51 protein-coding genes and 1 pseudogene are annotated in these 56,191 nt (G+C 32.3%); 11 read left to right on the forward strand and 41 right to left on the reverse strand.

What is annotated here, in order from left to right; translation table 11 throughout:
* A partial coding sequence (locus tag CD147_RS02845) for a GTP-binding protein (RefSeq protein WP_142382040.1) occupies positions 1-99 on the reverse strand: 99 nt, incomplete at its 3' end.
* Between the two features lie 223 nt (positions 100-322).
* Between CD147_RS02845 and mgrA the strand changes: the two genes are divergently transcribed.
* The gene (mgrA, locus tag CD147_RS02850) at positions 323-760 is read left to right on the forward strand and encodes a global transcriptional regulator MgrA (protein ID WP_103165938.1); all 438 of its coding nucleotides are present in this window, start codon (positions 323-325) and stop codon (positions 758-760) included.
* Positions 761-882: 122 nt separating this feature from the next.
* Here mgrA and CD147_RS02855 read toward each other — a convergent pair whose 3' ends face one another.
* Together CD147_RS02855 and CD147_RS02860 are read right to left on the reverse strand one after the other, a co-directional pair.
* Entirely contained in the window at positions 883-2,568 is a 1,686-nt protein-coding gene (locus CD147_RS02855; protein WP_103165939.1) for an amino acid ABC transporter ATP-binding/permease protein, read from the reverse strand.
* Positions 2,565-4,196, reverse strand: coding sequence for an ABC transporter ATP-binding protein/permease (locus tag CD147_RS02860; protein WP_103165940.1), 1,632 nt, complete (start codon positions 4,194-4,196; stop codon positions 2,565-2,567). The genes CD147_RS02855 and CD147_RS02860 overlap by 4 nt, the downstream gene beginning before the upstream one ends.
* A gap of 272 nt (positions 4,197-4,468) precedes the next feature.
* On the opposite strand from CD147_RS02860, the gene CD147_RS02865 reads away from it, so the two are divergent.
* The 4 genes from CD147_RS02865 to CD147_RS02880 all read left to right on the forward strand — a co-directional run bounded on the left by CD147_RS02865 (position 4,469) and on the right by CD147_RS02880 (position 7,291).
* Positions 4,469-5,338, forward strand: a complete 870-nt coding sequence (locus tag CD147_RS02865) for an undecaprenyl-diphosphate phosphatase (RefSeq protein ID WP_103165941.1) — start codon at positions 4,469-4,471, stop codon at positions 5,336-5,338.
* Positions 5,339-5,582: 244 nt separating this feature from the next.
* Positions 5,583-6,257, forward strand: coding sequence for a hypothetical protein (locus CD147_RS02870; RefSeq protein ID WP_103165942.1), 675 nt, complete (start codon positions 5,583-5,585; stop codon positions 6,255-6,257).
* 6 nt (positions 6,258-6,263) lie between these two features.
* A complete protein-coding gene (locus CD147_RS02875) occupies positions 6,264-6,725 on the forward strand; it encodes a YaiI/YqxD family protein (protein WP_103165943.1) in 462 nt (153 codons plus the stop codon).
* Positions 6,725-7,291 carry an LOG family protein gene (locus tag CD147_RS02880; protein ID WP_103165944.1) on the forward strand — a complete coding sequence of 189 codons (567 nt, stop codon included), beginning with the start codon at positions 6,725-6,727 and terminating at the stop codon, positions 7,289-7,291. Before CD147_RS02875 ends, CD147_RS02880 begins: the two co-directional genes overlap by 1 nt.
* A gap of 117 nt (positions 7,292-7,408) precedes the next feature.
* On the opposite strand, the gene CD147_RS02885 is transcribed toward CD147_RS02880, so the two are convergent.
* The 3 genes from CD147_RS02885 to CD147_RS12295 form a co-directional block, all read right to left on the reverse strand.
* Positions 7,409-7,954 (reverse strand): GNAT family N-acetyltransferase, encoded by a 546-nt coding sequence (locus CD147_RS02885; RefSeq protein WP_103165945.1) that lies wholly within the window; start codon positions 7,952-7,954, stop codon positions 7,409-7,411.
* 105 nt (positions 7,955-8,059) lie between these two features.
* On the reverse strand, positions 8,060-8,356 hold the full coding sequence (locus CD147_RS02890) for a hypothetical protein (RefSeq protein WP_103165946.1): 297 nt from the start codon (positions 8,354-8,356) through the stop codon (positions 8,060-8,062).
* Between the two features lie 224 nt (positions 8,357-8,580).
* Entirely contained in the window at positions 8,581-9,108 is a 528-nt protein-coding gene (locus tag CD147_RS12295) for an SA0632 family lipoprotein (protein WP_233649200.1), read from the reverse strand.
* A 334-nt stretch (positions 9,109-9,442) separates the two neighbouring features.
* On the opposite strand from CD147_RS12295, the gene CD147_RS02900 reads away from it, so the two are divergent.
* Positions 9,443-10,132 (forward strand): DUF1129 family protein, encoded by a 690-nt coding sequence (locus tag CD147_RS02900; RefSeq protein ID WP_103165947.1) that lies wholly within the window; start codon positions 9,443-9,445, stop codon positions 10,130-10,132.
* 74 nt (positions 10,133-10,206) lie between these two features.
* Here CD147_RS02900 and CD147_RS02905 read toward each other — a convergent pair.
* From CD147_RS02905 to CD147_RS02945, 9 genes and pseudogenes are all read right to left on the reverse strand, one after another.
* Positions 10,207-10,694 (reverse strand): annotated as a pseudogene (locus CD147_RS02905) (DUF456 domain-containing protein).
* The gene (locus CD147_RS02910; RefSeq protein ID WP_103165948.1) at positions 10,694-11,914 is read right to left on the reverse strand and encodes a sugar efflux transporter; all 1,221 of its coding nucleotides are present in this window, start codon (positions 11,912-11,914) and stop codon (positions 10,694-10,696) included. Before CD147_RS02910 ends, CD147_RS02905 begins: the two are co-directional and overlap by 1 nt.
* Positions 11,915-12,121: 207 nt before the next feature.
* On the reverse strand, positions 12,122-12,976 hold the full coding sequence (locus CD147_RS02915; RefSeq protein WP_103165949.1) for a LysR family transcriptional regulator: 855 nt from the start codon (positions 12,974-12,976) through the stop codon (positions 12,122-12,124).
* 153 nt (positions 12,977-13,129) lie between these two features.
* Positions 13,130-13,732, reverse strand: a complete 603-nt coding sequence (locus CD147_RS02920) for a ribonuclease FAU-1 family protein (RefSeq protein ID WP_103165950.1) — start codon at positions 13,730-13,732, stop codon at positions 13,130-13,132.
* A 307-nt stretch (positions 13,733-14,039) separates the two neighbouring features.
* Complete coding sequence (locus CD147_RS02925) at positions 14,040-14,525, reverse strand: cupin domain-containing protein (RefSeq protein ID WP_103165951.1); 486 nt, start codon at positions 14,523-14,525, stop codon at positions 14,040-14,042.
* Positions 14,525-15,241, reverse strand: a complete 717-nt coding sequence (locus CD147_RS02930) for a YebC/PmpR family DNA-binding transcriptional regulator (RefSeq protein ID WP_103165952.1) — start codon at positions 15,239-15,241, stop codon at positions 14,525-14,527. Before CD147_RS02930 ends, CD147_RS02925 begins: the two co-directional genes overlap by 1 nt.
* A 153-nt stretch (positions 15,242-15,394) precedes the next feature.
* Positions 15,395-15,739 carry a transcriptional regulator, SarA/Rot family gene (locus tag CD147_RS02935; RefSeq protein WP_411841050.1) on the reverse strand — a complete coding sequence of 115 codons (345 nt, stop codon included), beginning with the start codon at positions 15,737-15,739 and terminating at the stop codon, positions 15,395-15,397.
* Between the two features lie 165 nt (positions 15,740-15,904).
* On the reverse strand, positions 15,905-18,004 hold the full coding sequence (locus tag CD147_RS02940) for a helix-turn-helix transcriptional regulator (protein ID WP_240621103.1): 2,100 nt from the start codon (positions 18,002-18,004) through the stop codon (positions 15,905-15,907).
* A gap of 493 nt (positions 18,005-18,497) precedes the next feature.
* Positions 18,498-19,175 carry a Bax inhibitor-1/YccA family protein gene (locus CD147_RS02945; RefSeq protein WP_167409760.1) on the reverse strand — a complete coding sequence of 226 codons (678 nt, stop codon included), beginning with the start codon at positions 19,173-19,175 and terminating at the stop codon, positions 18,498-18,500.
* A gap of 506 nt (positions 19,176-19,681) precedes the next feature.
* On the opposite strand from CD147_RS02945, the gene CD147_RS02950 reads away from it, so the two are divergent.
* Positions 19,682-20,509 carry a LysM peptidoglycan-binding domain-containing protein gene (locus CD147_RS02950; RefSeq protein WP_103165955.1) on the forward strand — a complete coding sequence of 276 codons (828 nt, stop codon included), beginning with the start codon at positions 19,682-19,684 and terminating at the stop codon, positions 20,507-20,509.
* Between the two features lie 245 nt (positions 20,510-20,754).
* Here CD147_RS02950 and CD147_RS02955 read toward each other — a convergent pair whose 3' ends face one another.
* The 7 genes from CD147_RS02955 to CD147_RS02985 all read right to left on the reverse strand — a co-directional run bounded on the left by CD147_RS02955 (position 20,755) and on the right by CD147_RS02985 (position 28,076).
* A complete protein-coding gene (locus CD147_RS02955; RefSeq protein WP_103165956.1) occupies positions 20,755-21,759 on the reverse strand; it encodes an inorganic phosphate transporter in 1,005 nt (334 codons plus the stop codon).
* Between the two features lie 14 nt (positions 21,760-21,773).
* The gene (locus CD147_RS02960) at positions 21,774-22,391 is read right to left on the reverse strand and encodes a DUF47 domain-containing protein (protein ID WP_011276491.1); all 618 of its coding nucleotides are present in this window, start codon (positions 22,389-22,391) and stop codon (positions 21,774-21,776) included.
* Between the two features lie 274 nt (positions 22,392-22,665).
* Positions 22,666-24,555, reverse strand: a complete 1,890-nt coding sequence (locus CD147_RS02965) for an FtsX-like permease family protein (RefSeq protein WP_103165957.1) — start codon at positions 24,553-24,555, stop codon at positions 22,666-22,668.
* Complete coding sequence (locus CD147_RS02970) at positions 24,545-25,306, reverse strand: ABC transporter ATP-binding protein (RefSeq protein WP_103165958.1); 762 nt, start codon at positions 25,304-25,306, stop codon at positions 24,545-24,547. The genes CD147_RS02965 and CD147_RS02970 overlap by 11 nt, the downstream gene beginning before the upstream one ends.
* A gap of 124 nt (positions 25,307-25,430) precedes the next feature.
* Positions 25,431-26,471 (reverse strand): sensor histidine kinase, encoded by a 1,041-nt coding sequence (locus CD147_RS02975; RefSeq protein ID WP_103165959.1) that lies wholly within the window; start codon positions 26,469-26,471, stop codon positions 25,431-25,433.
* Positions 26,464-27,138 carry a response regulator transcription factor GraR/ApsR gene (graR, locus tag CD147_RS02980; RefSeq protein WP_103165960.1) on the reverse strand — a complete coding sequence of 225 codons (675 nt, stop codon included), beginning with the start codon at positions 27,136-27,138 and terminating at the stop codon, positions 26,464-26,466. Before graR ends, CD147_RS02975 begins: the two co-directional genes overlap by 8 nt.
* A gap of 14 nt (positions 27,139-27,152) precedes the next feature.
* The gene (locus tag CD147_RS02985; RefSeq protein ID WP_103165984.1) at positions 27,153-28,076 is read right to left on the reverse strand and encodes an NAD(P)H-binding protein; all 924 of its coding nucleotides are present in this window, start codon (positions 28,074-28,076) and stop codon (positions 27,153-27,155) included.
* Between the two features lie 112 nt (positions 28,077-28,188).
* On the opposite strand from CD147_RS02985, the gene CD147_RS02990 reads away from it, so the two are divergent.
* Positions 28,189-28,695, forward strand: coding sequence for a GNAT family N-acetyltransferase (locus tag CD147_RS02990; RefSeq protein ID WP_103165961.1), 507 nt, complete (start codon positions 28,189-28,191; stop codon positions 28,693-28,695).
* 256 nt (positions 28,696-28,951) lie between these two features.
* Here CD147_RS02990 and CD147_RS02995 read toward each other — a convergent pair whose 3' ends face one another.
* From CD147_RS02995 to CD147_RS03055, 12 genes are all read right to left on the reverse strand, one after another.
* Positions 28,952-29,998 carry an alpha/beta hydrolase gene (locus CD147_RS02995; protein ID WP_103165962.1) on the reverse strand — a complete coding sequence of 349 codons (1,047 nt, stop codon included), beginning with the start codon at positions 29,996-29,998 and terminating at the stop codon, positions 28,952-28,954.
* Between the two features lie 137 nt (positions 29,999-30,135).
* The gene (locus CD147_RS03000) at positions 30,136-31,203 is read right to left on the reverse strand and encodes a YkvI family membrane protein (protein ID WP_103165963.1); all 1,068 of its coding nucleotides are present in this window, start codon (positions 31,201-31,203) and stop codon (positions 30,136-30,138) included.
* Positions 31,204-31,552: 349 nt separating this feature from the next.
* Positions 31,553-32,050 carry a hypothetical protein gene (locus CD147_RS03005; protein ID WP_103165964.1) on the reverse strand — a complete coding sequence of 166 codons (498 nt, stop codon included), beginning with the start codon at positions 32,048-32,050 and terminating at the stop codon, positions 31,553-31,555.
* A gap of 99 nt (positions 32,051-32,149) precedes the next feature.
* Entirely contained in the window at positions 32,150-32,530 is a 381-nt protein-coding gene (gene dhaM, locus CD147_RS03010) for a dihydroxyacetone kinase phosphoryl donor subunit DhaM (RefSeq protein ID WP_103165965.1), read from the reverse strand.
* A gap of 287 nt (positions 32,531-32,817) precedes the next feature.
* Complete coding sequence (locus tag CD147_RS03015; protein ID WP_103165966.1) at positions 32,818-33,834, reverse strand: FecCD family ABC transporter permease; 1,017 nt, start codon at positions 33,832-33,834, stop codon at positions 32,818-32,820.
* Complete coding sequence (locus CD147_RS03020) at positions 33,831-34,835, reverse strand: FecCD family ABC transporter permease (RefSeq protein ID WP_103165967.1); 1,005 nt, start codon at positions 34,833-34,835, stop codon at positions 33,831-33,833. The genes CD147_RS03015 and CD147_RS03020 overlap by 4 nt, the downstream gene beginning before the upstream one ends.
* 32 nt (positions 34,836-34,867) lie before the next feature.
* Positions 34,868-35,665, reverse strand: a complete 798-nt coding sequence (locus CD147_RS03025; protein ID WP_103165968.1) for an ABC transporter ATP-binding protein — start codon at positions 35,663-35,665, stop codon at positions 34,868-34,870.
* Between the two features lie 213 nt (positions 35,666-35,878).
* Positions 35,879-36,712 (reverse strand): YitT family protein, encoded by an 834-nt coding sequence (locus CD147_RS03030; RefSeq protein WP_103165969.1) that lies wholly within the window; start codon positions 36,710-36,712, stop codon positions 35,879-35,881.
* A 567-nt stretch (positions 36,713-37,279) separates the two neighbouring features.
* A complete protein-coding gene (locus CD147_RS03040) occupies positions 37,280-38,512 on the reverse strand; it encodes a NupC/NupG family nucleoside CNT transporter (protein WP_103165970.1) in 1,233 nt (410 codons plus the stop codon).
* A 352-nt stretch (positions 38,513-38,864) separates the two neighbouring features.
* Positions 38,865-41,033, reverse strand: a complete 2,169-nt coding sequence (locus CD147_RS03045; protein ID WP_103165985.1) for a bifunctional glycosyltransferase/CDP-glycerol:glycerophosphate glycerophosphotransferase — start codon at positions 41,031-41,033, stop codon at positions 38,865-38,867.
* 27 nt (positions 41,034-41,060) lie between these two features.
* Positions 41,061-42,551: a glycosyltransferase gene (locus tag CD147_RS03050; protein WP_103165971.1), complete on the reverse strand. Its 1,491-nt coding sequence runs from the start codon at positions 42,549-42,551 to the stop codon at positions 41,061-41,063.
* Between the two features lie 273 nt (positions 42,552-42,824).
* The gene (locus tag CD147_RS03055; RefSeq protein ID WP_103165972.1) at positions 42,825-44,552 is read right to left on the reverse strand and encodes an ABC transporter ATP-binding protein; all 1,728 of its coding nucleotides are present in this window, start codon (positions 44,550-44,552) and stop codon (positions 42,825-42,827) included.
* Between the two features lie 187 nt (positions 44,553-44,739).
* Here CD147_RS03055 and pbp4 point away from each other — a divergent pair, with 187 nt between their 5' ends.
* Complete coding sequence (gene pbp4, locus CD147_RS03060; protein WP_103165973.1) at positions 44,740-46,032, forward strand: penicillin-binding protein PBP4; 1,293 nt, start codon at positions 44,740-44,742, stop codon at positions 46,030-46,032.
* Between the two features lie 92 nt (positions 46,033-46,124).
* On the opposite strand, the gene tagD is transcribed toward pbp4, so the two are convergent.
* The 4 genes from tagD to CD147_RS03080 form a co-directional block, all read right to left on the reverse strand.
* Positions 46,125-46,523, reverse strand: coding sequence for a glycerol-3-phosphate cytidylyltransferase (gene tagD, locus CD147_RS03065; RefSeq protein WP_103165974.1), 399 nt, complete (start codon positions 46,521-46,523; stop codon positions 46,125-46,127).
* A 110-nt stretch (positions 46,524-46,633) separates the two neighbouring features.
* Positions 46,634-47,698 carry a glycosyltransferase family 2 protein gene (locus tag CD147_RS03070; protein WP_103165975.1) on the reverse strand — a complete coding sequence of 355 codons (1,065 nt, stop codon included), beginning with the start codon at positions 47,696-47,698 and terminating at the stop codon, positions 46,634-46,636.
* Positions 47,695-48,780, reverse strand: coding sequence for a teichoic acid glycerol-phosphate primase TarB (tarB, locus tag CD147_RS03075; RefSeq protein ID WP_103165976.1), 1,086 nt, complete (start codon positions 48,778-48,780; stop codon positions 47,695-47,697). The genes CD147_RS03070 and tarB overlap by 4 nt, the downstream gene beginning before the upstream one ends.
* Before the next feature lie 263 nt (positions 48,781-49,043).
* Positions 49,044-49,856: an ABC transporter permease gene (locus CD147_RS03080; protein WP_103165977.1), complete on the reverse strand. Its 813-nt coding sequence runs from the start codon at positions 49,854-49,856 to the stop codon at positions 49,044-49,046.
* A 318-nt stretch (positions 49,857-50,174) separates the two neighbouring features.
* Here CD147_RS03080 and tagH point away from each other — a divergent pair, with 318 nt between their 5' ends.
* The gene (tagH, locus tag CD147_RS03085) at positions 50,175-50,969 is read left to right on the forward strand and encodes a teichoic acids export ABC transporter ATP-binding subunit TagH (protein WP_103165978.1); all 795 of its coding nucleotides are present in this window, start codon (positions 50,175-50,177) and stop codon (positions 50,967-50,969) included.
* 278 nt (positions 50,970-51,247) lie between these two features.
* Here the strand turns inward: tagH and tarA are convergent, their stop codons facing one another.
* Positions 51,248-52,021, reverse strand: coding sequence for an N-acetylglucosaminyldiphosphoundecaprenol N-acetyl-beta-D-mannosaminyltransferase TarA (gene tarA, locus CD147_RS03090; protein ID WP_103165979.1), 774 nt, complete (start codon positions 52,019-52,021; stop codon positions 51,248-51,250).
* A gap of 213 nt (positions 52,022-52,234) precedes the next feature.
* Here tarA and CD147_RS03095 point away from each other — a divergent pair, with 213 nt between their 5' ends.
* The gene (locus CD147_RS03095; RefSeq protein WP_103165980.1) at positions 52,235-52,978 is read left to right on the forward strand and encodes a M50 family metallopeptidase; all 744 of its coding nucleotides are present in this window, start codon (positions 52,235-52,237) and stop codon (positions 52,976-52,978) included.
* A gap of 97 nt (positions 52,979-53,075) precedes the next feature.
* Here CD147_RS03095 and CD147_RS03100 read toward each other — a convergent pair whose 3' ends face one another.
* On the reverse strand, positions 53,076-53,723 hold the full coding sequence (locus CD147_RS03100; protein ID WP_103165981.1) for a metal-dependent transcriptional regulator: 648 nt from the start codon (positions 53,721-53,723) through the stop codon (positions 53,076-53,078).
* 235 nt (positions 53,724-53,958) lie between these two features.
* Positions 53,959-56,001, reverse strand: coding sequence for a cation:proton antiporter (locus CD147_RS03105; protein ID WP_103165982.1), 2,043 nt, complete (start codon positions 55,999-56,001; stop codon positions 53,959-53,961).
* Positions 56,002-56,191: the final 190 nt, after the last annotated feature.

Raw genomic sequence — 56,191 nt, forward strand, 5'->3', positions numbered from 1 at the left:
TAATTGGTCTATATAATGTTTGAGAAATGTAGTCTTACCACTTCCTAGAAAACCAGTTATAATTGTAATAGATATTTTTTCATTTTTATTATTAATCATATTAAATTCTCTTTTCTTTTAAATTTTTATATAAATTCGATAATATATCTATATATTTTAGATTATACTTGATTAAAATTGAATTTTCTTCTAGAATTTAAGCATACTTTAATTTTAGTATGGCATTAAAACGAAGTGTGTTGCAATGTATATTTTATACAACATAGACGAAATTTAATCCGATATATAGAGAGACGGATAGAATGTCTGGAGGAGAACTTTAATGTCTGAACAACATAATTTGAAAGAGCAACTATGCTTTAGTTTGTACAATGCTCAAAGACAGGTTAATCGCTACTATTCAAACAAAGTCTTTAAAAAGTATAACCTTACTTATCCACAATTTTTAGTGTTAAGTATCTTATGGGATGAATCTCCTGTAAATGTCAAAAAGGTTGTAACAGAATTAGCATTAGATACTGGAACAGTATCACCTTTATTAAAAAGAATGGAACAAGTTGATTTAATCAAACGTGAACGTTCTGAAGTAGATCAACGTGAAGTATTTATTCACCTCACTGAAAAAAGTGAAAAAATCAAACCTGAATTAAGCACAGCATCACAAAAGGTTGCTACCGCTTCTTCGTTAAGTAATGACGAAGTGCATGAGCTCAATCGTCTATTAGGTAAAGTCATCAACGCTTTTACGCAATCTAAGTAGAATGACATGCTAATACTAAGCCAATTAAAGTTATTTACTTCAAATCAATTGTTATACATTTACCAGTAACGAAAAGCCTGAGTTATCTTTCCAACGAAGATATCTCAGGCTTTTTGTTAGAATTATGATTTAACTGGTTGAGCGTTACTATTATTTCTCAAAATATGACTTAAATAGCTGTCACGCTTACATAATACGTCATAGCTACCTTGCTCAACGATTTCACCATCGATAATCACGACGATAGTATCAAATTGTGGTAATAATTGTAAATCATGTGTTGCTACAATAAGTGTTTCAGCGTGTGCTTGAATTAACTTCATAGCAATTCGTGTATTCTCTTCGTCTAAAGCAGTCGTTGGTTCATCTAATAGCCAAACATTCGCTTCTTTAAGAAATAGACGCGCTAGCGCAAGACGTTGTACCTCTCCGCCAGACAATCCACTACCATCGATTTCGATGTGTTGGTCAATATCTAAATGACCAAGGTTTAAGCTGTCTAACACGTTAATGAGTGTTTCATCTTTTTGATCTGAAAATAAATTAAACCGAATGGCACCATCAAACAACTGTTGTGTTTGTAATAACGCATTAATTGCGCTATAACGTTCATCTTCGATAATATGACTGACTTGTTGTTGATTAAATAACACTTCTCCCTGTTCAATATCATACAAACCACTCATTATTTGTAAAAGTGAACTTTTACCAGAACCAGAAGGCCCAATAATAGCTACTTTTTCTCCTTTATGAATAGTAAGATTAATATTTTTTAAAACCGGAATTTCTTGATTTAAATAACTGAAATTCATATTTTTAATTTCAAAGACGTTTTTTTGAGGAGGCATAAGATGTTTATTATCTTCTACAACCGGATAATCGAGAAGTTCATTTAAATCTGATAATGCTTCATCGGTGTCCGCCTTATAATACGCGACGTTACTCATTGGCACTGCCTGTTCGAATAACGTTAGCATCATTAGTACTATACTTGTTAAATAGATCACATTTAGTTGGCCATTTTCAACTTGCATAAAACCAAGTGTCAAACTTGCAAATAGTGCAATCATAGCAATTACATTAAGTATATAATCGTACATTGTTAAAAAACGTGTTTCCTTCGCTTGCGATTCATCATATTGGCGCAATGATGCTAAAACACCTTGATAATAGTCTTCATTTTGATTAAAACGTTTTAACTCTTCATAACCTTCTTTGTAATCATAAAACCGTGTTAACATTTGACGTTGTTGAAAAGCTACTTGACGTTTAAGTGTATACGCGCGTCGCGCACTAATCCAAGGTACAAGCCATAAAGAACCAAGCATACTTATGACGATAATTAGCGCATGTGCAACGCTAAAATAAATCAACGTTACTGTAGCTATAAGCGCAGTAAATCCTATAACAATAGGAGGATAGTAGACACGTAAATAAATATTCTGTAGCGCTTCAACCTTATTAATCATTTTTGACAGTAAGTCACTAGATGAATATTTACGATAAACATGTGGAACACGTGGAATAAATCGTTTTAAAAATTGAACTCTCACATCGCGTAACATTGTAAAAGTCGTTCTATGAGATAATAAACGTTCCCCGTACCGCGCGATTGCACGTAAGAAACCGAAAAGTTTTACTGACACCACTAATACCATCAAGGCATATAACGGCGCCCCTAACGCACTTTGAGTTACCATATAGCCACTTAAGAAAAACATAGCTAAAGCTACGAGGCTTCCCCCTATACCCGTTAAGATGGCTAATATCAAGTCTCTATCTGGTCGAAATTTGATATGTGATTTCATGATTCTTCACCACCTTTTGTTAAACTTACTGAAATAGTTGAATCGTCCTGTACTAACTGTCCCTCATTAATATATAGTCGTCTTGTCGCTTGACGAATAGTTGAATCACGATGGGCAATAATAATCATGGTCGTATGTTGAAAGTGTTGGTCGATAGCTTTTTGTATCACTCGTTCTGTTTCAATATCAAGGCCAGTCGTTGGCTCATCAAAGACAACAATATCGGGATTCATTAATAATATACGAGATAACTCTAGGCGTCGCATTTGGCCTCCAGACATTGTTTCTCCACCTTCACCGATACGTGTATAAACGCCATCCTTTAATGACATGACTTTTTCTTTCAGCCCCACCCAGTCGAGAACTTGAAGTACCTTGTCATCAGAAATAGTTTTAAACATGGCAATATTATCTTTAATTGTTGCTGCAAAAATATAAGGCTGTTGACTTAACATTCCGATTTGTTTTACTTTTGCGTTGAATGTTACCTGACCATTTGTTGATTTCAGTGTTTGAGTTAGTAGCTTCGCTAATGTTGTTTTACCGGCACCACTTGGCCCTACAATGGCAATTTTTTCACCTTGTTTTATGCTTAATGATAGGTTCTGAATTGCAAATGAAGATTTCTCATCATATTGAAATGCGACGTCTGTCATTTCAATTTGGTTGTCTTGGGTAGTTACAATTTCTGGTGTACGATTGCGCACTGCATTTTCAGTATTTAAAAATCCAAAAACGATATCACTAGACCCTTCACTTTGCTTACCAGTATGAAAAGCTTGTCCTAAATCTTTGATAGCATTATAAAACTCCGGTGCTAGGATGACCGCAATAGCTGCTGTTTTAAAATCAATATGATGAAAAACAACAAGACTAAGTGCTGCTTCTAAAGCGACTAAGCCTATTCCGAGCATACTAATAAATTCGAGCATGAGCCCTGAAAGAAATGCGCTTTTTAAGATACGCATCGTTAAATCTCTAAAACGCGTACTATCTTCGTAGATAAGGGTTTCTGCTTGATTGGTACGTCTAAATAATTTCAAAGTAATTAATCCTTTGGCTACGTTTAAAAATCGTTGACTGAATTGATTTAGATAGTTCATTTGCTCTTTAGATTCGTCACGTGTTTTTAAGCCAAAGATAATATAGAAGAGAGGTATAAATGGTGCTGTTACCATCATAATAAGTGCTGTATTTAAGTGGATAAAGCACATGGCGATGATAATCATCAAAGGTATCATCATAGATTTGAAAACTTGTGGCAAATAACTTTTGAAAAATGGTGCCAACCCATCAATGACCTCAGTTAGAATATTAATTTGAGTCCCGATTGGAGTGGATGAGTGTTTAAGCAAGACTTGTTTACGTAACTGATGTTTCACTTTCATAGCTAATCGATCTCCAAGTCGTAAATTAAACATGTTAAATGTTACTCGTGCTATTAGTACGATGAAAATGATGAGTAATAAAGAAAAGATATTTTTAGTGTTATGATAGAGTACACGATTTAAAAATTCTGCGATACTCACATTTTGAATGACTACGCTTACTGCTAAAAGAAAACTAGTTATTCCCATTAATACTGGGAAAAATTTATAATTAAAGACTAAATTCATTAGTTTTTTCACTTTAACTTCACCTAATTTTCTATTATAAGAGCTTATTGTTATTTTGGCATTTAATACCTTTTGAAAATTAGTGACAATATAATGGCAATAAATTTTTAAATATAGATTTTTGAATTACTAGTCTTTTTTAATCGTACATGATTTTGTCATTCTTCTTTATAATCATTAGCAAAGTCGTAATTTAATGTGATATTATAGTAAAGTGAATTTTGACAACAATCTATTTTTTAAAACTATAAAATTAATTTTTAAATAAAAGAAAGAGGTTTCTTATGATTATTATTGAGTTTATCAAGGGGCTTATTCTAGGAATCGTTGAAGGTTTAACTGAGTTTGCTCCGGTATCTTCTACTGGCCATATGATTCTAGTTGATAACATGTGGTTGAAATCAACGGAATTTTTAGGCCCCCATTCCGCTTTTACTTTTAAAGTCGTTATCCAATTAGGTTCAGTCTTTGCAGCCGCATGGGTCTTCCGTGAACGTTATTTCGAAATGTTACACATTGGAAAATATAGACATGTTTCGGTTAATGAAGAGTTTCGCTCTAAACCACGTCGTTTAAATTTATTACACGTGTTAGTAGGGATGATTCCAGCAGGTATCTTAGGTGTCTTATTTGACGATTTTATCGAGGACCATTTATTCAGTGTACCTACTGTTATGATTGGTTTATTCCTTGGTGCGATTTATATGATTATTGCTGATAAATATAATGAAAAGGTTCGTAATCCTCAAACTGTAGACCAACTTAGTTATGTTCAAGCCTTTGTAATTGGGATTTCTCAAGCCATAGCAATGTGGCCTGGATTCAGTAGATCTGGTTCAACTATTTCAACAGGTGTCTTGATGAAGTTAGATCACAAATCAGCTTCAGACTTCACTTTCATTATGGCTGTTCCAATTATGTTAGCAGCAAGTGCATTATCATTAGTTAAAAATTATCAATATATTGAACTTGCACATCTTCCGTTCTATCTAATCGGATTTTTAGCAGCTTTTATTGTTGGTTTAATTGCAATTAAGACATTCTTACATTTAATTAATAGAGTTAAATTAGTTCCGTTTGCGATTTATCGTATTGTATTAGTAGTTATTATTGCTATTCTTTACTTTGGTTTCGGTATCGGTAAAGGAATTTAATTTCTAAGTATGTATGACTTCTATATTTAATAATGATAAGCTTAGAGATGAATTTCAGTTTAGAAATGATCTTTAAGCTTATTTTTGTATTGTGAATGTATATTCAGTAATTTTAACATTAAAATACAGGAGACACTCGTCTTATTAAGGCTCATTGCTATGAGTATTATAGCTAGTGAAACCGTTTAGTTTCATGTATCATAGGGTATTGAAGAGAATAATAAATCTAATGGAGGCAACGCGTATGGACAAAAAGAAGATAATTAAAACAGCGATTAATGTATTACCAATTTTTATTGTGCCACTAGTAGTGGAACGTAAACGTATTAAATCTCATCCTGAGGTTCAAAAAGCGACAAACGCTACTACAAACGCTGGTCATACAATTGCTAATAAAGCTTCAGATGTAAAAGAGTATGTTGGCGATAAAAAACAAGAGTTCGATAATAAACGTGAATTGAAAAAAATCGCTAAAGAAAATGATCCTGAATATATTGAAAAAAAAGGTGAAAAATTAGCGAAGAAAAATCGCAAAGAAGCTGACAAAATGAATAAAAAGCTTCAAAAAAATATTGAACAACGTCATAAAGAAGAAGAAAAAGCACGTGAAAAGAATGAAAAAGAACGTATTAAAGATATGAAAAAAACTCAAAAATATCAAGAACAAGTAGGTTTAACACCTGGTAAACTTGATGAAGATACTGAGAAAAAGGGCGAAAAGCTAGAAAAAGAAAATAAAAAAGGAGTTAAAAAATTAGATAAAAAACTTCAAAAAAATATCGAACAACGTCATAAAGACGAAGAAAAAATTCAAAAGCAAAATGAAAAAGCACGTATTAAAGAAATGAAAAAGTACGAAGATTATGATGCAGATAGTGTGGTTATCCAAAATAAATTAGACGATAATAATAAGGCGTAATTTATTATGACAACAGTACTTATCGATGGAGATGCTTGTCCAGTAGTTGATTCAGTAATTGAGTTAACTACTGGGACAGGCATTTTTGTTACGATTTTACGCAGTTTTAGTCACTATTCAAATAAAATATACCCTGAACATGTTAACACGTTGTATATTGATGGCGGGCCTGATGCCGTCGATTATAAAATCGTTCAGCTAGTTACTAAAGACGATATTGTTATTACGCAAGATTATGGTTTAGCTAGTTTATTATTATCTAAAGCTAAGATAGTAATGCATCATAAAGGACATATATACAACGATAGTAATATAGATATGTTACTTCAACAGCGTTATAATAATGCTCAGATTAGGAAACAAGGCGGTCGACACAAAGGGCCTCCCCCTTTTTCAAAGGAAGATAGACATCAATTTAGAATGACATTTAATAAAGTAGTGAATCAACTTAAGGAGGATGATGCGTAATGAAGCGTATTGCAGTATATTGTGGTGCTAGTAAAGGTAAAGATGAGACTTACGTTAAAGAAGCGTATGAATTAGGTAAATATATGGCAGAGCAAGGTTATGAACTTATCTTTGGTGCTGGGTCTGTAGGGATAATGGGCGCCATTCAAGATGGCGTATTAGATTATGGTGGTCATGCGATTGGTGTCATGCCTAAAATGCTAGATGAGAAAGAAATTACAAGTCAAAATGTAAGTGAACTCATCTTAGTCGATTCCATGCATCAACGTAAAGAAAAAATGGCAGACCTTGCTGATGCGTTTGTAATCGCCCCAGGTGGTGCCGGTTCCCTTGAAGAATTCTTTGAAATGTATAGTTGGGCACAAATTGGTCTTCACCAAAAACCGATTGGTGTCTTTAATTTAAATGGTTTCTTTGAACCGCTTCAAAGTTTAATCGAGCATATGATTAAAGAAGGTTTTATTGATGAGAAATATCGCGCACTTGCCCCTCTTTATGATACTAAAGAAGAATTAATTAAAGGATTGCTTAATTATAAACCACTGGGCGTGCGTACATACGATTAATCACTTATGAATTTTAATATTTGTAATAAAAAAGCCGTGGCATAATAATAAATCTGAAAAGCAAAAGAAGTTCATCTTTTTCTTCCATTCAGATCTATTTATGACACGGTTATTATCTTATAATGATAAATCTTTATAGTAACGGACTTGTCTTTTTAACATATGATATTTGCTAAGCTCTGGCATTTCAAAGTTATCATAAAAGGTCATCCCAATTTTTTCCATTACTTTTCTAGAAGGTAAATTATTCTCAGCAGTAAAACTATAAACCTCGGTGATGCCCTTCTCTTTGGCATATTTTAACACCGCCGTTGCACCTTCTGTAGCAAGGCCATTCCCCCATACTTCGGGAATAAGTCGCCATCCAATTTCATAAATAGGTAATTCATCAAAGGGATATTTGCTGTCTTCCGGCAAATAATTGATGCCTATATAACCAAGCCATTCTCCAGTTTCTTTTAATTCCACGGCAAATAACCCTATTTTCTCTTTTCTAAGAATATCGTCCATCTTATGCATATCTAATTCAGAACGACGATAGCTTAACAAACTTGGAAAATAGCGTCTTACTTGCGGGTTGGCGTTCATTTTCTGAAATGGCAATAAGTCAGTTGCTTCCCAATCTCGTAACTTTAATCTTTCAGTTTCAATGTAAACTACCATAATCAACACTCCATTGCAGAGAAAATACGATTAATAAAAAAGTGCGATATGGGTCCTGTTCCATAACACACTTAATTTATAATTAATTTTAATTAATATGTTTTATTAAGCTTTAGAAATATAACTTACAAGTTTAATATGGACAGGTATTTCTTTCAAACGATTACGTTCCTCTTTTGGTGCAATGACAGTGGCATCCACAAAATCATTGCGGTGATTCAGTTTGAATGTTGCGACAAACGTATCTGTATCTGATTCGAAATTTGGTAAATGCGCTACCACACGTTTAATTTCTCCCGTTGAATCTACAATTGTACGTCCAGTGATATTCTCAATTTCGCGACCTAATTCTGGTAAAGTCATTTCACGACCTTCTAAAATATGAAAATCTTGTTCATGCATATCTCATCTCTCCAATACATTATTTATGTTTTTTCTAAATTATTAAATATTAAAACTTTTCTAGCTTATATTTTATTAAAATATGTAACCTTATCACTCAAATTGTATTTGAATAAGTTTTACCCTTCGCACCCTCTAGTCAAACTTACTTGCCTATTACTATTAGAGGTCAAACACTATTTATCGTTTCCCTAGCACATAAAACATTAAAGCCTTAGCCTAATTTATTCATTAGTACTTTGCATTCCTTCATCAGAGCTTCCTTGTTCGCTAGAAGTATTAGCCTCTTTATTTTCAATTGAGCTGTCCTCGGTAGAGTTAGTCTTAGTAGAATTTTCAGATTGGGTAGTAGACTTATTTGAGTTAGAATGGTTAGCGTTACCACTAGCATTCATGCTTTTCGAATCACTATTTGACTGGGCATCAGACGATGTATTACTTTCAGAGGAACTAGTGTTACTTGTATCATCCGATGATTCATCCGAACTATCGTTGCTCTCTTTTTCCTCATCATCTGAACTTGCTTTAGATGACTCATGGGCTACCGATTCGTCTACTTCTTTCTGTAACTTTTCACGTTGATCATTTAATTTTTCTTTTTGTTTTTCTAAATCTTTCTTTTGACTTTTCAAATCATCATTTTCTTTTTGTAATTGCTTAATATCTTTTTCCAATGATGCTCTTTCATCACTTTTACCACATGCTGACAACATTAACGTAGCCGACAGTAAAAGTACCAACCATTTTTTCATGCTTTTCTCCTTTAAATACAAGTCAATATAACTTATTTTAACATGAAATCGCCGTCTAATCATTTATTCACCTACTGGCCCTAGCAAGTTTTCAAAGATTTATTATTAAATTAATAAAGGCATAAATATATTTTATTTATTTCTTGAAAAGTTATATCACGACGTTCAATATCATGAAACTGGAGTAAAAATGTTGTCTCTATATTAATACGCAAGAGAACAACTTTTCAATATTATAATCTCAAGTTATCTATGATATGATTATTCATAATTCACATATATTAACCTACTATTTTAAAAAATAAAAAGTTTTAGACGTTGAGGAGTTTAGCGAATGAAATCCACTGCAAAATTAACACGTGAAAATAACGTGAAATCATTGCGCCTAAATAATACAGATAGAGAAATTTTTGAAAATTATATGACCTATGTTCGAGCTGATTTACGTGTGAATCCTCATGACAGTGAATTAATGCTAAGCCGTATATTAAAGAGGTTATTAGCAGCTGAAGATGAAGGCATATTGGCGTTGGAATTCTTCGAACATAATCCAAGAGCACACGCTGAAAAAGAAATTAAGTCATTACCGAATGAAACGTTTCAAAATATAATTAAATATATTTGTAGAAATTTCATCTTCCTTATTGGTATATTTTGCTTTTTTAAAGGGTTTATTGGCTTCTTTATTGGTGGGAATAATAATGAGGTTTATTTATATACCTTCCCGCTTATTGTTATTGCAGGATTGTTTATTATTTTCTTATTTGTCTTAGTTATTTTTAAGACCGTTCAACTTCAAAGTTTTAATAATTCTCATTGGATATGGTGGTTCAATTATTGTATTATTGCCCTTTTATTAGTAGCACTTTTCTATGTGTTTTTTATACCACAATCATTTTTAGCTTTTGGACCATATATATTAATCAGTAATTGGTCATTTATTATACTATCTTTGATTATTACGCCTATCGCATTTTATATTGAACATCATTTTGGAAATAAAAATTCTAACACTGTATTATAATTTTTTATTAAAAATAGGAGCGAAACTGACATTTCGTGTACATCACGAATTTCTTGTTTCGCTCCTATTTAAATTTATTTGACTAAGAATACATCAATAAAGAACCAAATTACCATAATAATCATAATAAGCGCTTGGGCCACTGTACTTGCTAAGAAAGCCATAACTGAACCTAAGCTTGCTTTTAATGCTTTTCCAAAATTAAAATCTTGTATCAATTCAACAATTAAAACAGCCAAGAAAGGTACAATAATAATACCGAATGGTGGGAATACAAAACACCCAATAATAACTCCGACAAGCGCTGCATATTCACCTAGTTTCGAACCTCCAAAGCGATTTACAAAGTACTTATTCATTAAGAAGTCTGATACTAGAATAAATACTGTAAAGAGTACCATAGCTACGTAAAATATCCACGACAGTCCTGTTCACTAAATCCAAATTGATAGATTAAAAACCCTACCCACAATACTAACACTGAGGGAATAATCGGCTTAATTAATCCAACAAATGCTAAAATAAACGCTAATATAATTAATATCCATAATATTACTGCCATTATTTCACACTCACATTCGCTTTAGTATATTTTTGTTCCTTCGTAAAGAATATCAAGATCATGCCTAAGAAAATGGACGAGGCTGAAACGTAAAAGACATTTTCCAAGCCGACCCAATGACTCATAGCCCCACCTAATAAATTTCCTAATAATTGCCCAATTACCATTGCATTCGCGAATAATGTAGAAGCATAACCCGGGAAATCAGGTAAAATATCTTGAAAATAACTAATGCCTAAACCTAAAAGAATGGCTAAGAATAGCGCTAAAAATACTTGTCCAATCATCATCATATAAATGTTCTCAAAAAATCCGATACTAAAATAAAATGTCCCTCCACTAATCGCACCGATAATTAATAATGTGCGTGTTTCTAGTCTAGACGCTAGAACACCTAAAATAACCATAAATGGCACTTCTAAACCAGCACATAGACTCGCAAGGGTTCCAACGTAACCTTCCTGTTCTTTTAAATGATCAGTAACGAATAATGGCATATTCATCGTATACATCCATTGTCCGATATGTAATAAAATGAAAGCAATAAAAGGGATAAATAATGTTTTATCTTTAAACATATTTGGTGCAGTTTTCTCGATATTGGTAGTGCCACTTACATGTTCAGCGGGCGCTAAATTTAAATCTTTATAAAAAAAGATTTGTAGTATTAAGGTAAATAGCAAGATGCTTACTGTGCCTCCGAATAAACCAGCGTAACCTAGAAACTGAATTAAATAGGCGCCGATTAACGGACCAAATAGAAAGCCAAATGAAAACATTGAACGCAAGACGGTGTTAGCGAACTTCGCATTATCTTTAGAGGATGACACATTGATAGACTCTCGTGCAGATGCATACAATTGAGGCATTGCCGGCGCAAATAGTCCTTGAAAGATTGCATAGACAATAATAAACAACCATATATGATGAATATAAAAATAAATTGAGAAACTAATAGCGCCCATTAATAAAGCACTAATAATTAAAAATTTCCTGTTAATGTTATACGTATCTGAAAATCGAGCTACAATTGAATTGACAGTAAATTGACTTACCGCAGCTAAAGCAAGTAGAATACCAAATTCATTCGTCGACATCCCTAATTCTTTTGTTGCAAATAATACGAAGTAAGGTACAGTAATGGCGATACCCATCCCTAGAAGCATCATATTAACAACAAATAATTTATAGTTTTTAATTTGTAATAGTGCTAAAAACATAATTTCTACCTCTATTCCAGACTTTAAACAAACGTTAATACGTTTCATTATCTTATAGATTACTGAGAAAATGGAGACTAGCGTAACTTTTTAACGTTTCTCCGCCTCGTATATAATTTCTACGCTTTTTAACTGTATTGAAGCACCTTCTAAACTAGATGTCGATAGCAATCGTTCTTATCTAGTAGAATGATAGTATTTACCTATCTATCTGATAAAGTTAAGCATGAGTGTCACAAATGATTCAACTTGTGGAAGTTGCAACATACTACCATCATAACTCATATAAGTTGAACGTATTAGAGGTTGAGAATCAATATTTACCTTTTCAAATTCAAACATATTCTTATCTATATTCTTCATCATTATTTCAGGCAAAATAGTTACCCCTACACCACTCACTAGCATTTCTTTACAAGTGGCAACCTGGTCAACTGTAATTGTGGCATGATAATCTTGACCAAAGTTTTCGTTATACCATTCTTTAATCTGACTAATATATATAGGGTCAGCTTGAAATTCTATGAATGGTAATTGCGCAACCTCGTCTTTCTTTTCTTTTGGGAAAATGAAATAATGGTCATCATCAAACAAATGAGTATTCGTTAAATTCATGACTTTATTGCCTCGCGTAATCATCACGTGATAATCTCGATGATTAGCTTTAATTTGTTCCGTAGAGCCAACTTGTACTTGAATTTCGACATTTGGAAATTGAGAATTATATAAACTAAGCACCTCAGGTAATAAGGTTTGACCAATAAGTGATGAACAACCAATTGATATCGTTCCATTCACCTCTCCAATATGCGCTTGCATTTTATCAAAAAACAATTGCTCCCGTTTCAACATATCACGCGCATGTTCAATAATCATAACGCCCTCAGTCGTAGTGATTAATTGCTTTTTCGTACGAATAAATATATCTACGCCAAATGAGTTTTCAATAGCTTTTAAACGTTGTGTAACAGCAGGTTGCGAAATATATAGAATCTCTGCTGCTTTACGTAATGTTTTAGTTTCATCTAATGTAATTAACAATTGATAATCTTCAATTTTCATAGCGTCCCCCCCTACTTATGTTTATCCATGAACGTGGCTATGAGCGATAAATTTCAATTTTGAAACTTTAATCTTACGTTCCTGAAGCATATTTTTAATTCGCGTTTTCTTTATTTTTCTATTTTCATTATGAAACTAATTATAAGAACATATTTACTTTGTACGGGAACTATGATGTTTAATATGTTCTTTATATGTTTTATGATTTTTCGGTTTCTTTAACTTACTAATCATCTTGTTATAACAGTGCATAATACGATGATGAACATCCTCGAAATTTTCATTAATTTCTATCATTAATTGATGCGCTATAATATATGCTTCATGATATTGTTTCTGAGTGATTTGTCCATTTTGTAATGCAAGTTCTAAATCTTGTTCATCTACTAGTTCATATTCACCTGTGGAGGGTAAAACTAGAACATCTAAAAATAAATCTAAAGTTCTAGCATTTCCCTTTTGAATAACATTTTTTATATTAATATCGAAATAATATTCCAATGGATTACCTTTATCATCAAACATTGCAGTAATACTATAGCGTTTCTTTTCTGGCAAAATCTGTAACCATTGATAATTGTCATTAGCAACAATTATATTCTGGCCAACTACCGTCACCTCTAGAGGCTCACGGACCTTCTTCATCGTGACCAATCCAATAATACCCTTGAATCTATTATTATTTACCTTAACTTCTATGTAATCACGTTCTATAAGGCGACGCCAGTGACGTTTATCTATATATTTAATTTTCATAAAGCCACCAACTCCTTGTAATTATTATATTAAACTGACCTATTGATGTCATCTTTAGCCATTCCTATTTGAAATACGCACGTAAAATCTTTTAAATTTTCATATTTATTTTACTACATCTCTACAAATTTTAGGGAATATTGATAAAAATACTCGTATTTAATAGAAAAAATCTTTTTTTATCTAAATTTTTAGAAAGCTACAAAATAATTAGAGCCTGGGTAAAGCCATAAAGAAAAAGCTACATGAAGCCTTAAAGTCATGAAAGTAACCACCAGGCTGTATGTAGCTTTATCTGGACTGCATATTATTGTTTATTTTTAAGCGCATAACGCTGAATAATCTCTTTATGTTGAGGATATTTATCAAGTAGTTCTTGTTGGCTGAACAACTCAAAGTGATTAAAGTCGAATGCTGGTTGACACATACATCCCACTAAACTGTATCCTTCTGCCTCTCTTAAACTAGAGGCAAAGATTGTACCTTTAGGCACGATACATTGCATTAAATTGCCTTTTGATATGAAAGGGCCTAATTCTATCGATTGATAATCACCCTGTGGTGTTATCATATGAATTGTTAATGGTACGCCCGCATGATAATACCATACTTCATCGGCATCAATACGATGAAAATGCGAAATATCACCTTTTTTAAGCATAAAATAAATACTGCTAATAGAACCACGCGATTGGTTAGTAGCGTTAGTTCTTATAGTTTCTTTATAATAGCCTCCTTCAGGATGTGGCGTAAGATTAAGTTGTTGTACCCAATACTCTGCACTAAAGTCCATTATTTTAAGTCCACGTTGTGGAAGACATTTTGAACATCTTCAAGGTCTTCAAGTGCATCTACTAATCTTTCAAACGTTGCTTGATCTTCTTCTGATAATTCGATATCTGTCTGAGGTAACATTTCGAATTCAGCAATCTTAAAGTCTTCAACACCTGATTGACGTAACGCATCTTGAACTTGCGCAAATTGATCTGGTTCTGCGTAAACGATAATAATATCGCCTTCCTCAATAACATCTCTAACGTCTACGTCTTGTTCCATTAATATTTCTAACACATCATCTGCTGATTTACCTTCAAAGCCAAAGGTAGCAGTATGATCAAACATATAGGCTACTGAACCTGACACGCCCATATTTCCGCCATTTTTACCGAAGGCTGCTCTAACATCTGAAGCTGTACGGTTAACATTATTTGTTAAGGCGTCAACAATCAACATTGAACCACTTGGACCAAATCCTTCGTAACGTAAGTGATCATAATTTTCTTCACCAGCACCTTTAGCTTTATCAATTGCTCTTTCAATGATGTGGTTAGGTACTGAATAAGTTTTAGCTCTTTCAAGTACTAATCTTAAGGCTTGGTTAGATTCAGGATTAGGTTCACCTGATTTTGCTGCAACATATATTTCTTTACCAAATTTTGCATATATTCTACTTGTATTTTTATCTTTTTGGGCTTTTTTCTCTTTAATGTTGTTCCATTTACGTCCCATAATGTCATCTCACTTTCATACTCAATAATCACTATTATATAGTATTCATAGAACGTTGTCTAAGCTAGATAAATAACTACTATGTATCTTCATTTTAAACAAAAAAATACTGACAAAGCATTCCCTCTGTCAGTACTCTCCCAATTAGTACAATTAAATGTTTAGAAAATCTTCAACATCATTAAATAAAGCATCGAATTTTTCGTTATTCGTTTCATCCATATAAATAAAAATTTTACGTTCATCTTCAGTGGAACGAACTTTACTTAATCTCTCTTTTTCTATAAGTCTACGTATTGAAACTAATAATTTAGTTCTACTTAAATCTAACTCTTCTATTGCAATTTTTAAAAATGATTGCATAAGTATTTGGTCATCAATTGTATATTTATGAGCTAATTTTAATAAAGCTAAATCATTTAATGTCAACTTATATTTTTTATCTATATATTCTGATAACGCTTTATATTGTTTGTAAAAATCTAGTAATTTATTCATCTTGTCATTATTCAATGCTACTTGCACCTCCAAATATAAGCAGACAACTTACTATCCATTATCCTTTATATTTGAAAGCCTGTCGTTTTCATTTGTTTTGAAATTTTTGTTGAATTTACTAACAAAGTCAAATATTGTTGTGCAACACACTATTTGTAATAAAATTTATTTGTAAATTTTGATAATGTAAAATGAATTATAATTTAGTTTTATTTTTAGCGGACCTTTTTTAAAGTTATGCTCTCGAATTTTATATGCTGGATGGGTTAAATCATTCATATTTCTTAAAAATTTCGTAGACCATTGATACTTTTCTCTAATACTTGGCGAAATAATATGATTAATATTACCGTTATAGTCATCTATCTTTTGAATTTTCACAAGGTATTGATCTTTTAAATCTGCATTTTTAAAATCTATATGAGTATCTGTTTGTTCATAATCTACCTCACGCGACTCACTTTCTAGTACGCGCCAATCATAAAGAAATACTGTATAACTATCTTCGTCATTAACAATAATATAATTATCTTTAATCAATTTCGGTTGTGTGTTGATTGAAACCAATTCATCTATCATAGTGCCTAAAATAGATTTAAAACCATTTTCATCAAATAAGTACAATGCGTTAAATAAATCAGTGTAATGTTTGAAGTTAAAACTGATACCATTAAAATACCTAGCAGTTTTTACGATTGTTTCTATTAATAATGGTGCACTATTATTTAAACTACTACTTTGATTATTTATAAAATTATGATTTTCAAAGTTAAGGAATATTATTTTCTTATTTTCCAAGTCTATTTGTTGTAAGATTTCTCTAATATTCTGATAACGTAATATATTTTTAACTAAAAGACGTTCATTTTTTTCAATTAGGTACGGCATTTTTAATTTGGCATTATCTATATATAAAAACTCGAAATTAATACGTTTAATTTGTGATTCTAACGTTTTAAATAGTACTGGGTCATTTAATAGTTTGCTAATTTCTAAGCCAAAAGAAAAACGACTCGTTTTATGTTGAATTTTTAAAATAACACGATAGATTGTTTTTAAATCTATTTCATCTAGGTCAAATACAAGGCTTAATTCATGCCCTTCATTTACTGTAATATTATTCGCTTTGAAATGGTCCATCACATCTTCGTAATTAGATTCTAGAAAATTCACTAACCTCAAATCTTCCAATCTAAAAATTACATTTAAATTATTTTTTATAATGTATTCAAACATAAGTTGGCGTTCATAAACGGTAAATTGATCTTTTATGTCGCGCATGTCTACTTTTAGATAGTACATAAGTGAAGAATTTTCACGATGCAATGGTCTCGCAAAATCTTGTAAGAATAATAATTTTATCTCTTCGATAGTATTAATTTGTAGTACTAAATAATAAGGTTCTACAACTTCTTCTGTCTGTGAATCTACATATATATTGTACTCAATTTTTTCTTGATAATATTGGTGTTTAGATTGTATAAGATGATTAATCTTTTCAAGACTATCGTCTATATGACTTTCATAGTCCATATCAATATCTTTCTCGTACTTACTACAGGATCGATAATCATTTGGCGTAATTCCTACATAGCTTTTAAAGGTTTTAGAGTAGCTCGACGCATTACTAAATCCTAAGTTTTCACTAATCAAACTAATTGTATAGTCCGTAGTTAGCAATTGCTCAAATGAAGTAGCTATTTTCAGGGTATCGACGTATGTTTTAAAGCCCATATTTAATACTTGATTAAACTGTGCCGATAAATTAGATTTTGATGTAAATAAATGAGATGAAATATCTTTTAAAGTTAATCGTTTATCTATATTTTTATTAATATATTCCAATACATCGCTTAACTCACCATAATATGAAAAATGATACTGATTGTTAGCAATACTTTTCTCCATACTGCCTTGTTTACCAATAATATTAACAATATCTCTTATATGTTTAGCATCTTCTGAAACATTAGCATCTTTTAAATGATTTATTGCTAATTGAAGTAACGCTTTTTTTATAGCATTTACTGATTTAAGTAGATTTGTAGAGTATTTATAATCGAAGAATTCAAATCCTTCGTCTCTAAACCAATCACTAGCAATATAAACCATTAGTGTTTTATTGTTATCTTTTATCGAGAATATATCAGTATTATTAATAATATATATTTCATTTTCAATTGTAATATTTTTAGTAAAGTGTTGAATTTTCACTTGGCCTTCTATTGGAAAAAGTAAAATAATACCATCTTGACAGCGTGTCATTTTATACTCATGTTTGGTAAGTAAATGAAAATAGGCATTAGACATATATTAACCTCTTTCTATTCATGATAGCCTTTCTTTTAATTGTACTAAATTATCTTCAAGAATATAACTTATATATATTGTTTAAATGTAAATCTACCACAATATTAATTCTAACTCAAAAATACACATAAGAATATATTAATTTATTTCTAAATTATGTATCTACTAATTTTAAAAAAAGATGTTACGATATTGTCTCAATTTTAAATAATTTGTAGGGAGTTGAGCCATTTATAATCAAATGAGCTAGGCTGCTTAATTTGGCAATGGTTAGTTGAAATGATCACATATTGAAACCTCGATTGTCATTTCTAGTTAACTTTGCCGGGACAGGATGAGGAAATCTTTCAATATACATTGGATTTCTAACCTACTCCCTACAAAATCGAAAATGAAAACAATTCGTCAACATCTTAAATTCGAAATAATGTATTATATGAGTTTGTGTTTAGTTTTTAAAACGATTAGCTAATCGTAAAACATCTTTAATAATATTAAGCAAATTAATAAATAAGTTAAAGCCCATTTCCCGAGGCGTAAAGCTACCACGTTTCATCCGATTGAAATCGTATAGCGTGTACATTAAAAATAAAATTAAACCAATAACAGTAATCGCTGTATGATAAATCGGATTATGAACAAACATTCCAATCAACCCACCAATGATTAAAGCAATAAAAGCTACAAATAAATATTTACCGAGACTCGAGGCATCATTGATTATAAAGTATCCTAATATACCGAAAACAATAAATGCGCCAATTGCTATTAATACATTTTTATAAAATACGTCTGGACCTAAGTTTTGCATATAGGTTGTAAAGGTAGCGTAAGACAATAGTCCTACTATAATAGCATAGATATGCGAAATGACCAGACCGTACTTACGTGCGCGTTTTATAAATAGAGTCGCTAATATAAGTACGAATAAACCAATTGATAATGGCCGTCTCCATTCCATAGGTAAGTATTGACCAAAGTAACAACCGATACCAAAGATAATCCAGTAATACGTAAAGAATAACCACACTTTAGCATAAGCATGAGCACTTTGGCTATGATGACTTTTATTTTTAACTTTCTTATTAGACACCGCATTTTGCGTAGTATTTGAAGATTGAGACATTTTTGACCTCTCTTTTATTTTCATACTAAATTTTTATCTTGATTGTACATTATCTCACTAAAGATTAAAAAGGTTTATTTTATCTACTTTTACAGTACCCAATTATTTTCAAATCATTTATTTTAAATTAATCTACCTTTTCAAAAGTGTTTATTGCAACTATGTTTTCCACAACTATAAACGCTGTTGTTGAGCCATTTTGAATGTTAAATTCACGATTAAAATGTCATTTTCCGAGCTGAAATGTTACAAAATTATTTTCTTATAAAATTTATATAATATTTCAACAAGGGTTCACGTCATGTGTGGCAACGGTTATAGGACTTTTACATATAATAGGACAAATATTAACAATATTACAAGATAATAACAACGCCCACAGTAATCTATTTTTTTGATAGTATGAATACGTGATAAACGAATTAATTTATAAAGGATATATAAAGAGTTTGGAATGATAAATTCTTATTTTTATAAAATAAAAAGTTTCAAGGAGGACATCAAGTTTGAAAAAGTTAGCAGTCGCAGTCTCTGTTGCATCTGGGGCAGTAGCAGTATTCTCGCATCATAACGCTGAAGCATCTACACAGCATACGGTAAAATCTGGGGAATCTTTATGGAGTATTGCTAGTAAATACAATATATCAGTAAAAAATATTAAACAAAGTAATAACTTATCTAATAACGTGATTTTACCTGGACAAGTACTTACTATTGGGGGCAATAATAGTAATAGTACCTCAAATGGAATTTCAACGTCAGTAGCTTCTTCATCTACTTATACAGTTAAATCTGGTGATTCACTTTATGGTATCGCTAATAAATACGGTGTCTCAGTGAATGCGATTATAAAAACGAATAAGTTATCTGGATATTTAATTACTCCTAATCAACAATTAAAAATTCCAAATAGCTCTACAACATCTAAAAAGACACTAACTAATCCAAACCCTAATAATGCTACTTCAAACCAAAGTAACGGTTATCAAAGTCCAACTTTTAACCATCAAAACTTATACACTGCTGGCCAATGTACTTGGTATGTATTTGATCGTCGCGCGAAAGCTGGAAACACAATTAGCACATACTGGTCAGATGCTAAATATTGGGCTGGCAAGGCTGCTGCTGACGGCTATACTGTTAATCATAGACCAACAGTAGGTGCGATTATGCAATCAACTTCTGGTTACTATGGTCATGTAGCTTATGTTGAACGTGTAAATGCAGATGGTAGTGTTCTAATTTCAGAAATGAATTATGCTAACGGACCATATAACACAAATACACGTACCATTCCAGCATCTGTAGTTTCAAGTTATAACTATATCCATTAATGCTACATCTAATGAATTAAATCATTAAAATAAGAACGTATGAAACAATATAAAAATCAATAAATATCTAAAGAAATTATAAGCCTATCAATGAATTTTAAAAAAACATTGATAGGCTTATTTTATATCAATTTCTAATTTCTAATGTTTACCGTATGAGTCGTTTGGATAAAAAATGAGATTGAGACATAAATCATTTAAGTACTAGAAAGCGAATAAACGATGTCTCAACCTCATTTTAAATTTTATAAGAAAATATTCATTATTAAATATATAATTGCTGCTAAGATTGCAGATATAGGTAATGTAATAACCCATGTAATAATCATACGTTGTGCAGTACTCCATTTAACACCTTTAGCGCGGTTAGAAGCCCCTACACCAAGGATTGAAGAAGATACAACATGTGTTGTTGATAATGGGAAGTGTAATGATGACGCTACGAAAATAGTTAACGCTGATGAAATATCAGCTGCCGCACCATTAGCTGGGCGGATTTTCATAATGTTTCCTCCCACTGTTTTGATAATCTTCCAACCACCAATAGCCGTACCTAGACCCATTGCAGTCGCACAAGCGAGTTTAACCCAAAGTGCTGGCTCTACATTTGAAGAATCTTGGATATTAGCCACGATTAAAGCTAATGTAATGATACCCATTGATTTTTGCGCATCATTCGTACCATGTGAAAATGATTGTAACGCTGCAGTAAATACTTGAAAGAATCGGAAATTACGATTCGCTCTTGTAAGATTTGCGTTCTTGAATACGATTTTCACAATTGTGTACATAATAAAACCAACACAAAATGCAATGATTGGTGAAATAATTAATACAATGATAATTTTAGTAAACCCTTGATAATGTAATACACCGAAACCTTGAGCCATTACTGCCGCACCAGCGATCGAACCAATTAAGGCGTGAGATGACGAACTTGGTATCCCATATAACCACGTTAATAAATTCCAAATAATCGCGGCTAAAATGGCAGCTAGCACTACTACTAGGCCATTATCTAATTTAAATGGATCAACGATATCCTTTGTGATTGTACCGGCAACTCCAGTAAAAGTTAAAGCACCGATAAAGTTCATAATAGCTGCTAAAAAGATAGCAGTTCTTGGTGTCAATGCACGTGTTGACACTGCTGTAGCAATCGCATTGGCTGTATCATGGAAACCATTGATAAAGTCAAAGATTAAAGAAAATATAACGATAGCTATAGTGATGATTAATACGTACTCCATAAATTAAAACTCCCTTAGCTATTTTTCATGATAATCGTTTCGAAATTATTTGCTACAACCTGACATTTATCAGCGATTTCTTCCATACTTTCATAAATATCTTTTATTTTAATTAATGTGATTGGATCAGTTTCGCTGTTGAAAATGTGTTTAATTGATTGGCGTAATATGCCATCACAATTTGTTTCAAACTCTTTAATATTAATTGAGTGAATACGCATATGAGATAATTTCTTTTCAACTAATAAACCAACAGCTAACTTCATTTCTGCTACTGCTTTTTGGATATTTTCTACGAATTCAGCCATGTACTCATCAGTATATTCAATTGAATACATTTCAAACATTGCAGAAGTTTCTTCCATTGCGTCAAGCACATCATCAATTGCATTACATAAAGATAAAATGTCCTCACGTTCAATAGGTGTAATGAATGTTTGATTTAGATCCGTAATAACTTGGTGCATAAGTTCATCACCATGTGACTCATAAGTCTTGATATTGTCAGAATAAGCTTTAAGATCTAAATGCGTATTGAAGTCCATTTTTCCGAATTCAACGGCTGCACGGTCCAAGTTGAATACCATTTCTTCTAATTGAACCATGAACTTATCCTTTTTCTTAGTAAACATTATAAAGCCTCCATTATAGCGATTGTTATCAATCACATTGTTAATTTTTTATTCTTGTAAGACAACTTAAATCAAGAATACATTTACAATAAGAACTTTTCAAAAGCCTATTTTCTGACTATTTGTAAATTTTATGTAAATATAATGTTTTACTGTTTTTCACGTCATACTCCATCATTGAATTTGTCCCTATTTGAAAATATCACAAAATTTACATAACCACAATTGCATTTACAAATTCTTTACAAATACGAAACATTCCTTCAACTTTTGCTTAAATTGAGTGGTTAATTGTCCGTCTAGAATGGTTATAGGCAATAATTGCAAAAATGCTATAAATGACCGTATATATAGCCATAACTACAAAAATGGGCGTTTGATTTGCGAACCCAATGAGCTTCATAAAAACTAGTGAAGCAAAATAGGCATGTAATAGTGCAATAATTAAAGGCAATCCAAAATTAAATGCTACTTTAAGTTTTAATCCTCTCGCCATATCTTTTTGCGTAAATCCTAATTTACGCAAAATCGAATAACTCTCTAGTTCATCTTCTGTTTCGTCTATTTGTTTGATATAGATAATACATCCTGTTGCAATTAAGAACGCTATTCCTAAGAAAGAGGTAACAAATAATAGAATTCCTGTTAAACTTGAGGCTTCGCTCACTACTTCGCTTCGTGTTTGTACATCTCCACTAATTCCGCTAACTATTTTTTCCAATTTTGGAATATCCTTGTTATGTTTCAAGTCAAAGCCATATTGAGGTACAATATATTTATTTTTAGCATGTGCTTTCAAATAATTATATTCTTTATCGCTAAGAACTAGCGTTGACCCTCCCAAATCTATACTCTCTTTAAAGTAAATTTTATTTATCACTTTATGTAGTTTTACATTTACATGTGATTTCTTAGTTCCTATGGCTATAGTGCCATTCTCTCTGTGCTTTGCTAAATCATGAATTAAACCTTCTGGAATAATTAAATTCGCTTGCCCCTCTTCCAAAGAAATATTAGGAAAATATTTCTCACTAGTAACTGTAACCGCATAAGGCTGTGCTTGACTCACATCGAATAAATGGTCTTTATATACTTTCGAATAAACTACCTCTTTAAAATCATACTGATAAGCAATGTGATGTCTTCCAAGTTCAAAACCTAATTCATTAGCAATATTTTCATCTTTCAACGTCACTTCGTGAGGGGATTCCAATAATACTTCATTACTTAAAGAGCCTCGACTAAGCGCTGCGAAACAGAGAACAGATACAGTAATCGCCGAAATAATCGCCATTACGGTAAGAGAAAATGCATTTTTTCGAATACGAAACATGAGCGATGATGTAAAAATAACATCATTTACAGTCACATTTCCACCTTTAGAGTATTTGATGATTTTTAGTATGAGAGAAACAGTACTTCTAAAGAAGAAGTATGCGCCGATAACAGTTAAAAATAAAATTATAAATGGCAGTAAAATATGATCTAACAATTCCATAAACCGTGTTGATAAATAATAACCTGCTAATATAAATAAAATGCCAAGGATACCTAAAACAACTTCACCTAATGTAATATTAACTTTACTTTCTTCTTTAGTATCTTGAAAACTCATCAAACTTTTTATTGAATTTTTATTTAGATAAATCCACGCCTGCACAATAATTAAAATGTAAGAAATAATCAAAATAAATAATGTTTGTGCGATGGCTTGAAAACTAAAGATAATGGACACTGAAGTATGAATACCTAACAATTTCAATACAATCATTAAAAGAATTTTAGATCCTAATATACCAATGACCATGCCTAATATAGCTGTTATCAAGAAAATGAATAACTGCTCTAACATTAACATGTAAATAATACTCTTTTTATTTAAACCAACTGTTTGTAATAACCCAAACTCATAACTACGCCGTTTAATAAATAACATATTGGTATACATAATAAAAACGATAATAATTATGAATAAAAAGTAACTACCGACCTGGGTACCTTGTTTAATAACCGACATTGATTGATGTAAATGTAAATGATGTACATATTTAATCGTTATAAAGCTATAAAATAAGACGATGCTTAAAAGCAATAAGAAGATGTAAATCGCGTAATGCGTAATATTTTGTTGGAAATTTTTCCAAATAATATGACTAAAACTCATACATCATGCCACCTAAAATACTTTGCGCACGCAATATTTCTTTATGAAACACTTGTTTATCATCTTCACCTTGATATAATTCTGTGAAGATTTGCCCATCTTTTAACATAACAACACGATCTGAAAAACTAGCTGCAAGAGGATCATGTGTCACCATTACAATTGTCGCATTGTATAATTGATTAATTGTTTGAAAACGATGGAGTAAATCTCGTGTATTTTTAGAATCTAATGCCCCAGTGGGTTCATCTGCAAAGATAATCTTTGGATGCGTTATAAATGCACGAGCAGCTGACGTACGTTGACGTTGCCCTCCAGAAATTTCAGAGGGATACTTATCACTAATATCAAAAATATTAAGTGTTTCTGTAATTCGTTGATAGCGTTCATTCATTTCTTTTTTATTCAACCTTTGTACGGATAAGGGTAATACAATGTTTTCTTTCACTGTTAATGTATGAAGTAAATTGTATTCTTGAAAGATAAAGCCGATATCTTTTTTTCTAATTTCAGATAGAGTTTTGTTAGATAATTTTTCTAATTGTTGATTATCTAGGACGACTGACCCATGGGTTAAATAATCGATAGAACTCAATACATTTAGTAATGTTGTTTTGCCTGACCCTGAAGGTCCCATAATAGAGATAAACTCCCCCGCTTCAACGGATAAATCTATTCCTTTTAAAACTTCTTGTTTCATATTTCTAGCACCATATGTTTTGGTTACTTGTTTCGCCTGTAAAATGGTCACGTAATTACTTCACCTCGTTATTGATAAATATTTTCCTCAAATTTGATATCTCACCGTTTAATTCACTTTAATTATATAGGTTGTATTCTATTGAAAAATGAAGATTAAATAACAAATTGCAGGTTTAAAATGACAGTGTTGTCACTTCAGACATACGCTTCAATATTTCATTCTGTTTAGGAAACGTCAAAATAAATGTAGTGCCTTGACCAACCGTGGAGTCTACTTTTATTTTAATACCAAGTTGCCTTTTTACACTATCAACTAAATACAAGCCAATCCCCGATGACGTTGTTTCATTACGGTTGACTGTTGATGTAAACCCACGTTCAAATATACGAGGTAAATCTTTATGACTAATGCCTCTTCCCCTATCAGTTATTTCTAGAGCGACATGTCCGTCTTGTTCAAAAGAACGAATTCGAATATCCTGACCTTGTGAATACTTTAACGAATTAGATAAGATTTGACGAATCATCATGCGACACCATTTCACATCGGTATAGACAGTAGGATTAATATCAAAGTTCAGGTCATACCCTATACCTTTCGTTTGACTAATATGTCGCGTTAGTTGAATTTCCTCGATGACAAGGCGTCTTAGTGATACTTCTTCGAAATACATATCTCGATTTTTAGACTCCAATCGCGTGAGATACAATTGCTTGTCTAATAATTCATTGATACGTGCCCATTCATATAGCAACGCCTTTTTTCGTTTAGCATCTTCTTCCTGATCAATCAGCAATTTCATTGCGGTAACCGGCGTCTTAATATCATGCACAAATTCGGTTAATGATTGTTCAGACGTTTGAATATGTAATTGTTGCTCAACGACAAGTTCTTTTTGATTTGTTAGCTTGCGATATAGATAATTTACGATTTGCTGTTGAAAAGGATCTTCAGCTAATTCCTTATGTTTAATTTCTTCAATCTCTTTATTGTTGTATAAATGTTGATATAACTTCACTTCTTTTAGAAAAGCAAAAATTAAAAATAGACATGTTAAACCAAGGTTTAACATGACGATATAGCTCACACTTTCAATTGAAATATCATAATCGATATAAGCCATACCTAATAAGGTAAGATGTAAAAATACTATCCAAAATATCCAATTACTGCGTGTCTTTAGAAATAGCCAAAACCACTTTACATTACTCATGGGCCATATAACCTTTACCTACTTTAGTTTCAATCTGCGTATCCATATCAATTTCAGATAGCTTTTTACGCAGACGATTGACGTTAACAGTTAATGTATTATCACTTACAAACGCCTCATCATCCCACAATACGGTAATCAGCGTATCACGTGTAACAATTTGATTTTGCTTTTTAATCAACATTTCTAAAATAATCATTTCCGTTTTAGACAAGTAGATAATTGTATCGCCTTTTTGGATACTGTCTTTTGATAAATCCACAAGAGTATCTTGCCAATTAAGTGTCCGCTTTTCTTCTGCGCCAAATTCGTAAACACGGCGATAAATCGCTTGTAATTTGGCTATTAGGACATTAGTGTAGAACGGTTTTTGCATATAATCATCTGCACCTAGTTCCATACTCATTACCTGGTCCATTGGATTGTCTCGAGAAGATAGAAATAGGATAGGTACATTAGAAAATTGTCTTATTTTACGACACCAATAAAATCCATCATATTTTGGTAATTGTATATCCATAATCACAATTTCAGGCTTAGCTTCTTCATATTTATCCATTACAGCACTAAAATCATCGACGCCTGTAACATAGAAGTCCCAATGTTCTAATTCTTTTTTTAACTCTTGAAATAATGTTTGATCGTCTTCAACTAATAATATTTGCATGAGTGTATCACCTGCTATTTTGTATATTTCATTTTCTCACCTGATTGTACACGTCCATTAAAGTATTTAATACGACAATCAATTTCAAAACCTCTCATTATTAATCCTTGTAATGGAGCTTGGACGAAATAATAAATAGACCAAAACAGTCTCGGAATATAATCATATAAATGCACAACAACCAGACGTGTTCCTTTAATATGTCGAAATTCTAATTTACCTTGTTTCTTCAAATTCGGTTTTATCATCGATCCGCCAACTAAGTGAAATGTTATAAAGTCCTCAGCATTACTCACTTTTTTTAAAACTAATAATGGCTTAGATTTCTTACGCGAATATACAATATAATTATTATTTTCTTTATACGTATGCATGCATGTACCACGTGTATCATTAATCCAAGTCATAAAGTAGTCGACTAAGTATGATAATGTCCATTTACTAGGTAATACCATTTTTAACGCCGTACGTACATCATCGTACTTTGAAACTTGTAATTCAACATTAATATGGGGACGCTTGATATAGGTTTGTGGCGTTTCAACTGTCACCCCGTAACTTTCTAACCGTTGAATCGTTTCGTTATCAAAACGGCTTCCTTTTATATAAACAATCTTATCCAACCCTTGTTTCATTGCTGCTCTGGCAAAGTTATCTGCAGCAATAAGGTTCAAATCACGCGCTGTAGCTTGCGTTAATTTTGCCGAATGTTTATTTGGATCTAAATAGAAATAGGCGATATCCATGCCTTCCATAGCCGCTACCACATCTTCATAGTTATAGATATCACGTTTGAGCCAGATAATTCGACTATCATCTTTCTTCTTAGAATGAGGATATTTTGATAATGCATAAACATTCGCATCTTTTTCAAGCGCATTACTTATATATTTACCAATATAACCACTGCCACCTGCTAATAAGACATTTGGTTTCATGTTAGAAATTGCCCCTTTATCTTTTGAAAATTTATAATTATATGTATCGTTAAGATTTATTGCTATAATATTACGTAAGGCAATATAGCTTAACATATTGGGAGGAAGCCACATGGCTCATAATATTCGTGAAATCAGTATAAAAGACGTCGAAAATTTTATTAAACTTTTAAGCAAGATTTATGATGAATCTGACTATACTTTGTATAATCCTGGTGAATATACACCAAGCATTTCAAGCGTTAGTGACCATCTAGAACGCATTATTACGTCGCCAAGAAGTACAATTTACGTTGCAGAACAAGATGACCAACTAGTGGCTTATGCTTTTGTTACTACTGAAGACTATGAACGTACGCGTCATCAAGCTTTTATCACTATTGGCGTAAAACAACTCTATCAGAAACACGGTATTGGCCTAGCATTAATCAATGCCGTTGAAGCATGGTCTATTAATCATAATATTAGACGTATTGAAGCTTCGGTTGTTCCTGAAAATGTTCGCGCCGTTGAACTCTTTAAGGGCGCTAATTTTAATATCGAAGGTGAATTAAAAGACAAATTATTTATTGATGGCACTTATTACAGCCAATATATTATGGCTAAATTGCTCATTTAAACTATTCGTTCCATATTTATTATACTCTAGTGACTATAATATTAAACTATCTTAACAAGATGTTTAAATAATTATCATCTAAGAAAGTGAAATTGATATCCTCACCTTAAAAAATAGAAGAGTATAAAACATAATAACCAAAATAAACGGCGTAGAAGTGATTCAGTACAATGATGATTCACCTCTACGCCTTTTAAATCGATATTTCGTATTGTTAGATTTACGTTTCTTAAGTAGAAAGAAACAGAAATCCAATTTAATATGGAGATAATGAAAAGTTTTTATCCGGTTCTGTAGCACCATCAAATGGTGAACGTTGGTTTTGTTCCACACCAGATGACGAAGTATTTCGACTTAGAAAAGATAGTACTCTTTTCATATTTTCTTTGGATTCCGGTTTATCTAAATGAAATTGATATTGATGATGTAAATGATGCGAGCCATCATAGAATAATGTATTAACAGGAACATGCTCTTCTTTTAATTTACGATAAAACTCAATATTTTGACTATAAAACGGATCCGCATCACCTACTGATAAATACGTTGATGGATAGTCTTTTGTTACCTGATTAATCGTTGACATTTGAGAAATATCTTTAAAATCCGTTTCCCAATGTGTAGCTCCAGTATAACTATGCATAAACATTTTAATTCTTGGGAATTCGGTAGCTCTTACAGTCTTCATATCATAAAATCCCCCAAAGAAGATGGCTCCTTTAAGTTGTGAAGGCATAAATTGTTGTTCAAAATTCATTTCTTGGCGTAACGCTTCATTCGATTGCATTGCTACATATTGACTCGTAAGTTGTGCACCTGCAGAGTCCCCACCTATAACTACTTGATTTAAATCAATTGGAAAACGCTCTTTATTATCCTTAATAAATTGGACTGCATCATTTAATTGAATGAGTGGAGTAGGATATTTATAATGTGGCGCTAACGCATAATTAACATTAACTACTACATAGCCTTGCTCGGCAATTTGCGCAAGTAATGGGTTTTTATATTGTTTATCCCCTGCAACATACCCTCCACCATGCATCCAAAAGATAACTGGTAATCGGGTCTTACTATTAAAGTCAGAAGGCATAATAATATCTAACTGACTGTTCGGTATGTGTTTATTATAGGTAATATTTTGAAATAACTTAACGTTAGGATTATTAATTTGTACCTTTTCATGTTGTTGTATGTTTTTTTTATTTTGTTGATAATGACTGTATAAGTTCCATGCGATTAAAGCTCCGACCATAATTATGAATATAAATGTGATTATCGTCCACTTCCGTTGATTATTCATTTCTTGCAGTCCTTTCAACTCTTTGTATAATAGATTGTTTCTCTTGTTAAAAAGAAAAGCAATCCGTGACGTTATCACGAATTGCTTTTAACATTAAAACATTCAATTTAAATTGTAAAGTTTAGTTATTTTTAAACTTAAGCGATGTGGTCTTTGTTATCATTTTTACGAACGTAGTACTTAATAAGTACTGCTACAACGATAAATAAGCCAACTACACCCATAATATTATATAAGAAGTTGATTAAGTCTGCGAAACCAACGAAACTTAGGATAAATGCGGCAATCATCATAATGACGATGAAAACATGATATTTTTTACTGTATGTTTCTGTAAAACGTGCAGCAAATGAATAGCATAGTCCTAAAATTGTGTTATACATTACCGCAAGCATAATGATTGTTAAAACAAGACCAATCCAAGGACTGATAGTATTTGCAAGTGTTAATGTTGGGATTTCAGCGTTCTTAATTTTCGGATATTCTGATTGTAGTGCAAAGTTGATTAATGCAAGTAAGATAGTGTAAACTACGCCACCAAACATTGCACCTGCGCCAGAAATTTTTCGTTTAGATGCGTCACCACCAATGGCAACTATCGTACTAAATCCTACAGCAAAGGCTAGTCCACCGTACATTAATCCTCTAATGGCACCCCAGAATATACTAGTTTTTTCCACTGTACTATTCACTTCACTTATACGAACACTACCTGCAAATAGATAGTAAACCGCAATAAGTACGACCATAAGAATTAAAAACGGAGTAATTAAACCTAATGCGCGCACTATTTTATTAAAATCTAACAATAGTGTTAAGTAAATAACTACTGTCATAATAAGTGCACCCAACCATGTTGGAATTCCAAAACTTTCTTGGAACGTTGAACCTGATCCGGCAATCATAGTTACTGCTATACCGAATAGGAAGAATATAAGTATATAATCGAAAATTTTACTAAACTTCTCTCCAAATAAATATTGTAACGTTGACTCATGATTCGTAGCTTCAAAGGCAGTACCAATTTTAGCTACTTGTCGGCCAATAAAGCCAAGGATTAACCCTGAGATTAATACACCTATATATGACCATAGACCATAAGGTGTAAAGAATTGCATTACTTCTTGGCCAGTTGAGAACCCGGCACCAACTACGATGCCGACATAGGCGAAACCAATTTTTACAGCTTCTCTATTTAAACCCATGCGAAAAAATAACCTCCTTAAATTTGACACATTGAGAATTATAACGTACTAAAAATATTATGCAATAGTGTATAAAAGTATCAACTCAACCGTTATCGCCTGAAAGTACTGAGCTAAATACTATTAGAAAAGATTGAAAAAAATGAAAAACTATTAAATTTGTTAACAAATTCATAAATGAGTAACTAGTAGTGGACATACATTATAATTTGTTGAAGGTTTATAATTAAATGTGGTCATTTTACATTAAATGTCCAACTAATAAAAAAACGATATGAAAACGTAAATACTGTCTTCATACCGGTATATATAGCTTAGTATTGAGTTATATGGCGATAATCACTCATTATTATGAGCCACCATATTGTTGTAGTTCATTAATATCAACCACTACATTATCCATACGTTTCGCCGTTTCTTTTAGTGCATTTCTAGCGACATGGTTACTTGGGTCTAATTTTAAGATTTGTTTTGCTACTTTAAATGCTTCAGAATCTGAAATAACGGGCTCAGGTATAGCATGTAATAATAACATTTGTAACAAGCTTTTGATTTCTTTCCCATTGGTTAATTGAATGGAAGATTGGGCGTGGTAATATGCAGAATCTATTGCCCCCTCCACTTCACTCAATGGATATACTAATAAAAGAAATGCTAAGTCATGTAACTCTGCCGTTTCTTCGAATTTAATCATATATAAGATACATGTATAAAACATCATACTTTCATGTTCATGTGCACATGAAATGTAGGCTTCTTCGAAATCCATAAAATCAGCCTGAGACATTATTTGTCTCACTTGTTCAAATTCGCCACTCAACACATATTGTTCAATGCTTTCTTGCATGATAAGGCTCACCTACTCTCCACCTATTTTGCAATATTACTATTCTATCATAATTAAAGTTGATTTTCATATTATAATAATTAAGTTGAATTAAGCTATTCATTTAAACGCCGTCGTTTTAAATGAAGTATTTTCTACTTCTTGTATTACTTCATCTGTAGAACCGCCCATTGATAGTTTAACAGCAGCTGTAAAACTACCTTCTACGATAGGAGCATTTATCTTCTTAATATTATAAGGCCCTTTATATCTTTCAATAGCTAAGTTAATATTCATTTCCGAAGATCCTAAATCGTAAAAGCATAAAGCATCCTCTTCGACGTTATTAATGAGTCGTTGCACTTCGCTAAATGAGGTGCTAATCTCACCATCGACACCACCATATGCTAATATATTAACACTACTTGCCATTTTATTCAGTAATGCTTTAGTCCCATTGGCGATATCTTCACTATGACTAATAATGATAATTGAGGTCACTTATATTCATCTCCAATTCACGCATCAATTTTTTATATCATATTATTGACCTAGCGTTATATCGTAATTTAAAACACACGATTCAATTGTATTTCTTCTCCTTGTCATTCCATTATAAATTAAGTGCTATAGATGTGCTAACTTTTAAATGAATTAGTGTTTAAGCCTATTATTTTTACTGTTGAAAATAAAAAAAATACACTTCAAAAAGTTGAGTTATTAGCCATTTTCACTAAAAATGATTAATAATAACCCAACCTGTTGAAATGTACATTAATTCATAAATACTACACGCTTTTAGATTTATACATTAAATATATAAAATATGGTGCACCGATAATCGCCACAACAATCCCAGCAGGAATACCAGTGGGCTCAAGAATAATTTTACCAAGTGTATCTGCAAATACTAATAAGAATGCGCCTACTAGTATAGAAATTGGTAAAAAGAGTTGGTGTCGTGGTCCAACGATAGACTTAGCGATATGAGGGCCCATCAAACCTATAAATGTAATCGAGCCTGCTACGGCTACCGCTACTGAAGATAACACTACCGCGATGAAGAAGAGAACGATACGTTCACGCTCAATTTTCACACCTAAACCTTTCGCAATATGCTCGTGTGTATTAACTAAATTCAATACATTCGATTTATACATTAAGAAAGGGAAAAGAATAATTATCCATGGCAAAGTAGCCATCACAAAGGTCCATTCATCGCCCCAAATATTACCAGCAAACCACGTTGCGATAAACTCAGATTGGTCTTCATCAAATTTAGACATTAAGGTGATCGAACCACCATATAAAGCTGTTTGCATACCTACGCCAATCAACACCATGCTCGCGGGCGTAATACCATCTCTTTTATTCATGCTAAATAAAAAGATAATAATTGCTGTTGCCACGCCGCCAATTACACTAATTATTGGTAGAAGATAAATAAAATTATCAGGATCGATTTGACCAACTGATAAGAATAAGGCAATCGCAAAGCCACCACCAGCATTTATTCCTAAGATACCTGGTTCGGCAATTGGATTTTTAGTCACACTTTGAATAATAGCACCACTTAAACTTAACGCTGCACCAGCTAAGATGGTGATTAACATTCGCGGAAAACGGAATTCCATTAAAATTAATTGGTCATAGTATTCACCTTGGCCAATCAATGTTTTGAAGAAATGACCTACTGGAATTTTATATTCACCAGATGCTACACTCCATGTGCATGCTAAAAATAGAAGTATCGTAAAAATAATGAATGTAATAATTTGTTTGCGTCTTAATTTAGGATGTATCATATTGTGCGACCTCCTCTTTTAACTAAGTATAAGAAGTAAGGTACACCAATAAATGAAATCACTGCACCGACTGGAGCTTCACCTAGCATTCGCGCTATTGTGTCAGCAACTATCATTAATAAACCACCGGATAAAGCCGTCAATGGTAGTACTTTAGCATAATCCGTACCAACTAAAAATCGTACAATATGAGGTACCATTAGACCTACGAAAACAATCTGCCCAACCATAGATACGGCCACACCTGCAAGAATCATCGTTAATACTAAGCTCACGCCTCTTATAAGTGTGATATTTTGACCTAATCCTTTAGCTAATGTTTCTCCCAAATTTAGAATCGTTAATTGTTTGCTCATGGTTAAAATAATAATAACTGCAATAATAATGACTGGTCCGCTCCACAGCAATTGTTGCCAAGTTGTCCCTGAAACGCCACCTGCACTCCAATAAGTAAGTGATTGATTCAATTTGAACGTTAGTGCTATACCTTGGCTAAGCGCTGTTAATAGCGCACTTACTGCCGCTCCCGCTAATATGATTCTCATTGGATTAAACCCATCGCGTCTTGAACGACCAATCATTAAGACAATAAAGCCGCCTAACATTGCACCTATAAAACCGGCGAACATTAACATTAAAAATGGTGCTTCAGGGTAAAATGCGAACGTCCATGCCAATGCAAAGGACGCCCCCGAATTTAGTCCGATTAAACTCGGATCCGCAAGACCATTTTTTGTAACGCCTTGAATAACGGCGCCCGCTACTGATAAAGCCATTCCTACTAAAACTGCTCCCAAATCTCGAGGAATTCGAATTTCAGTAATGATATTGTGTTGTTGATTCTTGGGGTTATAGTGAAAAATAGCGTCACTTATTGTAGATAAGCTAATTTTAGCGTCACCAATTAAAATAGAAACTAAAAGGGCACCAAATAATAACACTAAGACTAAAATAATAAAGCCTATAAATCCAAAATTAACCTTCTTGTCCTTCCCTGTCATATTAAAATCCCTTTTCTTTATTTGTTTTTAAATTATGAATAATTTTTTTGGCATAGATCATATGTTACTAAAAGTGGTTTCCCTGAGCGTGGATCTGTACTAAGTACCACGTCAATATTAAATACTTTTTCTAAAATATCTTTAGTCAATACTTCCTCTGTCGCCCCGCATGCTACAATTTCGCCTTTTTTCATTGCAATGAGATGATCTGAAAAACGGATAGCTTGATTGATATCATGTAACACCATGATAATCGTACAACCTTGTTCTTCATTTAATCGTTGTACTAACTCTAAGATTTCTAGTTGATGTGAAATATCTAGATAAGTTGTAGGCTCATCTAAGAAAATAATATCTGTTTTTTGCGCTAATGCCATCGCAATCCATACACGTTGGCGTTGCCCACCACTTAAATCGTTAATTGAACGATGTCTAAATTCTAATGTGCCGGTTACACTTAATGCCCAGTCAATTTCTTTTTTATCTTCTGCAGATAAACGGCCAAATCCTTTTTGATGTGGAAATCGTCCATACGACACAAGTTCGCCCACCGTAAGACCGTCCGCTACCTCAGGTGTCTGAGGTAAAATCGCAACCTTTTTAGCAATTTCTTTTGTAGATTGTGTGTGAATATTTTCGCCGTCTAATTGAATTTCGCCCTTTTTAATCGGCAACAGACGCGATAATGCTTTTAATAAAGTGGATTTACCACAACCGTTAGGGCCAATAATTGAAGTTACTTTCCCATCTGGTATTTCAACATCCAAGTTATTAATAATTGTGTGGTCCCCATAGCCAATTTCAACTTGTTGTGCTCTTAAACGATTCATGCTCTCCCTACTTTCATGAAAAAATAAATCTATTAATAAAATCTAAAGTTAATTGATAATAATTATCATAGTCAACAGAAATATTATAACATCTTTGTAAACCACTGACTATTTCTAAAATGCTAAAAAAAGAGGCTAGGATTTATATATTGAATATCACAATAACCTAATATTTCAATATACTTAATATCCTAACCTCTTTAAATTAACGTATTATTCATCTATTAAGAAACCATTGCCATAAACATCACGCACATCGTGAACGACAAGAAAGGCTTGATGATCTATGTTACGTATGATTCGTTTAGCACGTGAGACTTGAGTTTTTGCTACTACCACATAAAGAACATCTTTTTCCTCGCGACTATAATAACCATGACCATCTAAAATCGTTAGACCACGGCCTACTTGCTCATCGATTGCTTTTGCTACTTCATCAGGTTTACTAGAAATAATAGTCATTGCTTTCTTCGTATTTAAACCTTCAATAACATATTCCATTACTTTAGTCCCAATGTATAAAGAAATCACTGTAACTAAAGCTTTTTGTAATGGTAAAACAGTTAGTGAAATAAGCACTACAATCAAGTCGAAGAACAATAGCGCATATGCTGTACTTACCTCTAAATATTTGTTAGCTATACGTGCCAAGATAGTTGTACCTGCAGTTGTACCTCCAGCTAATACAATCACACCGATACCTAGCCCAACACATGCGCCACCAAACACAGCATTAATAATGACATTATCTGTAGTAACATGCCAGGATTCTGTTAAGCTTAAAAATATCGAAATCAGTACCGTTGCAATAATAGTTAAAACTGTACTTCGCTTACTTAGAAATTTATAACCAACAACAATTAAAATAGCATTCGCTACGAAGTTCGTAATGGCTGGCGAGATGTGAAAAGCGTAGTATAATACAATGGCTATCCCGGTTACTCCACCTTCACCAAGATTACCTGAAATGATGAATGAATTTACTCCTGCTGAAAATATGAAAGAGCCTAGTATGACCAGTATTAAATCTTTAACAGTTTTATTCACGTATACCAACCCCTTTTATAGAATGTATTAATAAAAATGTAGCATATTCCTTTATTAAGCTACAATATTTATTTTGAAAACATATAAATTAATAACAATCGAATAATATTATATAGTAATAAATCATTCGTGATAATTGAATAATGCACTCAACAACGTTAGATCTAGATACTTATGTAGCAGTCTCTCATAAATATTTTTTAAATTTTCTGAATTTTTTATTTACTTCTTACTCTTATACTGCTATAATGTGTATAACTTCTTAATAAGAGAAGTTATCTCCTTTGTGTTGTTTATAGTAACAAAACAAATTTTGCTCGAAGTACTGTGACAGTACCTAGTCCTTACCGTTACAAGTACATTAATATTCATTTCCCATAAAAACCAAGTATATAAAGTGTCTCCTCACTTTTATGCTTGGTTTTTATTATGTATATTGTGATGCTTAAAATTAAAAGATTAACATACTAAAAAAAGACTTGAAGAGGTCTTCATTTAGAAAACACATTCTCTTCAAGTCTATAATTTTAGAATTAATACTCTAAGTTTCTAAGCTTAAAACGATTCTTACCAAGCAAACAAACCTACAAATGCTGCAGTAAGTAATGATACTAAAATACCTGAAAGAAGCATCATCGGTACATATTTAGCTACGAAATCTGATGCTTTTTTATCAACGATACCTTTTAATGTACCTACAATCATACCAATTGTTGAGAAGTTCGCAAATGACACTAAGAATGTTGAAATAACTGCTTGTCGGTGAGGACTATATGTATCAACGACTTTAGTAATTTCACCCATAACTACAAATTCGTTTGTCACGATTTTTTTAGCCATTTGTTGCGCTACAATCCACGCTTCATCCCAAGGCAAGCCTAAAAGTAAAGCAAATGGATACATGAAAACACCTAAAATTTGGTTTAATCCAAAGCTACCTTTCACACCTATACCGCTACCAATAAGTCCTGTAATTAAATTAATGAAACGGTCTATTAAATCTGCTAATGCGACGAAACTAATCACAAACGCAATAATGATAAGTACTAATTTACCAGCATTTAATACTGAATCCCCTAAGAAAGAGAAGAATGGTTGACGTTCTACAGTTTCATTATTGTTAATGCTATAAATCACATCTTCTTGTTCTTCTACACTCACTGGATTTAAAATAGAAGATACAATAATCGCGTTAATAATATTTAGAGGAATTGCGGTTAAAACAAGTTCCCCAGGAATCATTTGTACATATGCACCAACAATAGCTCCTGAAATCGAGCTCATTGACATCATTGCAACAGTTAACACACGCATTTCATTCATGCGCTTCAACTGTGCATTTGAAACTGCTAATGCTTCAGTATTACCTAAAAACATCATTTCAATTCCGAAAAATGACTCAAACTTAGGTTGCCGTGTAATCTTAGCTAGCACCCAACCAATACCACCAATAATCTTAGGAAGAATATTGAAATACATTAAAACGTCGAATAGCGGTACAACAAGTAAAATTGGGAATAAAGCGCTAATTGCCATATCCATTTGTTTACCACTTGTAAAGCTACTAAATGCAAATCCTGTTCCCGTATGCGCCGATTGAATTACCCATGCAATTGCAGCAGCCAAGCCCTCTACAATATTTCTTCCAATTTGGAAATAAACGAAGAACCATGCCAAAAATGCGTTTAAAATAACAAGAATTAAAATAGATTTCCATTGGATATTTTTGCGATCTCTAGAAAATAAGACTGCAATTCCTAAAAATACAAGTAACCCAATGATATTAATCAACAAAAACATAAGGCACCCACCTAAATATAATATTTTTAAACTCACTATGTAATAGCGTATCTATTTAACAGAACCGTACTTTGTCTCTTAGAATAACGTTAACATTCCGTAAATAACTTAATTACCATTATACCATGCGGAAATGTTCGATAAAATAAAGTTTTTAGAGATTTCTGTAAAAATTAACCGGCGATAAGTTGTAAAAAGTTTGCTATCTTGCTCCATTCGACAAAGAACACAGTGAGTTGGGTATATAGACGTATATAAAAGCAGGCGTAAAGATAATTTTTCTAATAAAATCATCTTTACGCCTGCTATTTTTAAGATTTATGCTAAAATCTCTGTTTTGCTAAATAATAACTTATTTATTTTTTTCAATATCGTTATAGATATACTCACCGATAAATTGAGAAGATTGACCCTTTTCAATAGAGCAAAAATCATTATAAAATTTCTCAATTTTATCTTTATATTTCACTTTATGTTGATCTAATTGTTTTAATTCTTTAGCTAATTTAAATTCATCTGTAATGATTTCGCCTGGTAAATCATTCATATAATCCATATAGAAACCACGTAAACCTTTGTCATACTTTTCAATATCATATGCAAAGAAGAATTGTGGACGTTTTAAGATACCGAAATCAAACATCACTGATGAATAGTCAGTGATTAGTGCATCAGAAATAAGATATAACTCAGAAATATCATTATAATTTGATACATCAATCGCAAAGTCATCAAATCCGTTTAAATCTAAAGCATTCGCAATTAGATAATGCATTCTTAACAAAATCACATAGTCATCGCTAAGTTCTTTTTGAAGATTAGCAAGATTAATTTTTAAATCAAACAAGTACTGTCCTTTTTTAACAAACTCGTCATCTCTCCACGTTGGCGCATACATAATTACCTTTTTACCTTCAGGTAAGTTTAAGTCACGTCTAATTTGATTAAGATATTCAGTATCATCTTGACGATTAACTAAAACATCATTTCTTGGGTATCCAATTTCCCAAATTCTATCTTCGTCCATCCAAAAGGCTGTTTTGAAAATGTCTGAAGAATATCTATTTGGAGATACTAAATAATCCCAACGAGATGCTTCAGCATAAAAGTTTTTCTTATAGTTCGCCGTCGTTGTTCCTGGCATTCTAACTACTTTCATATCATTCGCTAAACGCTTAAGCGGTGTACCATGCCAAGTTTGAATGTAGGTTTGATTATCTTTTTTATTTAAATAGAGTGGCAACCTAGCATTCGAAACCCAATATTTAGCTTTAGCATACGCTTCATAATATTCTTTAGAACCTTTTTTCACTTTAGTTGCATTGCCTGGAATGACATTATTATCTGGTTTTGAAAATACCCAAATATAGTTAAGGTGCGGGTAATGTTGTTGCATATATTTATAAATATATTTAGGGCTATCACTATAATTTTTACCGCCAAATGCTTCAAACACAATCGTGTTTTCATCAACAATATCTTCACTATCGCTTAATTGATATCTCGAACGCTCTTTCATCTTACTATTAGTAATAATATTTTTAACTAAACGTGTTTTTTTCCGTAAACCATTTATATATTTAGCATTTTCGACATTGTCCATAGCTAAGAATAGTACTTCAAGGTTATACAATACTTTTCCGTCATTAATAATATTCCATTTTAACGCTTTAATTACTTTAATAAGTGGCTTTTCAAGTGTAATATAGCGTGATTTAATATCTCTCAATGATGGATCAAAGCCCGTCTTAATTTCATTTTTCATTTTTTGAATTAAAAATCTTTTAACTTTCTTATCCTCTGTTCTTTGCATTGCATCAAAGAAACTATTTACATGGTCTTCAAATTTATTGGTAAAATCTTGTCCACTTAATGTATTACCATTAAATGGGTCATACACTTCGCCACGATAGTAGAACGGAAAATTAGTGATTCTTACAAAGCTTTCAGCATGCTTTAAATAATCTAAGGTAAATGAATTATCCGTATAGATGTTTAATTCTTCATTAAATCTAATATTGTGTGCTTTGATAATCGCATTTTTAAATAAAATATTACATACAGATTCTTTTCTTAAAATCGTATTAGGGCTTTTCTTATGAGATGCGTATTGCAAACGTACTTTATCTTTATCCACATATTGAGCACGTTGCGTAGTAAATTTATGAATTGGTGCAATTAAAGTATCTAAACCGTTTATATGACGTAAATAAAAGTCAATTGCGTATGAGGCTAATTGGTCATCTGCATCAAGGAACATAATATATTGTCCGTGAGCTTCGTCTAAAGCAATATTTCTAGCATGCGCGTGACCACTATTTTCTTTTAATTGAATAAACTTAACGTCTTTATCATAATTTTTTAGTTCTTTTTGTAAAATTTCTGTCGATTTATCAGTAGAGCCGTCATCTACAATAATAACGTCAAAGTCTTGATTTCTCTGGCTTTTTAAACTATTGATACATTCATCAATATATTCTTCATTATTATAATACGTAATAATAATTGATAATTTATTCAACATAATTCTCTCCATTTTCTAATTGTACTAAGTATTTGTTATGTCATCGAGGAGTGCTTGATAATTTTCGAGCGCTTTTTTTGTATCAAATTTTGTACTTAATTTTACATCTTTGAAGTCTTTATTTCTAGCCATTTCTATTCCGTTAGCAAATGATTCTATATTATCTTTTTCGACTAGTATACCATTTTCACCATTAGTAATTAATTCACTAGGGCCATAGCGCATATTATAAGAAACTACAGGACAGCCAGTATTTATACTCTCCATTACTGTTAAGGCAAAACCTTCATATTGACTCGTCAATAACGAAGCTTTAACAGTGTCAAATACTTTCTCCGGTTGGTCCGTATGACCTTTAAATTTTACATTGTCTTTAATATTTAACTTAGCGACTAATTTTTTTAATTTCTTCAAACTTCCGTCTTTATCATTACCATAAATCAATAATTTTGATGTGTAGCCTTTCTTTAAATATATATCGAATGCACGAATAATATGATCAATTTGTTTTTCTTTCGCGATTCTACCAATAAAGCAAAACTGATCTTGGACATTTTCACGAGTCTTTGCTTTAACTATATCCAGAAAATGAGGAATGACATCTATTTTATCATCATTGATTGCAAATTGTGATTGAATATCATTTTTTTGATAATCGGTTAAGACAATATATTTATCGATTGCTTCATTCTTTTCAAGCGCTAATTGATAAGATTTACGTATCTTGTCAGTTATAAAATGATTGCTATGAAATACTAGGATACGCTTAATATTATTTTTACATTCGATAAGCGATCTATCTAATAAACGTGCATCATTAAATACAATGCTACCATCTTTTAAAACTTGATTATAATAATATGTGAATAACGCTTTCTCGTTTTTAAAGTTTATTATCTTATTTTTCTTTTTAAAATAATTTATTTCGATTAACTTGTTGTCTTCATTATTATTGAAGCTTTTATTCAAGTACATTTTACCTTTTCGATCATAATATTCTTCCTTAAACTTAAAAGTAGTTTTCTCATCATAGTAAGTTATTTTATGTAATTTACCATTTAACGTATATTCTTTCCGTTTACTAATATTAGACGTTTCTTTAATGATAGTATCTTCGTATTTAATCACATCGGAGTCTTTATAATATTTTGTAAACATAACCCGAGTCTTTGCTTTATAATATGATACGTCATCCCCATGTCTTTCAGCTTTCAACCCTAATACTTTAATTTTAGATTTAATAGCTACTTTATCAACAAAGGAAGGTGTCGTCGGTTCTTCTAACAATTTATAATTAGCTAGCCAATCATACATATTATCTAATTTTAAATTGTCAGTTATAAAACCTTTTCTTCTAAAGATTTTATAAACGTTTTTATAATTTGCATTATAGTTAGTAGTTAAAATGGTTGATGGCTCGTTTAATTTCTCTTCCAAAAATTTTATTCTATATAATAATACTTTTGTTCTTCCGCCATGCACTGGAGGCAATGTTGATGTTATCGTGTATAGCATAGTCTTTCACTCCATTCTTTACCTCTCATATAGTGTGTAAGTTTTACTATTATGCATATAGTTTCAAAAAAACACATATATACTATTGATGTTGATTATTTCACATTCGTTAAGTGAACTCAATCCAAAGCTATGTTATTTGCAAAAATTGAAAAATCGAAAATAGAATAAACAATAAATATTTTTTAAAGTATAGCTAAAAAATAACTCTACATTGATTTTTAATTACTGCAAAACCAACGTAGAGCCACTTTATTATTCTTATATATTCAATTATTCACTTAAGTTTTGTGTTGATACGAATTGACGATATTTTTCATGATTCGCCATCAATTCTGAATGTGTACCTTTGCCGGTCACTCTACCTTGATCTAGGAAAATAATTTGACCAGCTTTTTTAATCGTTGAGAGTCGATGTGCAATTACAATTGTCGTGCGACCTTCCATTAAAATTTCTAAGGCTTCTTGAATTTTTTGTTCACTTTCACTATCTAAGTTCGCTGTTGCTTCATCAAGTAATAAAATATCAGGATTTTTAACGAAACTACGTGCAATATCAATACGTTGACGTTGTCCTCCAGATAACTTGAGGCCGCGTTCTCCAACTAACGTATCGTAACCATCATCAAATTGCATAATAAAGTCATGACAGTTAGCAAGTTTAGCATATCGAATTAGCTCTTCATCAGAAACCTCACGATTAATTCCATACAGAATGTTATCTCGAATCGTACCACTCATCATCGAATTAGATTGCATAACGTAACCAATTTTTTGACGCCAATTCGTAACCGGTATATCGTAAATACTTTGTTCACCATATTTAATATCGCCCGCTTCAGTTTCATACATACGTTCGATTAAGTTGAAGATAGTACTTTTTCCTGAACCAGAAGGCCCTACAAAAGCGCTCACTTTACCTTGCGGAATGTGGAATGATACATCGTTCAAGATAGGTTGAACATCGTATTTAAAGTTAACCTTTTCAAAAGCTAACTCACCATCAGTAATTGAAACATTAGCTACTGGTTCTAAATCTGTCATTGGTTCAACGGGTTCTTGCATAATTTCGAAAATTCGACTACTAGCACCGACTGCTTTTTTATAGTCTGTCACTAATGTAGATAGATTCATTAATGGCATAGATAATTGCATCACATAAAATATCATAGCAATTAAGGCACCCGCAGTAATCGCACCAGTAGCAATTCTAATTGCGCCAAACCCTAAAATAACAGCAATCATAAGCAACATAATGACACTTGAAATCGGTTGAATAACAGCTACTATTTTGGCTTGTTTTAATCCTAAATCATATATTGCTCTTAGGTTATGATGCGCATTATTCAATTCTTTGCGCTCTGTATTAGATACTTTTACTAAGCGCATTTCTGTTAATACACGTCCTAGTAAACCACTAAAGTTAGCTATTTCTGTTTGAGTATTAATCGAGATTTTTTGCATTTTTCGACCTAATGGAATCATAATCGCCATAAATATTGGAATAGCGATAAAGGTTAATAACGTCATTTGCCAGTCCATAATAAATAGCATGACAATAGATCCTACTAATGTAATAACTGCTGGTAAGAGTTGTGGTAATTTTTGCGAAATAAATTCATTAATAACTTTTGTATCGTCAGTTAAACGGCTCATCAGTTGTCCACTTTCATTTTTATCGAAAAATGGCATTTTTAATTTAATAATGTGTTCCCACAGAATCGAGCGAATATCGTAAATCATTTTCTCGCCAATTTTACTTAGTAAGTATATGCCTATACCACTTAATAACGCATTGACTATAAATATGCCGGCAAATAGTATAACGATATTCCAATTGATACTGCTTGTTGAGAATTTGTCGACTAGACGTCCAGTAAATAATGGAATAAGTAATCCACTTATACTGCCTAATGAGGAAATAATAATAGCAGTAACAATCAGCGCGTACGGCCATGATAGCCGTTTAAATAAGAAAAATAATGGATTTTGCCCTTTCATAAACTAACCCTCTTTTATATTCATTTTAAATTATATTGCTTCTATCTTACGTTTGATGAAGTTAATCTCAGACAATCAACCGTACTTTCAGACCCTATTTCCTTGTGAACAATTCAATTATGTTTATATCAACATTTTGTTATGTTAAACTATTTTCACTGAAATTTTTAGCAAAAGGAAAGAAAGTATGACACGAATTATTACACTCATCCTCAGTATGCTCTTAACGGCTACTATTATAACACCAATTACGAATGCTGCTGAAGAAACGCTCACCCCTACTGAAATAACTCGTCAATATGGTTACCCGAATGTCACAGATGCCTATCAACCAGAAAGTGCTATCAACGTCAGTCAATCTGGTCAAATACTTTATAGCTATCAGGCAAAACATAGATGGCATCCCGCTTCTATGACTAAGCTTATGACTATGTATCTCACGCTTGAAGCCGTCAACAAGGGCCATCTTTCGCTAAATGATAAGGTACATATTACGCAAAGACATTATCGAATGTCAACTTTACCAGAACTTAGTAATACTAAACTATATCCTGGTGAAACATATACCATTAAAGAGTTACTTCAAACTACAGTTTCTAATTCAAGCAATGGTGCAGCATTAATCTTAGCAGAGGAAGTTTCAGGTAATGTGAATGACTTTACTGATTTGATGAATAAGAAAGCGAAAGCGATTGGTATGCATCATACTCATTTTGTTAATCCTACTGGTGCTGAAAATAATAGATTAGCAGAGTTCGCTCCTTCAAAATACAAAAGTCAAAACGTCACTACCTCTACGGCAAAAGATTTTGCTATACTTGACCATCATGTGATTAAAGAAACACCGAAGATTTTATATTTTACAAAGCAATTAGCACCTACACAACATGGTGTGACATATTATACATTTAATCATTCATTAGAAGGTGCCAAAATGAGCTTAGAAGGCACAGATGGGTTAAAAACCGGTTCAAGTGATACGGCTGATTACAACCATACCATCACTACGCAACGTGGCAAGTTACGCATTAATCAAGTCCTTATGGGAGTCGGAGATTATAAGAAGTTAGGTGGTGAAATGCAACGTAACATGATAGGTAACGCACTCATGAACCGTTCATTTAATCAATATGAGTATAAGAAAGTGTTATCTCAAGGAACCCATGAGATTAACGGAAAGACTTATTACGTACAAGACGATTTGTATGATATCATACCTCAAAATTTCACTCCAAAAGATTACAAATTTGTAGTGAAAAATAGAAACGTCCATTTAAATTATAATCGACAATTCTTAGCAAACAGCGATGGCCCTCCTAGTGTCAAAGTTACACGTCCTACACTACACAAGGCGAGTACATTTGCTCAACATATGTGGCATAATTATCCAACACTGACTATTCTTGTTGGAATTTTAATTTCTATTATTTTGATTTTTATTCTTTATTCAATTGGTCGCTTGATGTTCAAACGTCGCTAATTTTTTAAAATTAAAAAATTGCATCCCTCACAAGCGTTATGTTACTACTTACGCAAATGAAGGATGCCATTTTTAATTATTACTACATATTGTTATTTAGCGTCTTTACCGTATAATTCTTTTTTAATTTGAGTAGTTGAAATACCTTCAGTACGTTTTAAGTATACAACTTCACACTTATCTTTTAAGAAATCGAATTCGCCTTCCCAGTCATGACCCATTACAAACACATCAACATCAAATCGGTCTACGTCAATTTCTTTTTGTCCCCAATCACTTTCAGGTATAACTAAATCTACATAGCGAATTGATTCTAGCATCATTTTACGTTGCTCAAAATCATAATAAGATTTCTTATTTTTAATTTGGTTAAACTCATCTGTTGATAACGCAACAATTAAGTAGTCGCCCATTTCTCGAGCTCTTCTTAATAATTCAATATGACCATAATGTAACAAGTCATATGTGCCATAAGTAATTACTCTTTTCATAGCTAGTTGTCTCCTTAACTAATTTTTTAACAATTCTTCATAATCTTAATGTAGCATAAATAAAATTTGCATACCATTATTTCTATAATGCGCTCACTTAATGCGTTGAGTTACCTTTTTAATATTTTCTTTAAAGATTGTTTACCATTGAATGCTAATTTTTTGGGCATAACTTGTGCTTTAAAAAGTAAATACCTAGGTCTCCCAATACCTACATTAACAAGCGTTTGGCGCCACTTTTCATAATTGTCTTTATCCCAATGTGTCGCACCTTGTTCGACTGCTTGAACGATTCTAAATAATGCATCACCTGAATAATTAGTATGTTGCATGTCTTTAATATATTGCGTTACTTTATCAATAAATTGTGATGTTATTCGACTATATTTTAATAAATAGGCTTGTATCAAATAACTTACAATTAAATTATCCATACGGTAGCTATAATATGCTTTCTCATTTGTTAATAATAGCATTTCCATTACACGTTGACGCACACGTCGTGCATCTTCCAAATAAGATAAGAATGTATCGGCACGGCGATCCGTTATTGATCCTTCTCTTTCATTGTAACCATATACGATTAAAGGAAGAAGTTGGATATCTCGTGCCGTTAAATAAGCACGCGTAATAAAGGTATGTTCCTCGCAAAAAACAACATCTTCATCGAAACGTAAGTCTTTAAATTTTGAGTTAAATAATTTACCGCCTGGGCCTATAGATTGCAAAATTTCAGGGGCTTGCGCTAACGTTACCATTGCATCGCGATTTATTTCTTCATGTGTAGGCACAATCTTCCAATCACCGTTTACACCTCGCCCAATTTGCCCAATTACAATATCAACGTTCTGGTCGCTTTCATAGTAATTTATCATTTGATCTAATCTTCCAGGTAAAAATTGATCATCTGCATCTAAAAACATAAACGCTTCGACATCATCAGCCAGTGCGGCTAAACCTACATTTCTACTATTAGCAGCGCCTTGGTTGTCTTGATTATAAATTACAAGATGTTTAACTTCTTTTTGTAATTGCATTAACACTTCTCTAGTGCGATCAGTTGAACCATCATTGATACAAATAATTTCCACTTCATGCGTAGTATCAATCGATTTAACAGCCTTTCGAATCGTATGTTCTGCATTATATGCTGGAATAATCACGGCTATTTTCATTCTTTCACCAACTTTTCAATAAATTGTATTGTCTGTTCTAAACTATTTAAACTATTGTAGCGATGCCAATCTTTGAATAATGGACGTAGATGCATCTCATTTTTAATTTTGCGTATCAATTCTTCTTCATTATTCACTTTATACTCTTGCGGTATGCCATCGTAAAATCGATTTAATCCTCGCACGCGTCTATAGTTTTCTTCATCATATACATAAAATAACGTTGCTTTATTTAATAAACTAGCTTCAATCGGTAAGGAACTATAATCACTAATAATTACATCAGCCATAATCATTAACTCTGAGGTAGGAATCTTTGGTTTGTAACCACTAATTGAAGGATGTAGCTGATTAATCAATGTATAGTTCGGTAGTTCCTTTTCAAAATAAACTTTATCTAACTGACGATTATCTGAAGCATCTTCTCGATACGTTGGCACATATATCGCCAATTTATTAGGAATATTATAATATTCTTTCAATCGTGCTTGCTCAGCCTTAAGGTCGAAATTCATATAGTTAACTAAACGTGGCAATCCTAGTTGTAACATTTGATTGTCTGTCGCACCAAATGATTCTTTAAAACATTCACTCATCTCATCTCCACCAATAAGATAATAATCTGTGGCATCGTACACACGTTGATACTGTTTCACCATTTTAGGATTACTTAAATCAACCTGATGGTCGGTTAAGCCAAAGTTTTTTAATGCGCCGGAAGCATGCCACGTTTGGATAATCGTCTGGCCTTGTTTCTTAGCGTATCCACCAAGCATTAAATAATACGTATCGACGACAATTACTTTAGCACTACTTAACGCTGCAATGTGCTTTATAACATTTTTATTCCCAGCCGGTAAGAACGTCGTATGTTTAAGATTGGTTAAGCACGCTTGCTCTTGAGCTTTCGCAATTACAGTAATCTTATAGCCTTTATTACTTAATTCTTTAATAATCGGCATCATATCTTCCGGAAATGTCATTAAACATACAATTTGTGTTTGGTTAACCTTTTTCCCTTTGAAAATAAAGTTCAATACCGTAATCATCAACATATACATACTTTTAATAATGATTCGCATACTTATACCTCTCAATTTTAGTTATTTACAAAATAATAAATCCTTACCTCCATCACAATATCGTGTAATCTTTAGCCAACTCCTATATTAAAAGAGGCTGAGCCATTAATAAAAAAATGGTTCAGCCTTTAATTATGGCAGTAGTTGTCTGAAATGAAGATGCGTTCGAGCCTCACTTTCTTCATTCCTAGTCAACCTTGCCGGGGTGGGACAACGAAATCTTTGAAATTACATTAGATTTCTGTTCTACTCCCTTTTAAAAATTATAAGAAATCAGCGAAATGATCGCGATATTTACGATGCAAAATAGATCCTAATACAAAGAAGACTAAAATGACTATTACGTTATATAGGAATAATCTCCAATGCTCAATAAAGTACCACTGATGGAATAAAATAGCAGCGCGATATGATTGTGCTAAGAAGTAAACCGGATTAAATTTCATAATATCATTAATCACACCACTAACACCTGTATCTTTAGGTATCCATAAGATAGGAGACATATAAAACAGAATTCTTAATAACGCTTGCATTACCATTTGTGTATCACGCACAATAATACCTAATGTTGAGGTAAAGAGTGCTACCGAAGCGGTAAAGAAAAATGTAAGTGGTACATAAATTAATAACTGCACAATATGTATCGAAGGAATAATTCCATTTCCTAAACATATGGCAATAATTAACGCTAGTAAACCTATGTGCCCATAAAATTTACTTGTAACTGTATATGTAGGAATAATTGATAACGGGAAATTCATCTTAGCAACCTGATTAAATTTCATAGATACTGATTTCGTACCTTCAAGAATTCCTTGGTTTACAAAGAACCACATGCTTATACCTACTAATAACCATAAGATAAATGGCACGCCATGAATAGGCGCGTTACTACGAATACCCATACCAAATACAAACCAATATACCATAATTTGTAAAGCAGGATTGAGTATTTCCCAGGCCATACCAAGATAGTTATTCTTATTACTAATTTTAATTTGGAATTGTGCAAGTCTTTGTACTAAATAAAAGTTTTTGATATGTTCTTTAAAAACTGATCCTACTGCCGACATTGAAATAAACCACACTTTCAATTAAATATCCACACTGGCATTTAAATTCTTTAATTTGTCATTTGAATAACTTTATTATATAGTATTTCTTCAAAAGTTTAATATATTTATACGTACTATTGAATTCACATTTCATTTTACTCGTTCAATTATCGAAAGTCTCGTAATTATGAATTTCATTTTTCAAAATGCAAAATTTACTTTATGATAACTAAACTATTCAAAATCTCTAATACACTTTACACTAGGTTAATAAATTTAACAACACTTGTGTAATGTATTATAATCTATATGACTACTTATAAGAAAGGAATAATCATGAGCGTATCCGTTAATATTAATAATGTGACAAAAGAATATCGCATTTATCGCAATAATAAAGAACGCATTAAAGACGCCCTGATCCCTAAAAATAAGAATAATACATTTTTTGCTTTAGACGATGTATCAATAACTGCCCATGAAGGTGACGTTATTGGTTTAGTTGGTATTAATGGTTCTGGCAAATCAACGTTAAGCAATATGATTGGTGGTTCATTATCTCCCACTTCCGGGAATATTGAACGTAATGGTGAAGTCAGCGTCATCGCTATTAATGCCGGTCTAAATGGTCGATTAACTGGTGTAGAAAACATTGAATTTAAAATGCTATGCATGGGCTTTAAAAAGAGAGAAATCAAAGAACTTATGCCTCAAGTTATCGAATTTAGTGAATTAGGAGAATTTATTTATCAACCCGTTAAAAACTATTCAAGTGGTATGCGTGCAAAATTAGGTTTCTCGATTAATGTAACAATTAATCCTGATATTTTGGTGATTGACGAGGCATTATCCGTGGGGGACCAAACTTTCACACAAAAATGTTTAGACAAAATATATGAATTTAAAGAAGCCAATAAAACTATTTTCTTCGTTAGTCATAATATTCGACAAGTTCGTGAATTTTGTACTAAAATTGCTTGGATTGAAGGCGGTAAATTGAAAGACTTTGGCGAAATTGATGATGTTCTACCAAAATATGAACAATTTTTAAAAGATTTCAAGAAAAAATCAAGAGCTGATCAGAAAGCATTTAGAAAAGAGCTTGATAAAAAGCGTTTCGTTGTAAAATAAAACACTAAGTATACCCAAAGTTACAGAGACGTTTAGAATATAAATTCCAAAATAATAGCGTAGAGGCTGAGCCATTAATATAAAAAATGGTTCAGCCTTTAGTTATGGCAGTAGTTGTCTGAAATGAAGATGCGTTCGAGCCCCACTTTCTTCATTTCTAGTCAACCTTGCCGGGGTGGGACGACGAAATCTTTGAAATTACATTAGATTTCTGTCTCACTCCCTAGATTTTTGTCCCACTCCCTAGATTTCTGTTCCACTCCCACGCTTTTGTATTTTTACTTCTTGTTATTATTCTTTTTCATTTTTCTTTGAACTTTCAATACTTTAAACATAAATTTTGGAATACTTCGCATACGACCAATACGCTTCCAATCGATTAATACGCGATAGACCCATTCAATATTAAACCGTTGAAATAGTTTTGGGGCACGTTTTTTAGTATTACTAAATATTTCAAACGAGCCACCTACACCCATTAATACAGTTTGTTCGAACACATGACTATTTTTCTCTATCCATTCTTCTTGTTTAGGAAAACCCATGCCCACAAATATATAATCCGGATTAAAACGTTTGATTCGTTTAATTACTGTTTCATCATTTAGATTAATATATCCATGATGATAGTCAAATTGTGCTTGAGGATATCTGCGTTGCAAATTAGCATAAGCTAATTCTATTACTTCATTTTTAGCGCCAAGCAAATAAACTTTTTGTTGGTTCGTGTGAGCTATCTTCAAACAATGTTCCATCAATTCTATTCCCGGCACTCTTCGTTTTAATGGTGTTTTCAATCTATTTGCAGCTTTAATAATGCCCGTACCATCTGGCACAATATAATCTGCACTATTAATCAATGTTCTATAAGTAACATGTTCCGTTGCATAATCTACAATCTCAGGATTAGCAGTCACAATAAATAAATTCTCTTTAGATTCTTGTGTAAAAAATGACTTAACATTTTCAATCATATCTAACATTGTGACATTATCGAAATGCACGCCTAAAATATCTACCTTGTCAGTTTTATTTTTTGTTTGATCACACATTAAAGCAATCTCCTTACTTTCCGAACGTTTTCATTTTCATATATTATATGCAAGTATAACAAACATACTTAATTTTTCCTCTTACTTATATCTACAAATTGATTTGTAGACTACGAATGTTTCAAGCTTAAAAATACGGCTAAAGTCCAAACGCCAAAACATTATCTTTAGCTTATAATGGAAACTATAATCTAAGATTGAATGAGGTCAACTATGCTCTATTTAGAAAATTTCTTTACTACAGTTATCGAATTAAAGCTATATTTAATCATGATTATAGCTATTATATATATTATTATCCATCAAAATAGACAACATCAATTCAACCAATATGTAGATGTCTACCTTAATTATATTCCAGTGTTAACTCATGAATTTGGCCATGTCTTATTCAATAAAATGAGTGGTGGCCGTGCTAGAGACTTAGTCATCGTTACACGTCCCAAAGAAAGATTACAAACCATGCAACAAGGCTACGCAATCACCCAATCTAAAAGCAGTTTAGGACAAATCATTACAACCTTAGGCGGTTATATAATGCCTCCAGTAATGCTTTTAATTGGGTTAAGCGCGGTACACTATGGGCATCCAAGTCTCTTTCTTACTGCTTATATCATCATTTTTGTATACTATTTTATTCTAACATCTCGAAAGTTGTCACCAACTATTGTATTAATCATACTAATAGCAGTTTTATATTTTTTATTACATCATGAAAATCAAGCGACACTTTATTACTTAGTGCTCTTCATTTATCATCTAATATTAGGTGTATTATTAGGTGAGGTCTTACAATCCAGTTGGACCATATTTAAACTTACTTTTCAAAAACCATCTCCAAGTTGGGATGGCCAAACATTAGCAAATATGACACGTATTCCGGCAATATTCTACAGTATATTATGGATTGTAATTAATTTCTATTCTCTTTATTTAATGTATCAATATGCTTTCTAAATTCAAAATGTATAAAACAATCTCCAATAAGACTGTTAACGTCCTTATTGGAGATTATTCTATATTATATAATATAAGTACGTTTTAAAACGTCAATTTATGCTCGCTCAGCAAAGATATTCATCGCATTATCATAACTTAAAATTGTAATGACTTCATTGCGTTTAACGATAATGACCTTATTCGTTTCATCTTTAGTAACTATTTCCACTTCATTACCTATGGAAATATCCTTACTTGACAGATATACAAGTAACTCTGTTTTATCCCGCACGCGCTTAATCGCTACAGTATCCCCAGGCTCATAATCTAAAATTGAGGTCGTGTATTTCTCAACAAAATGACTATCACGCGGAATGATGCCGCCATGCGGACATGATTCAGGATAATTTAATATTTTATCTAACCTTTCAACAAATAAATCGGAAACTCGATGCTCTAGGATTTCTGCTTCTTGATGGACTTCTTCCCAATTATATTGTAAAACTTCTATTAAAAATAACTCCAACAGACGATGGCGTTTGATAATACCTAGCGTATGTTTTAGGCCTTCATCTGACAGTCTGACACCTTTATAATGCTTGGTTTCAACGTATCCGGCTTTCTCTAGACGCCCTACCATTTCACTAACTGAAGGAGGCTTAATATTCAAATACTGAGATAATATTTTATTTGAGACAAAGGATTTATCTCCACCGTTCGCTAATATTGCTTTAAGATAATCCTCTTTTTCTTCAGTTAACATCATTTCACCTCACACATGCATTCACTTTATTGTACCATGATTTTGACCTTAGTGTTATGCCCTCAATATTGAAAAATTAGTATTAAATAGTCTTAATCTTCATATATAGGGTAATCGTTTATGTTAACATTTTCAAAAATAAAGAGTGAGTTGGAACATTAGTCATTTGCCTTCTACACAAATTCTAATATTTATTTCCAACCCACTATATTTAATGTTTGATAAGCAACTTGTTTTAATCCGTTAAGCTATCTACGATAACCATTTCATCATAATTTATCGCTTCTCTTAATTTCAATGCTGTACTCTCAGTAATTTCATCATTGTCAACTAAGTTAGCTAAAATACGTCGTTGCTCTCTTAAAGCATTTAATTTAATTTTGGTAATTGAATCTTCCGCACGTGTGTTAAAGAAATTAGAAGGAGATAAGTTATCAATTCTCATAAGATAACCATCACAAATCATTCCCACTTCTAATTTATTATCTTCGTTTGCCTCATTAACTAGACGACTTACTACATTATAATGGACAAGCTTGTTAATCTTAGATAATTCCATCAAGTTATCCGTTACACTTAATGATGAAGCCGCATTTGTACGTATACGTATACGACGTTTTAAGAGCATTGCTCTTACGCCAACAATCATACGACGAATTAATGAAGCTTGTTTATATACTTGAGTTCGTTCAGCGTAGCGCATATAGTTTTCTAAGACACTCGCCGTAATTTCACCTTTATTTGCTAATTGTTCAAGTGTTTTAGTCTCTACATTAAATGCAATACGTTGAAGTCGTTCAAGTTCTTTTGAGTTTTCGTCATCCTTTTCAACGGAATTAAGGAAAGTCAATTTATCATGATATTCTTTAATCACGTTGCCGTAACGATAACTCGTTTCGAATGCAGAATGTTGATTTAAATAGTCTATAACATGTTCAAGAATATATATTCTGGCTTCTTTAAAGTTCATACTTCCGATTTTAGCTTTCGGTTTACTAGACGTCACGAACGGTAGAAGTACTTGTGCTATAACAAGACTGATGATGACCATACCTGAAGAAATAAATAACAAGTCATTACGATAAGTAAATGCATGATGATTTGCTAAATAGTACGGTAATGTTAGTGCGATAGCCAATGAAATTGTACCGTGCACGCCACATAGTGTCATGATTAAAGCATACATACTACGTTTAGGCGGTTTTTCTTTCTTCTTATCTTCACCCTCATCATTCATTAATTTTTGGAATGGACTAACAGATAAGTAGAACCATGGATATAGAACATATACCCATATAAATCTAAATAGATAAACAGCCAAGGCTACTAAGGCAGTAATAGCAACTAAGAATAATAAGTTATGTGGTTCAGTTTTTACAATATTTCCAATAACTTCTGGAACTAAAAATCCTAATATTGAAAAAACAAAACCATTTAATGCATAACCTAGAATATTCCAAGTATGGTTGTAACTCATTTGAAGACGTGTCCGTGTTTGAGCAATACGATCACGTTCAAATCCATGCACTAGACCAGCAACCACTGCAGCGATAATACCTGAGGCGTGGAACATTTCTGCCACTAAGTAAGTCACAAAAGGTGTCAGTAACTGTAGAAATGTAAACATATTAATGTTTTCAATACCACGTCTAGTAAGCGTCAAACGGAATCTTACAAGTGCAATACCTATAAGCAAACCGACAATTGCCCCGCCAATTGAAGCAATTAAGAATTGTTGAACCGCTTCAAATAATGAAAATGTTCCAGTAATTAATACACCAACTGCAATTTTAAAAGAAATGATACCAGCCGCATCATTAAGTAATGATTCGCCTTCTAAAATAGTCATAGCGCCTTTCGGTAGGACTTTTCCTTGAGTAATAGCTTGCACAGCTACGGCATCAGTAGGACATAGAATGGCAGCTACAGCAAATGCCGCGCCGATTGGCAAGTCGGGCCAAATCCAATGAATAAATAACCCAACACCTATCACTGTTGTGATAACGAGCCCTAATGCCATTAACATAACTGGTTTAATATAACGACGTAAGTGAACTCGAGAAACATTAACGCCTTCTACGAACAGTAAAGGTGCGATGGTCGCTACCATAAATAACTCGGAATCGAAGTTAAATTCCACAGGCACTGGTAATAAAAAGAGGAGCATTCCTAATGCAATTTGTATGAATGCTAGAGGTACTTTAGGAATAAAAGTATGAACAAAGGAGCTTATAATAACTACAGCCAGAAATATCAGAATCGTTTCAAATATTTCCAAACTTCCACCCCATTATTTTTTGTTATTTAATTGGAGCAATAAGACGAACAAAGTGCGAAATGTTTTTCTGTTTATTTATATTCAAAATGATGTATCTTACACTCTCAATTGATTAATTACTATTTTACCATTAATACGTAAGTGACGTAACTAACTTGCACTATCTATAATCTGTCTCTTATACACATCT

Source organism: Staphylococcus devriesei (assembly GCF_002902625.1).
Taxonomy (GTDB): domain Bacteria; phylum Bacillota; class Bacilli; order Staphylococcales; family Staphylococcaceae; genus Staphylococcus; species Staphylococcus devriesei.

Excerpts from the sequence above, each read along its gene's own strand:
- CD147_RS02915 (WP_103165949.1), bottom strand. The coding sequence starts at position 12,976 with ATGAAAATTGAAGATTATCAATTGTTAATTACATTAGATGAAACTAAA.
- CD147_RS02945 (WP_167409760.1), bottom strand. The coding sequence starts at position 19,175 with ATGTCTCAATCTTCAAATACTACGCAAAATGCGGTGTCTAATAAGAAA.
- CD147_RS03100 (WP_103165981.1), bottom strand. The coding sequence starts at position 53,723 with ATGTTAACTGAAGAAAAAGAGGATTATCTTAAAGCAATATTAGCGAAC.
- CD147_RS03095 (WP_103165980.1), top strand. The coding sequence starts at position 52,235 with ATGCTCTATTTAGAAAATTTCTTTACTACAGTTATCGAATTAAAGCTA.
- CD147_RS03080 (WP_103165977.1), bottom strand. The coding sequence starts at position 49,856 with ATGTCGGCAGTAGGATCAGTTTTTAAAGAACATATCAAAAACTTTTAT.
- tagH (WP_103165978.1), top strand. The coding sequence starts at position 50,175 with ATGAGCGTATCCGTTAATATTAATAATGTGACAAAAGAATATCGCATT.
- CD147_RS02985 (WP_103165984.1), bottom strand. The coding sequence starts at position 28,076 with ATGAAACCAAATGTCTTATTAGCAGGTGGCAGTGGTTATATTGGTAAA.
- tagD (WP_103165974.1), bottom strand. The coding sequence starts at position 46,523 with ATGAAAAGAGTAATTACTTATGGCACATATGACTTGTTACATTATGGT.
- CD147_RS02865 (WP_103165941.1), top strand. The coding sequence starts at position 4,469 with ATGATTATTATTGAGTTTATCAAGGGGCTTATTCTAGGAATCGTTGAA.
- CD147_RS02900 (WP_103165947.1), top strand. The coding sequence starts at position 9,443 with ATGAAATCCACTGCAAAATTAACACGTGAAAATAACGTGAAATCATTG.
- CD147_RS02935 (WP_411841050.1), bottom strand. The coding sequence starts at position 15,739 with ATGAATAAATTACTAGATTTTTACAAACAATATAAAGCGTTATCAGAA.
- CD147_RS03005 (WP_103165964.1), bottom strand. The coding sequence starts at position 32,050 with ATGCAAGAAAGCATTGAACAATATGTGTTGAGTGGCGAATTTGAACAA.
- CD147_RS02960 (WP_011276491.1), bottom strand. The coding sequence starts at position 22,391 with ATGTTTACTAAGAAAAAGGATAAGTTCATGGTTCAATTAGAAGAAATG.
- CD147_RS03015 (WP_103165966.1), bottom strand. The coding sequence starts at position 33,834 with ATGATACATCCTAAATTAAGACGCAAACAAATTATTACATTCATTATT.
- mgrA (WP_103165938.1), top strand. The coding sequence starts at position 323 with ATGTCTGAACAACATAATTTGAAAGAGCAACTATGCTTTAGTTTGTAC.
- CD147_RS02880 (WP_103165944.1), top strand. The coding sequence starts at position 6,725 with ATGAAGCGTATTGCAGTATATTGTGGTGCTAGTAAAGGTAAAGATGAG.
- CD147_RS03000 (WP_103165963.1), bottom strand. The coding sequence starts at position 31,203 with ATGGGTTTAAATAGAGAAGCTGTAAAAATTGGTTTCGCCTATGTCGGC.
- CD147_RS03020 (WP_103165967.1), bottom strand. The coding sequence starts at position 34,835 with ATGACAGGGAAGGACAAGAAGGTTAATTTTGGATTTATAGGCTTTATT.
- CD147_RS02910 (WP_103165948.1), bottom strand. The coding sequence starts at position 11,914 with ATGTTTTTAGCACTATTACAAATTAAAAACTATAAATTATTTGTTGTT.
- CD147_RS02975 (WP_103165959.1), bottom strand. The coding sequence starts at position 26,471 with ATGAGTAATGTAAAGTGGTTTTGGCTATTTCTAAAGACACGCAGTAAT.
- CD147_RS02955 (WP_103165956.1), bottom strand. The coding sequence starts at position 21,759 with ATGGAGTACGTATTAATCATCACTATAGCTATCGTTATATTTTCTTTA.
- tarB (WP_103165976.1), bottom strand. The coding sequence starts at position 48,780 with ATGCGAATCATTATTAAAAGTATGTATATGTTGATGATTACGGTATTG.
- graR (WP_103165960.1), bottom strand. The coding sequence starts at position 27,138 with ATGCAAATATTATTAGTTGAAGACGATCAAACATTATTTCAAGAGTTA.
- tarA (WP_103165979.1), bottom strand. The coding sequence starts at position 52,021 with ATGTGTGATCAAACAAAAAATAAAACTGACAAGGTAGATATTTTAGGC.
- CD147_RS02995 (WP_103165962.1), bottom strand. The coding sequence starts at position 29,998 with ATGAATAATCAACGGAAGTGGACGATAATCACATTTATATTCATAATT.
- pbp4 (WP_103165973.1), top strand. The coding sequence starts at position 44,740 with ATGACACGAATTATTACACTCATCCTCAGTATGCTCTTAACGGCTACT.
- CD147_RS12295 (WP_233649200.1), bottom strand. The coding sequence starts at position 9,108 with ATGAAAAAATGGTTGGTACTTTTACTGTCGGCTACGTTAATGTTGTCA.
- CD147_RS02965 (WP_103165957.1), bottom strand. The coding sequence starts at position 24,555 with ATGAGTTTTAGTCATATTATTTGGAAAAATTTCCAACAAAATATTACG.
- CD147_RS02875 (WP_103165943.1), top strand. The coding sequence starts at position 6,264 with ATGACAACAGTACTTATCGATGGAGATGCTTGTCCAGTAGTTGATTCA.
- CD147_RS02890 (WP_103165946.1), bottom strand. The coding sequence starts at position 8,356 with ATGCATGAACAAGATTTTCATATTTTAGAAGGTCGTGAAATGACTTTA.
- CD147_RS02855 (WP_103165939.1), bottom strand. The coding sequence starts at position 2,568 with ATGAAATCACATATCAAATTTCGACCAGATAGAGACTTGATATTAGCC.
- CD147_RS03070 (WP_103165975.1), bottom strand. The coding sequence starts at position 47,698 with ATGAAAATAGCCGTGATTATTCCAGCATATAATGCAGAACATACGATT.
- CD147_RS03025 (WP_103165968.1), bottom strand. The coding sequence starts at position 35,665 with ATGAATCGTTTAAGAGCACAACAAGTTGAAATTGGCTATGGGGACCAC.
- CD147_RS03040 (WP_103165970.1), bottom strand. The coding sequence starts at position 38,512 with ATGTTTTTGTTGATTAATATCATTGGGTTACTTGTATTTTTAGGAATT.
- CD147_RS02920 (WP_103165950.1), bottom strand. The coding sequence starts at position 13,732 with ATGAAAATTAAATATATAGATAAACGTCACTGGCGTCGCCTTATAGAA.
- CD147_RS02940 (WP_240621103.1), bottom strand. The coding sequence starts at position 18,004 with ATGACACGCTGTCAAGATGGTATTATTTTACTTTTTCCAATAGAAGGC.
- CD147_RS02990 (WP_103165961.1), top strand. The coding sequence starts at position 28,189 with ATGGCTCATAATATTCGTGAAATCAGTATAAAAGACGTCGAAAATTTT.
- CD147_RS02870 (WP_103165942.1), top strand. The coding sequence starts at position 5,583 with ATGGACAAAAAGAAGATAATTAAAACAGCGATTAATGTATTACCAATT.
- CD147_RS02930 (WP_103165952.1), bottom strand. The coding sequence starts at position 15,241 with ATGGGACGTAAATGGAACAACATTAAAGAGAAAAAAGCCCAAAAAGAT.
- CD147_RS02925 (WP_103165951.1), bottom strand. The coding sequence starts at position 14,525 with ATGGACTTTAGTGCAGAGTATTGGGTACAACAACTTAATCTTACGCCA.
- CD147_RS03055 (WP_103165972.1), bottom strand. The coding sequence starts at position 44,552 with ATGAAAGGGCAAAATCCATTATTTTTCTTATTTAAACGGCTATCATGG.
- CD147_RS02885 (WP_103165945.1), bottom strand. The coding sequence starts at position 7,954 with ATGGTAGTTTACATTGAAACTGAAAGATTAAAGTTACGAGATTGGGAA.
- CD147_RS03050 (WP_103165971.1), bottom strand. The coding sequence starts at position 42,551 with ATGCTATACACGATAACATCAACATTGCCTCCAGTGCATGGCGGAAGA.